Genomic DNA, 57,671 nt, shown 5'->3' on the forward strand with positions numbered 1-57,671 from the left:
AATTCTACTTTCACGGCTGATAATACAGCTGCAACATTAGCAGGTGCGACTGCATTAGAAAATGGAAAGCTAGTACTTGAATTCAATGAAGAAGTACAAGAGTCAACGATTGAAGAGTTAACGGTTAAAACGATCGATGGAATTTATCAAAGTGTGAATACTTTAGAGGTAACATCCGCTTTACACCCGGTTGTTAACGGTGAGAAGGTACTAAATAAATTAGAGCTTACGCTTGATGAAGAAACACAATTAGTAGTTGGTAAAAAGTATGTAATGGAAGTTGCTAAAGAGACAGTTTCAGATAAGTATGATAATACGAATGATGATGCTATTAGCTTTAACGTTGTACGTCCAGCTGCCGCTGGTGCTGAAGCTGGTGAAGTCATCACAACAACGATTACGGAAGATAAAAATGTCATTGACATTGTGTTTGCTAATACCGATAAAGATGGAATGAGTGATTCCGTTTTAGATGCGGCAAACTATACAATCGGTGGTAAAGTGTTACCAGCTAATACGGACATTAAATTTGTTGATAATAAAAACAAAGTTCGTATTACATTACCAGAAGCGTTTGTTACAGTTAATGGCGAGTTTACATTTGTAGCTTCCAACTTAACAGATGCATTTGGAAATACGCTTGCGAAAAATGCCAATAAAGCAGAGCTTTCATTAACCGAGAATGTGGCTCCTACAGCAACTGGATTAACTGTTAACGGAAGTAATGAGGTTGTGGTAAGCTTCTCAGAAGCCATCCTATCCAATGATTTAGATGCAGATGAAAAGGAATTTGAAGGAATCACAGTTAAAGTTAATGGTACAAGTGTTACGGCTGACATGAAAGCTGAGGCTGGAAATTTAGTCATCGGTTTAGATGATGCCATCACGTTAACGGATAAAGTAACAGTTGAATTTGACAATGCAGAGCTAACGGATGCAAATGACAACCAAGTGAAGAATGTCATTGTAAATAACTAATTTGATTCATACCGTTACAAAATAAGGGGACTGTCCTGCAGCGCTTTAAAGCACTGGGGGACAGTCCCCTATTCCTTTAAAGTAATAAAGCGAAGCTTCATGATCCAAATATTATTGATTGTTTCCATATAGCTCTTTGTAGGCGATGATTTTCAAGGCCATGAGCTCTTCTTCGCTGAATTCGCTTGAATACTGCTGGATGATTTCTTCCTGTGTTACCGTACCACTTTTTGCTTTTTGAACAATATCATTTAACTCTGTAATCCCGACTCGGTCAACGACGACTTTCGCTGCTTCTTCCTTTGTATCAAATGGAAGCTGCTCTGTAGTGGTTTGGTTTTGCAGGTATTGACGGGCTTCAGGGTTCGTTTCTACTTCTTTTATAAATGAAACAAGGTCTGGGTTACTTTTCACCATCTCTTTTACTTCATCCATTTTACCGGAGGATTCCATTTTCTCGGTAACCTTCTCAATAGCATAATCCTTCCCAAAATGGTAAACACCAAAACCGACAGCCAGCACAATAACAACCGGAATTAAAATCCACTTCACAAACTTCATTTTGATTCTCCTTGTAGCATAATAGTTAATAGCTGAATTTCCGTTGATGTAGAAATCTAGGTTTCATTCTAACAAATAATGAAGAAAAAAGCTTTTTATATGACGAATCATTTAACGCATTAAAGCGGCGGGGGACTGTCCCCCGCCGCTTTAAATTGGTAAAGGAATCTGGATGGGAAATAAATGAAAACCAAAAGGAAAATAATGTTAAAATATAAATAATGCCGTAGAAAGGTGATTTTGATATTGTTTTCTATTATATAATGGACTTGAAGGATATTTTTTCCTTTGATTAAGAAAGGGGGAAGGGTGGAAGTTGAAGAAAGCTAGTTTCCTAGTTTTATTGGCTGTTTTGGTATTCAGTGGTTTTGGAGGCAGTGCTTTCGGTGCTGGCGCTACATTCTCGGACCTCACGGAAGAGCATCGATTTTTTGATGAAATGGTGTATTTAGAAGAAGAGGGAATAATTACTGGTTTTCCTGATGGTACATTTCGACCGGAGGGAGTGGTGACAAGAGGTGCTGTTGCCATTATGATTGGGAGAGCACTGGATTTAAACGGCGAACAGCGTGCAACGAAGTTCACAGATGTTGGACCAGGACAGGCTGCCAGCGGCTATATTGCGTCAGCGGTTGAAAAGGGTATCATTCAAGGCTATCCAGATGGAACCTACAAACCAAATGAAACGGTTACGAGAGGACAAATGGCGATTTTCTTATCAAGGGCTTTTGAGCTTACTGTTGAAGTCGATGCTCCTTTTAAGGATATTTCACCTTCCATGATCAGCTACCCCTATATTAAAAGAATTATCGCCGAAAACCTGACACAGGGCTATCCAGACAATACGTTCCGTCCGAATGACAAAGTAACAAGAGCCCAATTTTCTGCATTCCTAGCGCGGGCACTAAACGATGATTTTAAGGTTGAGTTGCCTGTTTCATACGTCAAGGATATCGATAATATCTATTATTATCACTCCAGTGAAAATGGAGAATTCTCCTATGTTTATGCGGATGAAGAGTATCCAGACTGGAATCTTTGGAATGTGAATGATGAATTTGGCGGCTCCTATCAAATGGTTGAAAGACAGGATGAGGAGGGCTATAAAGTTGGTGCTCCTTACTCTGAATATCAGTTAGTGCTTGCGAAGCCTGTCGAGATTGGAACGGTATGGGATATTGAATATGGAGATGAAATCCTGGCAAGCTACGTTATTACATCTACAGGTCTGACCCTGACCACCCCGGCCGGAACCTTTACAGATGTAGTAGAAGTGAAGGACAAAACAGGCCTGGTGACCTATTTCGCGCCAAATCTCGGAATGATTAAGGCAGTAAACGGCGAAGAAACCTTACTTGAACTAACAAGAATTATTGTTCCATTTGTAGAGCAATAACATTGGCTTAACTAATAAAGTGAAAAAAAGGGACAGTCCCCTCAGCGCGTTAAAGCGCTGGGGGACTGTCCCCCACTGCTTTAAAGGGGTAAAATCCATTCTCATTCAAAGCAGTATCCTCTTTATTCTCTTTTTCACAGTACCCTATTTAAAGCTATCATTCAACGCGCGTGACAGCATAATTGAGAATTCGGCTCTTGTGATATAATCATTCGGCTTGAAGGAGCCGTCGTTGTAGCCGATGGTGATGCCATTTTCAGCAAGGGTGCTGATATAGGCGGCAGCCCAGTAGTCGCTGCTGACATCGTTAAAGCTCCTAGCTCCCGTACCCTTCAATTCGAAGGCTTGGACTAAAACCTTAGCCATTTCCGCACGTGTTAAAGGATTCCCCGGATTAAATAATTGATTGTTACCAGCAAAAACGCCTGCCTCTGTCATTTTGGCGATCACATCATAGCCAAAGGTGTGATCATTGACATCGGTGTAGTTTGGATTTGGAGCCGAATCATCGCTATAGACAATGGCTCGGTTCAGCATGATTGCACTTTGAACACGAGTAATCAAGTCATTCGGTCCAAAGTTGCCGTTCACATAGCCAGCAATAATTCCTTTTTCAACTAAATATTCAATCTCTTCCTTTGCCACCTCTGGAATGTCATCGTTAAAGCTGGCTTGCTTTTTCACATTGATGGCCTTCCAAAAGTCATTGGCAATCGCTAAATATCCAGCTTGGTTTGGATGAATATCCTGAATATTTGGCAGGTACCCAAGAGCATTTTTTGCAATAGAATCGGCGGTAGGCACAAAGGTTGCTCCAAACGGCTTACTCACATTGGCAATGACTTGATTTAATGCATCCAATAATGGTACAAACTGCTCCTTATAAGGACTAGGCAGAATCGGAAATGGATTATAATAGCCCATCACGTAAATTTCCGCAGTTGGGTTCAGTGCTTTTATTTTGGCAAAAATGGATGTAAGGTTTTGCCCGACTGTAGTGATACCAGCAGTAAGCTCCTCCTGATCATAGGTAACCTTGAGCTCCTCGCGGTCAATCTCGATTAGCTGCAAAAGATCATTGGCCCCGGCATCAATCGTAATGATTTCGGCATTTTTAATTTCGTCTTGAATGGAAACTCCGTTCTTGACGATGTTGCTCTCAATATCGTTCAAAATCTGAGTGGTTGTATAGCCGGAAACAGCAAACTGCTTAGTAAAGCTGGATAGCACCCCAATTTTACTCAGCTGGCTGCCAAGATAATCGGTGTAGCCTTTTCCGATTGTTTTATCATAAGACTGTCCGGCTGCAAGCGAATCCCCTAGTGCTAAATAATCGACTTTTGTGTCAGCACCCTCCGCTGAAGCAACAGGAGCGATGAGCAACGACAAGGCTATGGCAAGTGACAAGCTAAGGTTGGTACGTTTTCTCCGCAATTCAATTCCCCCATTTTTTCTATAAATAACGTTGTTATATTCGCTATGTAAAAAGCAAACTCCTTCTCAACCTAATAAAATTTAAATAGTATAGAAAATTCATCGGGGTTTGCTAGAATGACTGATAGGATAATTTGCCTAGTGTTAGCAAAAGACGAATAAGCAAATTTGAATATTGAATGGTAGCTGTTTTATTATGAGTAAGCATGATTTAGTGTCCTAAGTGATATAGATTTCGCTTTAGTGCATTAAACCACTGGGGGACAGACCCCCAGCGCTTTAAAGCGCTGATGGGTCTGTCCTCTTTTTTTATGTGTAGGTGTGTAGGCCGATACTAAAAAGTCCCACACTTTGTATGCGGGACTTTTCACATTATTTACTATAGTAGCTTTTGATTCCTCTGAAAATTGCTTCAGCGAATAGCTCTTGGTACTCTGGTGAGGTGAGCTTTGCTAGGTCACCACTGTTTGAGATAAAGGCAAGCTCGACGAGGACACTTGGGATATGTTGCTCGCGAATCACGAGGAAGCTGTTATCCTTTGCGCCGCGGTCCTTTGTCCCGATTAGGGCGATGAGCTGCTTTTGAATTTCAATGGCCAGCTCTCTGCTTTCTGCACCGTTTTCGTTTTTGGAGGTATCATAGTAAGTTTCGGTTCCTGAAGCACTTGGTGTTGCCGCATTGGTATGGATGCTGACAAACATCTCAGAATGGTTGTTGATGGATGTTTGGACGCGACCATCTAGTGTTGGATAGGTGTCAGACGATCTCGTCATCACCGTTTTTGCTCCGGCACTTTTCAGCTTTTGTTCCACAAGCTTTGCTACGGCCAGCGCAATATCCTTTTCATAGATATCACCATTCACAGCGCCAACATCCTTGCCGCCATGTCCGGCATCAATCGTAATAATCCTATTTTGCAGGACACTGCCTGATGTATTTTTCAACTTTAAGTACGTTTTATGGACATACCCCGTTTTATTATTGTAAGTAACTTTTGCCCAAAAGCCATCGATGCTGTGAACGGTTACGACCGCGTTTTGCGGGATAGCCGTCACGAGACCATAGCTGCTGCCTGGACCTGAACGCATATTTAAGACATCGGCTGTTACTTCACCGGTTAATCCTGTTGCTGGAGGAGGTGTAGGGGTAGGCTCTGGATCTGGTTCCGGCTTAGGTGCTGGAGTTGGATCCTGTGCCGTTACTTTAAACCTATCATCCAATGCACGGCTGATAAAAGCAGATAATTCGGCTCTTGTTACATTTTTCCCTGGTTCAAATACATTTCCATTTCCATTTGAAATCCGCTCGTTATAAAGGGTTTGAATATACGAAGCAAACTGATAGGTGGAAGGAACATCTGTGAAGACTGTTTTTGAACTTTGTGATTTTTCCAGGTCAAATGCATTTACAATGATTTTACTCATTTGACCGCGTGTCAAATTGACGTTCGGCCTGTATGTATTATCGTCATACCCGCTGATAATTTCAAGCTGGGCAGCTCGTTCAATATAGCCTGAGAATTGATTTCCTTTGATATCGGAAAAAGAAGGCTTTGAAGGGGTAGATTCCTTTTCCTTTATTGCATTAATAATCATTTTTGCGGCCTGGCCACGTGTGACAGGGTCCGTAGGTTTAAACTGATTCCCCTCATACCCGCTAATGATTTGATTTCCATACAAGTACTCGATTTCTTCCTTCGCCCAATAGTTATCGGCTACATCAACAAATATACTTTTGGCATGAACGTTTTGGCCCTGCTGAAAGCCATATAGACCAAGCATCGTTAAAAAAAACATACTGATGCTTACCATTATTTTGCCGTACTTCGACATTTTTCTGCTCCTCTCCTCAAATTTCTTCTATCAGTTTACCAAAAGTTAAGCACTGATACTAGTATCTTCGGTATCAATCTATGAGTCACCGTTTTATTACTATAGGATGTGTGGTTATGAGATTAGACGGGTGAGAATTTTGTAGAAAAGGATAGAATCGGTGGTGTTTTTTTGAAAAAAAAGCCTTGTAGTACCTTGTAAAGCATTTTTTATATGAAAAAATATTTGCTTGATATTTTAGTAGATGCTCAATAACTTACAGCAATAGTGTATAATTAGCTAAAGTTAGTATGTAAATTAAATGGAAGGGGGATCGGCGTGTTTAAAAAAAGATATGTTATTAGTTTCCTATTCTTGTTTCTAGTGCTCATTCCTTTTAATGTAAGTAGTGAGCAGCTAACTGAACGAGTCATTATCATATTTAATCATGAGATAGATTATAGCTTATTAGAAAATAAAGAGATAGAGGTACATCATCTTTTTGAGGAAATGGATGCAGCTTCGGTCACGATTCCGGCTGAATGGAAGGATAGTCTTCTTGAACGTGCCAATATTCAGTTAATTGAACCGGACCCCGAGGTGAAAACGACGGCCCAAATCATGAGCTGGGGCTATCATTCACTTGGTTTGGAGCAATTTAAGCAAACTGGTTTTACAGGAAAAGGGGTAAAAATCGGGATCTTAGATACCGGTGCTCGAATCGATCATCCAGATCTTCGAATTGCCGGTGGGGCTGTGTTTGTCCAAGGCGCCTCCTCCTATCAGGATGATAATGGTCATGGTTCCCATGTTGCCGGTATTATTGCCGCACAGGATAATGCGATTGGTGCGATTGGGGTTGCGCCGGATGCCGAAATTTATGCGGTGAAGGTTTTGGATAAAAAAGGAGAGGGCAATCAATCCGATGTCGTGAAAGGGATTGAATGGGCGATGGCTCAGGGGCTCGATATTATTAATCTGAGTATTACCTCGCAAAATGGCTCGTATCTGCTAGAAGAGGCATTGAAAAGGGCTGAAAGTCAAGGGATTATCGCAGTGGCCGCTTCAGGGAATTATCCTACAGCGCTCTATCGTAATTTAAATGTATTGTATCCTGCCCGTTATCCTACCGTGCTGGGAGTCGGGTCTGTAACATGGGAGCAAAACCATTTTGCTCGCTCATTATTTTCTTATTTTGGACAGGATTTGGATTTTGTTGCTCCTGGAGAAGAGATTTACAGTACCTATAATGGTACTGGACAAACTGAATACGGAGAGTTAACGGGTACTTCGATGGCGTCACCGTTTGTTGCCGGTATGGCCGCTTTGTATATGGAGGCCTATCCGAATTTAAATTCGAAGCAGATTAAGATTCATATGGAAAAATCAGCTGAAGATTTAGGTGCGCAGGGAAAGGATATGGAGTACGGCTATGGTTTGGTTCAGCCGCCCTTTAGCAAGGATGTCGTGAATGTATTCCCGGATGTGGCGGATGACAGTTGGTATACAAAAGAGGTAAGTGATTTGTTTATGAAGGGGATTATCAGCGGGAATAAGGATGGGAATTTCAATCCTTATAGTCCGATTACCCGCGCTGAAGCGGTGACGATGATTGGCAGAGCGTTGAACTACTCTGGTATTCAGGCGCCTACCAAGTTTTCGGATGTACCTTCCGGGCACTTTGCTTCAGGCTATATCAATAGCACGACGGAAGCGGGAGTGATTACTGGATTTTTAGATGGGTCATTTAGACCGAATCTTCACATTATTAGAGGAGATGTCGCCGTCATTCTCCAGCGGGCCTTCGGGCTACCGGATGCGACATCCAGTCACTTCTCAGATGTCGCCGATCAAAAGCATTATTTTAACGCAATCAACAGCCTAGCTGAACAACAAATTACACAAGGATACGAAGACGGCAGCTTCAAACCAGACCTCAACATCACCAGAGCCCAATTCAGCGTCTTCCTATCCAAAGCCATAACCAAAGGGACTGCCACCTCACCGCACTAACGCGATGGGGGACAGTCCCCCATTGCGTTAGTGCGGTAAAGGGTTGGGGGACTGTCCCCCAACCCTTTAAAGCGTCAAAGTGATAGTTGTTGTAGAATAATTTTTTGTGCTTTGTAAAGGAAAACCACTGTTCATGTCGAATTATGATTGATGGAATCATCTTTTTCACATAACGGAGGTGCATTTATAGTGTCAAGAAAACCGAGAATATACTATCCGAGTGCAATCTATCATATTACGGACCGTGGGAATCGTTGTGCCGCACTGTTTTATGATGACTGGGATAGGAGAAAGTATCTAAAAGTAGTTAAGGAAGCTCAAACCTTATATCCGTTTCATCTCCACTCTTATTGTCTAATGACAAACCACATTCATCTTCAATTGGAAACCATCAATCATCATCCGCAAAAAATCATGAGTATGATAAACACCCATTACGCTATTTATTTTAATAAACGCTATGAATTGATCGGGCATGTATTCCAAGGACGCTATAAAGCGAATCTAATTGATTCACTTCAATATTTCTTAGAAGCGAGTAAGTATATCCATCTGAACCCGCTCGAGGCGGAAATGGTTCTCTCTCCGGAAAGCTATCCCTGGAGCAGCTACAAAGCGTATCTCTCACCTCAACATCCTGACCCACTTGTTACAACTAATAAAATTCTATCTTATTTTCCAGAACCCCAAATTGAAAACTATCGGTCTTTTGTGGAGGAAAAAACGCTGATTAAAGGTGAGGGCTTAAGAGTTTAATGCATTAAAGCGCTGGGGGACTAAAGCGCTGGGGGACAGGCCCCCAGCGCATTACCGTATTAACGTGTTGGGGGACTGTCCCCCAGTGGTTTACTGTGTTAAAGTGACATGATTAATACGCCTATTTTCTGTCAGGGTTACCAGTTTTTCCACCAGGCTGTTCTGTCAAGGGATAGTTATTTTTATGTTAGAATAATAGTAGAACTTTGAGAGGTTCATAGGTTTATAGAGTAGGAGGTAGTTATGAGAAAGAAATTTATCGGTGGATTACTTGGTTTTCTGGTGGTAGCTGGTAGTTTGTTCAGTTTCCAACAACCGTCGACAGCATATGCCGCAGATGATATCACTGGCATTACATTGGAGAAGGAAATGCGCGCGATGGCGGAGCGGGGGGTAATGAAGGGCTACGATGATGGATCCTATCAGCCGTTCACCCATGTAAGCAGAGGGCAGTTTGCTACCCTCATATCTCGTGCGCTCGACTTACCGGAAGGTCCAGCAAAATTCCCGGATGTGCCGAACCATTCACAGCTGGCCTCTGGCATTAACAGGGCCAGTGCAGCTGGTATTGTCAATGGATATACGAACGGAAATTTCGGTATGAGTGATGAAATCACACGTGACCAAATGGCGAAAATGATTGATAATGCGCTGGTCTATTTAAAGGTGGAGAGAAAAGCTGCTCCATTAAGCTTTAAAGATGCATCATCCATCGGAGACACCTTCAAGGAGGCCGTGGCACACGCCGTATATGATGAGATTGTCAAAGGGAAGCCCGTTGGCACAGATGTTTATTTTGAGCCGAAAAAAACAGCAACCCGTGCCGAAGCGGCTGCCTTTATTTATCGGATGCTACGGACCGCATCCCCTGAATATAACATCGCAACCATCGACAGCAATCAAAATCTAATCCCAGGTCAGACTGTTTACTCAAGCCTTGCCGAGGCAAATAACGCAATATCAAGCCCAGAACAGGTGATTACAAGGAATGATAAGGTTGTAAAAATGACGGCTGGACTCGTCTATTCGAAGCCACCATTTGGAAGTCAGCTGACTAACATTTATAAGGACCAAAATTTTACCAGTAGCATGACCTACGTGAATGCCAACCAGGAAATGGAGTACCTGGAATCAACAGATGATTATGTCAAAATAAGCATCGCTGGAACTATTGCTTATGTGAAGCATCGCGAAGTGAGCTTAATCCCAACACAGCAGGTCAAAGGGAAAAGCTATTACGAGGTTGATCAAGCCGGGAATTTACTTCACCGGATTTATAATCCGGCAGACAATACGTATGAGTCAGCTTATATTAGTGGAAAAGCTCCAACCTTTTTAACAGCCGGAGCTCGTTATTATAGCCAGGATGGCGGTGTGTTTACCGATGCAAATGGGCAAGAGGTTGGGACAGCCTATCCTTATTTCAACTACCTGCCGGCCCGCACCGTAACAAACTACACTGGTGAAGAGTTCAATCAATATATCCAATCTCGATTGGCAGAGGTAGAGGCACTATATAATTCTGATCCCAAAACATATAAGGACTTTAAGGATGCGACTAAGATTAGTAAAATCATAGGCTTAGGTTCTTATATAAAAGAAGCGGAATCTAAATATAAAATTAATGGTTTAGTCATTCTATCCATGGCGATGCATGAAAGTAAGTATGGGATGAGTTTTTATGCGCAGGACCGGAACAATTTGTTTGGCTTAAATGCAGTAGACAATAATCCAGATGAAGCCGATGCGTTTGACTCAGTAGAGGCTTCTATTGATGCGTTAGCGACGGAATTTTTAAATAAAAACTATATTAATCCGTTGGGAAGATACGCAAATGGAGCAGTACTTGGCAATAAATCACGTGGATTTAATGTCATGTATGCATCAGACCCTTATTGGGGCCAAAAAATAGCCGGCCATATGTACCGCGTCGATCAATACCTTGGCGGAAAGGATTTCGCTCAATACCAAATTGGAGAAACAAAAAGCAACAACCTAAATGTCCGCAGTACGCCGGTTGTGGAGGAATCGAATCTGCAATTCAGCTATAAAGCCTATGGAATGCCAGTAGCCATCCTCGACACCATGACTCAACCAGACGGTTCTATCTGGCACAAGGTCCTATCCGACCACATGGATTACAATGAAGCCTTCATTTACTCCGTACATGTCCAAGACATGCCAATCGCTAAATAAAATAAAATAAACCTTGGGGACTGTTCTTCACCGCTGTAAAGCGCTGGGGGACAGTCCCCCACTTGTTTAAAGGGCTAAAGCATTGGGGCGGCTTTGATCTTTTGGATTCTATCCAAAATATATTAGTATTTTTAGACGAAAATCGACAAAATGGTGGGGTTTCTTATGGTAGAATAGTAGTGATATTTTGCTATTGTTTGTAAAAGTTGGGAGGACCATGATGAAAAGGAAGAGGGTTGGCGTGCTGGGAAGCATGTTAGCGGCATGCAGTTTATTATTTTTTACGGAAATGACAGCTTCGGCTAACGATGACATAACAGGGATTACCTTAGAATCGGAAATGCGTTCAGTGGTGGATCAGGGGATTATGCAAGGTTATGGTGACGGTATCTATAAGCCTTTTACAGAGGTGACTAGAGGTCAATTTGCTGCACTCTTAGCCCGGGCATTGGAGCTCCCTGAAGGTGAACCACAGTTTTCAGATGTACCGCAAACATCGAAGCTTGCTAATGAAATCTATAGCGCAAGTGCAGCAAGGATTGTTAAAGGCTATGAGAATGGTAACTTTGGGATCAATGATAACATTACCAGAGAACAAATGGCCCAAATGATAGACAATAGTTTAGATTTTTTGAATGTTAAAAGAACTGAAGCACCGCTAAATTTTACAGATGAATCTAGCATCAGTAAAACTTTTAAAAGAGCTGTTTCTCGTACGGTGTATGATGGAATTGTAAAAGGGAATCAGAAGGAAAATGGCACATACGACTTTTTACCAAAAAAGACGGCTACACGGGCTGAAGCAGCTGCTTTTATTTCGCGTATGCTTCATACATATAAAGAGTTCATTGCACAGGGGCAGGATGGTCAGCCAATACCCCCTGTCGAAGAGCCACCGGTGGAGCCAGAGCAGCCACCCGTTGATTCGGACAAAGGCTGGGTTCAAGAAGGTGGGAATTGGTACTTTATCCAGGAGGACGGAGCTATGCATGTTGGCTGGCTTGAGGATGAGGGGAAATGGTACTATTTTAACAATGATGGAAAAATGATGACAGGCAAACACACGATTAGCGGTGTTGTCTATGAGTTCAGCGCTAATGGAGTGCTAAACAAAGGTTCTGTTACGACAAGTACAAGATATAATATTTCTTTACAGGAAATGATTAACAAGCAACTGTCGGTGCTGCCGAAAACTGATAAATATCGCAATGACAAGACGTATGTTCATTCGGATTATATACAGCTAGAGCTTGATCCGATAAACTCTGCAGCTGGAACCGCATTGACAGGAACTGTCACTACAGCATCGTTAAATGTTCGGGAAGGAAACAGTGAGGAATATCGTGTTGTTGGAACACTGAAAACAGGAGATACCGTTAACATCTTAAGCGTTGCCGATGAGTGGTATGAAATTTCCTATGGTGCGTGGCGTTATGCAAAGCCTGAGGACGTTGCTTATTATGTGAACCCTGAGAATTTCCCAGCGGATTCTGCTGCTTATTATCAATTTCTATTACTCTCTAAAAATACTGGTGCTTCAGCGAATGAATTGAATAAAAAGATTCTCGCTGGTAAAGGAATACTGGACGGGAAGGGACAAGCTTTTGTTGACGCAAGCTTAAAAGAAAAGATTAATGAGCTTTACCTTATTTCACATGCATTGCTGGAAACGGGTAATGGTACCTCCCAGCTGTCCACTGGAGTACTGGTAGAGTCTGTAAACGGTAAGCCGGTTGAGCCAAAGGTTGTTTATAATATGTTTGGTATCCAGGCGAGAGATGTGGATCCAATTCGACTGGGCGCTGAGTATGCCTATCAAAACGGCTGGTTTACGCCGGAAGCGGCTATTATTGGCGGTGCCAAGTATATTGGTGAAAGTTATATTCACAATCCAACCTATCAGCAGGATACTCTTTATGAGATGAGATGGAATCCGCAGAAGCCTGGTACGCATCAATATGCAACAGATATTGGCTGGGCCTCCAAGCAAGTGAATAATTTGAAAAAGCTATATGATTCATTAAGCTGGTATACACTACATTTTGATGTTCCGGTTTATAAATAAACTTGGGAGAGGCTGACCGATAGCGGTCAGCCTCTTTTTATAAAGTCTATTTGCTGTAGTGCGTTAAAGGGGTGGGGGACTGTCCCCCACCCCTTTAACGCACTACAGCAACCTTTTATTTTCTCCTTCTTACGGTTTGAAGTAATTGTTGAAAGGCTTCGCGATAGAAGATATATAATCCCACTGCATATAGTCCTACTCCAAGTGGAATCAGAATGGCCAATTGTATCATGGCATGCCAATCAGCTATTGGAGTTAACGCATTGATTAACCATAATGGAATCGCCATAACGGCAGTTGGGATGATGACCTTCATGATGAGAGTCACCAGCTTTCTAGCTTCTCCTTTTTCAAAATCTTTATAAACGACAATGGTTGACACGGTTAGGAAATACACCGATACGACGGAGCTCGTTAAAGCCAGTCCTGCATATCCAAACGGCTCGACAAACATCCAATTCAATAGAACATTCAGCAGAATGGTGGTAACGCTGATGCGAAAGACGGTGGAGGTTTTGCCTTTAGCATACATGGATTTCGAAACGATGTATTGCAGCCCCTGCGTCACAATCATCGGTACATAATAGAGCATGGCTAAATAGGTATTATGAGTGTCTTTTTCTGTAAAAGCTCCGCGCTCATACACAAAGGAAATCGCAGGCTCACCGACTAGCGCCAATCCCACCGCTATGGGCATTAAGGTTACAAGCGAAACCTGCATCCCCATAAAGAAGGTGTTCTGAAACTTTTTTGGCTGCTCCACCTGTTCGGACAATAAGGTAAAAATAATGGCCGCAATTGTTGTCCCATAAATCGCATGCGGGACACTGACTAATAGGGAGGCGTTATTTAAATAAGTAACGGCCCCTTCGATTGTACCGGAGGCAAACATTTTATTGACGAACATATTGACCTGACCGACAACCGAGTTTAACAGGGAAGGGATCAATAACACGATAAATGCAGAGCCAAATTCCCGTTCCACCTTTAAAGTGGGGCTCCAGTGGAATTTACTTTTATGCAAATAGTAGAGCTGAAGAGCAGTTCCCATTAAAGTACCAGCAATAAATCCGTAGGCTAAACTATGAATTCCCCATTGGTCGGAAAAAAGCAGGGCAAACACAGCCCCCATCAAGGTCGCAAGTAGCTTTGAGATTTGCGAGGGGACAAACACTCTCCTTGCCTGTAAATAGGAGTCTAAAATTCCGTTCAAGGCAATCGCTGTTAAAAATAAAAAGAAAAACTGTGTGATTTCAACAGCGATTTTCTCTGTTTCCACCGTCATCGCTCCATAAATGAATGGAACAAACCTAGGAACGAAAAAATATCCCACAATCGTCAAGATAAAAAAGATCAAGACGGTTGTATTCATGATGCCATTTGCATTTCTTTCCGTTTCTGCTTGCCGTTCCTTCCGGTTTTTCACATACATTGGGAGGAAAACATTGTTAAAGCCGCCAGAAATCATGGCAATCACTAAAGTAATAAAAGAAAAGGCAAGCAAGTAACCGTCCGTATACTCATTTGCCCCAAACTGTCTGGCGATAATACTCTCACGCAAAAAGCCCGAAAGCTTCAATACCAAAGCCAGCAACGTAATCCAAATAGCCGTCTTCTTCAATCCTGACATAAAAATCCTTCACTTCCTGTATAATAACCGCAAAATACCCCATCACATTAAAGCAGTGGGGGACAGACCCCCAGTGCGGTACCACGTTAAAGCGTCGGGGGACTGTCCCCCAGCGCTGTGCTGTGCTAAAGCTTATTTTAGTGCTGCTAGATAGACTTCTTCGTATTTTTCTGCGGCGGTTAGGTGGGAGTATTGTTGTTCGATTTTTAATCTGGCTTTTTGCGCCATTTGGGCGCCCTCGTCCGGATGGTCGAGCAGTTCTATAATGGCATCCGACATCTGCTCCACGTTTTTCTCCTCGATTAGCAGTCCGTCGACACCCGGGTTGACAATTTCCTTCAGACCACCGACTGCGCAGGCTATAAGCGGAGTGCCTGAGCCCATCGCTTCGAGTGCCGAAATGGAGGTTGCTTCCTCAACACCGGCAGAATGTACACTTGGCACAATCACGACGTCAGCTAATGCGAAGTAATCCTTCACTTTTTCATGCGGCACGTCCCCAAGTAAGGTAACATTGGACTCAAGTCCATTTTCCTCGACAATTCGTTTGATTTCCGACATTTGATTGCCGTTGCCCGCATAGATTAAGCGGGTGTTCGGATGTGTTTTCAACACTGCCGGCAGCGCTAGAGCAGGATAGATAACCCCGTTTTTCTGCACCAATCTTCTCGGAACAAATAAAACCTGTTCATCAATGGAAACTCCATACGCCTTCCGTAGCTCATTTTTCCGGTCTTTATCTGGTTTGAAGCTATGAATGTCGATGAAATTTCGAATCGCAAGCCCCTCAACACCTGAAACATTCTTCACATAATCGCGAAGCCGTTGATCAACGGTGACAATTTTTCGCGTACTCTTGTAGGCTTTAATTTCGATTTCCTGGAATTTTCCAGCTTCAGGACTACCTTCAACCATCGAGCCTTTACTAATCGATTCAAATGTCGCATAGCCATGAACGGTCGAAACAACCGGAAGCCCGGCTTCAACAGCGGCCAGTGTGGAAAAAGGATCCTGAGCATGAACGATATCATAATTTTTATGTTTATTTTTTAACATTAACGACTTTAAGGCATTTTGCCGAACACGATGGGTCCATAAAATACCGCGACCCTTTTTCATTTTGTTCATCACAAAGCTTGGGCCCTGAGCGTAAAGCTTCCTGACAACCGGCTGAATATTGGAAAAAGAAAGCACATCGACTTCATGTCCTCTAGCTTCTAAACCAGCCTTCAATGTCGTCACATGGGTCGATAAACCGCCTATATGCGGATATTCATACGCCGTGGCCATCAAAATTTTCATGCTTCGTACCTCCAGTTAATGAATCAAACCGGCAACGCTTTTTTATGAACGGTGCTTCTTATTCTTTTAAAAAAGTGTAGCCTGTTATGTTCCATCATTTATTCCCCTGTAAACACTATAAAAATCTATCCTTTAAAAGCTCGACATTTCGAAGTGCCTCCTGCTTCAATTCAGAGGCATTTTTGCTGACGATTTCACTGTACCTTTGCCGTTCGTTCAGCAAATGCAAGGCATGCTCCGTAAGCTCTTCAACGTCTATTTCCTCAAGAACGGCTGAAAACTGCCACATTTCGTTCCGTTTTAACAGGCTTTCTACCTTTTTATCATAGCTGAGTCCAATATGGGGCACACCCATTATCGTTGAAAAAATTAATGCATGCAGACGCATACCAATTGTGAGCTGGCATTCCCCAATGAAATTCACATATTGGTTTGGTGTAAAATCAGTGCCAAGGATGTGGCAGTGTTTGCTATATTTCATATGCTTCAATACCTGTTTGCTCGCCTTCGCGTCATGGTGACCCTCCATAGGAACAAAAACGGGGGTGACCCCACGTTCCTCGATAAGTGAATCGAGAATCTTTGCGACCTGTTCGAATTGTTTTACCTGGTCAAACCAAGGACGAACGGACACAGCAACAAGAGAATCTCGGTTTTGCAGTTGGAGACTGTCCATGCAGGCGGTATCCTTTTTCGGCTGAAAAGCAAACACGATATCAGAGGTCACAATCACCTCAGGCCTGTGAACACCGAGCTGCTCTAGCAGGTCCTTCGAATATTGATCGCGGACCGTGACAAAATCGGCCATGTTGGCAAACACCTTCATAAGGACCTTCCCCCAAGTGGAAGTGACCGGACCGATTCCCTGCGAGAAAAACATCACCTTTGTCCCGCACACCTTTGCCAGGAAGACGATTAATAAATAATAAGGAAGGGGACCGAAGAGAAAACGAGTCGGATAGGTATCCTGCAGCAAGCCACCGCCGCCACTAATCAATAAATCCGCGCTTCGTAAGGCTTGTACCTTTTCCTTCAGCTGTTGTTTCCATCCTCTGTAGACACTCTTCACCTGGTGCTCTTTCGCGGTTTTTTCCGGAGATAAAGAAAAGACCGTAATATCTGGGTTCGGAAGCTGGTCGCGTAAATTGTAAATAATCGCTTCCAAAATCGCTTCGTCTCCCGTATTGCCAAGCCCATAAAAACCGGAGATAACAAATTTCAATTAACTTTCCCTCCCTTCCAATAACGAACCATGCTTCTATTTCAAATACATAAAATACATACGAAGCTATCAATAAGACCTGTCCTCCGCAGGCATGTATACCCCTAAAAGAAACATCTATTAAATAATAAGAAATAAAGGTATAATCCGCAACCTAAAAAAAGACCATCATCACCAAAGTACAGCGTTAAACCATTGGGGGACAGTCCCCCGCTTGGGTAAAGCGTTAAACCACCGGGGGACTGTCCCCCAGCGGTTTAATGTGCTAAAGCAAATAGCCACATTCAGTCAAATTTCGGATTTATTTCCAACTTATATTAATAAACTAACGATAATTGATTTTCTTCTTTCGTAAAAGTTGTTATAATGACTTTATGTGAAAAATTCGTGAATATATAGTACGAATTGACAGAAAACGACTTTTTCTACAAGACTAGAGAGGATAAGATGGTTACGCATGGTGAATAAGCAATGAAACAGAAGAAAATTCTCGTTATAACCAATATGTATCCTACTAGTAAATATAAAAGTTTTGGTATTTTTGTTAAGAATCAAGTCGATGCTTTAAAAAAGAGGGATTTGTCCATAGATGTAGTGGCTGTCACGAATCCAAGGAGTGGGAAGGCCAATGTCGCGAAGAAGTATTCCGCTTGGCTGCTTCACACGATATTCAGGCTTTTAACGAAGGGGAAAACCTATGATGTGGTTCATGCCCATTATGTCTTTCCAAGCGGATTTTTAGGACTGCTTTTTAAAAAGCTATGTGGAACCCGATTGATTGTCACGGCACACGGTGGGGACATCGATAAAATGGCGAAGAAAAGCAGGCGGCTTCATAACCTGACAAGAACGATTTTACAAAACGCCGACCATGTCATTGCCGTTGGGCAAGACCTATACCAGCAAATCACAACGGACTTTCAGGTCAAGCCGCATAAGCTGTCCATCATTAACATGGGGGTTAATCGGCAGATTTTTCGACCGCAGGAAAAGGCAGCAGCTAGAGAGTCATGTGGGCTGCCCCGTGATCAAAAGGTCGCCCTTTTTGTCGGCAATCTTCTCGAACAGAAGGGTCTCATGGAGCTGGTTGACAGCATGAATCAAATAAAAGCATCGCATGAATCGATACTTCTTTATATCATTGGTGCAGAAAAGGACCCGGGCTTCAAGCGAAGGCTTGATGAGAAAATAGCCGCAAACGACCTGCAATCCTACATTACCTTTCTAGGAACGAAGGAACAATCAGAAATCGCCACATGGATGAGCGCTGCGGATTGTCTTGTCTTACCTTCCCATATTGAAGGCTTTGGTCTTGTTGCATTGGAGGCGATGGCCTGCGGTACACCGGTTATCGGCACAAATGTCGGCGGCCTCAAAACCTTATTACAAGATGGGGCAGGGGTCATGATTCCGGTAAAAAATCCCGAGGAACTGGCGAAAGCGATGAGACATGTATTATCATCAGAAGAAATGCGTACAAACTTAATAAAAAATGGATTTAAAAAAGCAGAGGAAAACGACCAAGAACGGATGCTTAATCAGGTAATAGAAGTCTATTTTCCTACTGGAGGGTAGGATGTAATGAAAGACCAACAGAACAAACGAAAAAAAGTATTATTCATCTCATCTTTAGGTGGGCACTTAACGCAGCTGCTGCAGTTAAAGCCTCTTTTTGACGAGTATGATTATCATATTATTACGGAAAAATCGATCATCACAGAGGATTTGAGCAAGCAATACCGTATGTCCTTTTTAGTGTATGGGGCGAGGAATTACTTGTTTCGGTATGTTTTTAAAATCACCTATAACATCTTTAAATCACTATATTATTTCTTGCGGGAAAAGCCGGATGTGATTGTGACCACAGGTGCCCATACAGCTGTGCCAATGTGTTACATCGCGAAAATCTTTGGTAAAAAGGTTGTTTTTATCGAGAGCTTTGCCAAAACCTCGACCCCGACGATATCCGGGAAGCTTGTATATCCAATTGCTGATTTATTCATCGTCCAGTGGAAGGAAATGAAGAAGCACTATCCTAAGGCAGTATATGGAGGGTCAATCTATTGATATTCGTAGTATTAGGGACATTCGAGCTTCCTTTTGACCGGCTGCTGAAGGAAATGGACGAGCAAATTTCAGCAGGAAACATAAAGGAAGAGGTTTTAGTTCAGGCAGGCCATACGAAATACCGCTCAAATCAGATGGAATTTATAGAGTTCACGACATATGAACATATGGCGGAACTCTATCGAAAAGCAAGCTTTATCATTACACATGGTGGAACCGGCTCGATTACGATGGGGATGAAGATGGGGAAAAAAATGATTGCAGTCCCTCGTCTGGTGAAGTACGGTGAGCATAATGATAATCACCAGATTGAGATTGTCAGGCAGTTCCGCCAAACCGGCCATATTCTTTCCTGGGATGATGGGATGGAGATGAGTGAAGTCTTGAAGGAAATTGAAACCTTCCAGCCCGCACCATTTAAAAGCGGAAACAAAGATATTCTCAACATCCTCCGCGATTTCATTAACGGAGTTTAAACAACTAGGGGCCTGTCCCCCAGCGCTTTAATGCGATGGGGGACAGGCCCCTTTTTTTATTGATCACTCACCATGATTAGCTGTTTAGTTCTGCTCTTGCTTTGCTTGCGCTTAGCTTTTCTGTTCTAAGTCCTAGGTGTTCACGCAGCTCGTCTGATAGCAGCTGTCTTGTTTTATCCTCAACCATGTAGTAATAAATATCATCAATATATTGATCTGCGCCTTCAATATTCAGCTTCTCAATATTGTCTGCTGCAGCTCTGTAATCCTTTTGCATGCTAATGATTTCCTGCAGCGTTAGATTGGTTTCAATGTTATCAGATAAGGCCTCAAGCACTTCATCATAATTCGTTAAAGTGGAGAGAGAGGCTCCTTTTTTAATGACCTTCGAAATTACTTCACGCTGTCTTTCTTGACGTCCAACATCACCGGCCGGATCTTCTTTTCTCATTCTTGCGTATTGAAGGGCTTCCTCCCCATCTAAATGATGCTCACCCTTTGAAAGATACGTCCCATCTAATTCAAATGCATATTCATTGTAGACATCAATTCCACCAACGGCATCGACAATATCTTCAAATCCTTGCATGTTCACTTTTACGTAATAATCAAGCGGGATATTTAAAAAATGCTCGATTGAATCCATTGTCATTTCGATACCGCCGTATGCGTAGGCGTGGTTCATCTTGTCAATCCGGTCACGCTTCGAATTCTTTTTATCCGTCAATTCAGCCCGGGTATCACGCGGAATACTTAAAATTTTTGTGGAGTTTAATTCCGGATTAACGGTCAATACTAACATCGAGTCCGTTCTGCCGGCATCATCCTCTCTTTCGTCCACACCGACTAACAGAATCGATACCGGGTCCTTTTCATCAAATTCCACGATTTCTTCCCGCTTATCCGATTTCTCGCGGTCAAGTGATGTCGTCATTTTATCAACGGCACTGGCTACATCGCCGTAAATGTTATAGACGAATAATCCGCTGAGAATAAATAAAGCAAAAAAGGTAAGCAGGACTACGCGTTTCCATTTTTTCTTTTTCGACGTTTTCTTCTTTTTTCTATTAGTTCTTGTCTCCATTAAAGTTCTCCTCTATATAAATTTGTCTGGTCTTGTCATAGTCATAAAGAAATTATAAGCTTCATAAGTCAAAGCTTCAACTAGTAATTAAAACCGTTTGTATAATTTTTTCCATAGATATGCTATAATTCTGTGTTGAATGTTCAAGCATACTACTCGACGACACACCATTAGCTTCTTCTCTTTCATTTATATGCTATTTGAAGGATGGGATTGAAATGATACATATAGTTAGTGGGTTGGAGAGGCATCAGAATGAAATGAAAGAGATGTAGAGATTTTGTATGTGTAATTTTAACTCAATCCATTGTAGCATACTGTGGTCTGAGGGTATTTGGTTTTGAAAAAATTGTCATAATTCGTTCAGTATTACGCTAATATTTTCCATTATAAAACGTGTAGTTCTATGGATAAATCAATTACTTTCGACAAATCTTGGGAGTGGACTTTATTGCATGAATAAATTTGAAAAATTATTGCTGACTGTGTTTTTTGTTGAGCTCTTTGTTGGCGGAGGAGGGAGACTGATTGACTTTGGGATTCTCTCCCTTCGCCAAGTCTTATTTATAGGCTTAATGTTCACTTTTTTCTATCGGATTATAAGTCATAAGGCATTCCGAAATTTGGAAGTGAACACCTTTATTCGCTGGAATCCTGTCACCATCGGCATCTATCTATTGATTGGTTGGTTTGGGATTAGCGCCATCATTGGTTATTTGAACGGAAATGCTCTTTCCGATATCGTTACGGACTTTTTACGGGTCTCCTTTTTTGCTGCTTACTTTCCGCTTGCCTACTATCTTTCGGAAAAAAGGTTCACGAAGCAGAGGGTGATGACCTTGCTTAAATACAGTGCCTTTGCTGTTGCCTTATTTACCGTTCTCATTGCCCTGCTTGGAAAAACGGTGTTCAGCGGCAATTTTCAGCCCTATAAATTATTTCTGCTTTCCTTAATGGGTGATGACCTGCTCTTTAGACCGAGCTACAGCGTATTCTACAAAAGTCATTTTTACGTGTTCGTCGGTCTCGTGCTGTCCCTAAATGCTGTACGGGTAAAAAAATTCACTTGGGTCGATATTGCCAACCTGATTCTCTGTCCAGTTTCCATTTTTTGGTCGGAAACACGAGGCTTTTTATTTGCTTTAATGGTCAGCGTTCTGATGATTATGATCATTGATATAATCGTCATGGCCGCCCCGATTAAGACTTTTTCTGGAAAAATAAAGGCCATTTTTCAAAACACACAGCTAGTCAAAAAATCATTGATATTGCTAGTTATTACCGTGTCCGTTCCTTTTTTATATCAATACATGACCTTAGAGCGGTTTGAGAAAAGCAGTGCGGCGGCAGGCTCTGAGCAAATCAATGATACAAGTGCAAGTGTAAGGGTAGAGTATGTACTGTACTCAAAGGATTTACTGCTTGATAACCCGGAATACTTCGTTTGGGGGAAGGGCTATGGAACTGAAATTGCCGGTCGTGTCACCGGAATTGAAACAAGCTTCCTGGATATTTTAGTCGAGCAGGGGGGAATCGGCCTCGTGATTTGGCTGATTTTATGTCTCTTTGTGTACACGAATTACTATACTAGCTTTAGAAAAGGAATAGCATTGGAAACCGCGGACATTTCTTTATTAGGGATCTTCATGGGTGTCCTGCTGTTAACGAATATTAATCCATTTATTAATAATCCGATTGGCATTATCTTTTTCTTAGCTGTGCTCATTTTTTCGCTGCAGGCAAGGGAGAAGGTAGTACAATCATAATCGAGAGGGAGCCATGCTAGGCCCCCTTTTTCTTTCCTAATCAAGGTCACCACAAACGTCAGCTTTCTAAATTAGGCTTAAAGTCGAGAAATCTGCTGAACAGAGTCGAAATTGATTACGATTATGTTAAAAAACATAAAGACACTACGAATCTGTGCTCAAAAGGTTTATAATGGGGTTAAGTTTAATTGTAAGAATTTTCAAAAATTAATCAAGAAAGGTGGAGGCAGGTTGAAACCATTTAAAGCAGGGCATGGTAATGGTCATGATAAAATAGAATTTTTACTGTCGCTAATTAAGCAGGATATGGATCATTATGAGCAGCAACGGAATAAGATTTTGGACTGGATTGCCGCATCTAAGCCTTCACTCAATACTATTGAAGCCGAGCTGCTGGAGGAATTAAGGGAAGAATATCAAATGAAGTCGAGCTTGCAGGAAGAGGCTCTAATAGAGTTTCAGAAAACTCTATTGACGAATCATTATTAACTTCATTCAGCAAATGCCTTTTGTACCGAAAGCTTGCGACAGGTACGAAAATAAACAAGGACCCTTCAAGAGGGTCTATTTTTTTTTGCGAAAAAGTATCCGCTTGATAGATGTCTTCTTATTAATATAGTAAATAACTTTTCTACAAAACTAAAGTAACTTTGTCGCTTTTGTGACATGTAACGATTTGTCACTGAGCCGTAAAAGTTCTCGGAAATGTCGATATATCAACGGTTTGCGGCCTATTTAGAGTCGAAAAAAGTCGTTTTTGAAATATTTTTGTAACATAAGTTAAATTAAACTGTAACTTCACGTCGGCGTTTATTATGAGATACTAGTTTCCGTGATAGAAAATATTAGTAAAAATTCGGAGGCAAAACATGAAGAAGATATTAATAAGCGGTTTACTTTCATGTTCATTACTCTTCAGTGCAAACATCGGTGGAAATAATACAGCAGAAGCAGCTACAGGACAAGCAGTTACAGATATAGCAGATGATTACATAGGTGTACCATATCGCTGGGGCGGCACAACGCCAAGCGGATTTGATTGCTCAGGCTTTGTTGGATATACCTTTAAACAAGCTGGCTACACATTACCAAGAACCACTTCAGATATGTATAACGTCGGAGAATCCGTTTCTAAAAGTGAATTGAAGGATGGAGATTTAGTATTCTTCCAAACTTATAAATCAGGACCTTCTCACGCTGGAATTTATATAGGTGAAAATCAATTTGTACACGCTTCCACTTCAAAGGGCGTGAGAATTGATTCATTATCAAGCTCCTATTGGAGCAGTACCTATTATGGTGCAAAACGAGTACTTAGCTCAGAGCCGGGCTGGTCACAGGCAAATGGCAAATGGTACTTCTATGATCAAGACGGCAACAAACTAAAAGGCTGGGTAGAGGATCACAGTGCATGGTATTTCTTTGATCCAAATGGAGTGATGCAAACCGGCTGGCTTAATTGGAATAACGCCACATACTTCCTTACTTCAAGCGGTTCGATGTTAACAGGCTGGCAGCAGCTTGATGGCAACTGGTTCTATTTTAACCAGGATGGATCGATGGCAAAGGATACAGTGATTGAAGGCTACACTATCGCAAGCAATGGTGTCATGCAATAAAAATTTTTAGCAAAGAGCTGGTTAAGGCAGACCGGCTCTTTTTTGACTGTGTAGAAAGATAGAGAATGCACATGTATTCAAGCGATTCTATTACAAGGTTATCGTGTCTCGAACGAAAAACGAAAACCGGCGGTTCTACTAGTTATCTATAAAAGTAGCTTTTCTTTTTCCGATATTAATAGAAGCTAAAATGAAAGGGGAGAAAAGGGTGAAGCGAAATCTTATTTATGTGTTGGTGCTGTTGAGTATTCTATGTCTTTCTCAACCTGCCCTTGCGCAAGCAAAAACAGGCTGGAGCTATGAAAACAATCAATGGTATTATCTGAAGGATGATCATGCTGTTAAGAACAGCTGGGTTCAGGATGGACAAGCCTGGTATTACTTCGGCAGTGAGGGCGCGATGCAGACCGGCTGGCTGCTGGATAAGGGGGCATGGTATTACCTTGATTATTCCAGTGGTGCGATGCAAACGGGCTGGGTTTATGACGGCGGGAAATGGTACTTCTTGAAAAATAACGGTGCCATGCAGACCGGCTGGCTTTATCAAGGTGGCGCTTGGTACTATTTAAATCCCGATGGCAGCATGCTTACAGGCTGGCTGGAGCAAAATCAGCAAAAATATTATTTAACCGCGAGCGGTGCAATGGCGACTGGGCAGGTAACGATTGATGGAGCCAGCTATACCTTCTCAAGCTCCGGTGCCTTAGTGGATACTGCAGCTTCTGCAGGCTGGCGCGATGTCGGTGGAAAGCGTCAATATCTGAAAGCGGATGGAAGCTTTCCGGTTGGTTGGCTTTTAGATAATGGCCAATGGTATTACTTAGACCAGTCCGGAATCGCTCAAACGGGCTGGCTGTATGCGGGGGACGAATGGTATTATCTGCAGAAAGACGGTACCATGGCCAAGGGCTGGTTAGAGCTTGGGGGTAAATGGTATCTATTGAATGGCTCTGGCGTCATGCAAACTGGCTGGGTGAGTGAAGGCGGCCATTGGTTCTTTTTCCATGAGGACGGTGCGATGCAAAGCGGCTGGCTAGAGGATGAAGGCAAGTGGTTTTATTTTACCAAGGATGGTTATATGTTAACGGGTAAACACCATATTAACGGAGTGGTTTATGAATTCAGCGTAAACGGCGTGTTGAATAAAGGCTCTGTGACGACCAGTACTACATACAATCTGACGCTTCAGGAAATGCTTGGTAAACAAATGTCTGTCCTACCGAAGACAGATAAATATCGTAACGATAGGGCTTATGTGCATTCCTCCTTTATTCAGCTGGATCCATTGAATCCTTTAGCTGGGACAGGTGTGATAACGGGAACGGTGACGACTTCGCCGTTAAATGTCCTGGATGACTATAATCGTATTGTCGGGACGCTGAACGCAGGGGATCCCGTTGAAATCATCGCAACGACCGGTGATTGGTACGAAATTACCTTTACGGCGTGGCGCTATGCGAAGCCTGAGGATGTGGCCTATTATATCAATCCGGCCAATTTCTCGGTTGATTCAGCGGAATATTATCAATTTCTCTTACTCTCGAAAAATACCGGCGCTTCTGCAGCTGAGCTGAATCAGAAGATTCTAGCAGGCAAAGGAATTCTCGAGGGCATGGGGCAGGCCTTTGTCGAAGCCAGTGTGAAGGAAAAGATTAATGAGCTGTACTTGATTTCCCACGCCCTGCTGGAAACGGGTAATGGAACATCGCAGCTGGCCACAGGTGTGCTAGTGGAATCTGTCGATGGCGTACCGGTTGAGCCAAAGGTGGTATATAACATGTTTGGTATTCAGGCAAGAGATGTGGACCCGATTCGTCTTGGTGCAGAATATGCCTACCAAAACGGCTGGTTCACACCAGAAGCGGCAATCATCGGCGGTGCGAAGTTTATTGGGGAAAAATACATTCATAATCCAACCTATCAGCAGGATACGCTCTATGAAATGAGATGGAATCCGCACAAGCCTGGCACCCATCAGTATGCAACCGACATTGGCTGGGCAGCCAAGCAGGTCAAGAATTTGAAAAAGCTCTATGATTCATTAAGCTGGTATACGCTGCATTTTGATGTACCAGTGTTTAAATAAGAATAGGGAAGGCTGATTGCGTTGCTGCGGTCAGCCTTTTTATATGTGGGGTTTTGGAATTAAATGGTAAAGTGGTGATAAACAGGTGAAAAGCGCGGATAAAGGTTCGATTTTCGCGGATATCGGGTTGAAAATCGCGGATATCGAGTCAATAACCGCGGATATCCACATATAGGAACTTATTCATGTAAAAATTTTGCCTAATCTACCGCTAATCATCGGCGGATAATAGGGATAGATGCAAGATACGAATGGTATATCAATAAAATATAAGACTTTCCATGTGAATTCATCTTTTTTTATTAAAAAATGGCCTGGTTTGAACTCCGTGTGCTCGACAAAATCCCTGAAATAATGGCTTTCCACAACTATTCACAAAATATTCATGTATTCGTAGGAGATCAAATAGGGGCTAGGTTTTATAGAATCTCAGAAAATCACCTATTTTCATGTCGAAAAATAGATAATCCCTGAGAAACCTTATGAAAACAGGCTTCAACGGCTCCTTCTATACAGCTCTCAAGATACCCAAATCCTCTATTATGCTCCGACTTCGAAAAAAATCATCCTAAACTTTTGCTTTTGACATATATTAAGAAAGTAAATTTTTATTTACAGAAGGGTAAAAAGAATGTAAAATCATTATGCGTTCAAAAAATGAATATATTTGGAGGCTCTTATGGAACATTTGCTACGCATTATGGAAGTAATTAATAAAAATAACAATGTCAGCCAGAAAAAGATTGCTGACTTAACTGGACTTTCTATTGGTAAAGTAAACTATCTAATCAATGATTTAATTTTACAGGGCTTTGTTTTTAGTGAAAAAACAGGCCGAAATATAAGCTATTACATAACTGAGGACGGCATTGAATTTTTAAAGAGTGGGTATGAGTCTTTTAAAGAAAAAAAGATAAATATTCATCAGCAGTCCTATAAAGAAATCAATACCGTTGTGATTCTAGCGGCGGGAAAAAGGAAGGACTTTGATCATCCTGCCGGTCTCTTGCAGGTTGACGGTCAGCCGTTGTTAAGAAGGAACCTCGAGCTGCTAGAGAAAAATGGAATCTCAAAGTTTATTATTGTGACAGGCTTCGAAAAGGATGCGCTAGTCCAGGAGCTCGCGGATTTCCCGCATCTTGAGTTCGTCGAAAATCCAAAGTACAAATGGACGGGTTCGATGGCGTCGCTTGCGTGTGCCGAGGAACTGATTACCGATGACTTCCTGCTGTTTGAAGAGGATATTTTAATTGAAGAAAGTGCGGTTCAGCAGTTAATTACTCATCCGCAGCGTGACTGTATGCTGATTGCCAGTGAAACCGGCTCAGGCGATGAGGCCTTTGTGGAAATCAAGGATGGCTACCTGCACAAAATATCAAAGGACATTCACCAATTTAACCGGGTGGATGGAGAGATGTTAGGAATCAGCAAGATTTCCTTAGAGGTTTTTACTGAAATGGTCAAAGAGTTCAAGGAAAACAATCAGAATCCATATATGAACTATGAATATATGCTTTTAGATGTTGCGAGACATTATCATATTGGCTACTTGAAAATCCATAATCTCGTTTGGGCTGAAATGGACACGAAGCAGCAGTATGAACATGTGATGAAACAGGTTTATCCAATTTTAAAAAGAAAAGAAGCAGAATATCGCGAGCATCAGATTAAGCTTCAGCTGGTGGAAGCGATGCAGGTTAGCATAGAGGATATTCAAAAAATCGAGCCGTTTGGCGGAATGACAAACAAAAACTTCAAGGTCATGGTCAAGGACGAGGAATATGTGCTGCGTCTGCCGGGAAATGGTACGGAAAAGATGATCAACCGCATGGAGGAAAAGCGAAATTCATCGCTTGCGAGCAGCTTAGGGATTGATGCAGAGCTGATTTATTTTAATGAGGAAACAGGGGTAAAAGTGTCAAAGCTGATTGCAAATGCTGAAACATTGAACCCGACAACGGCGAAGCGTGAGGACAATATGCGTTTAACGACTTCGGTATTAAAGAAGCTTCATCACTCCGGAATTGAGATGAATAATCAATTTGATGTTTTTGCGAAGATGGCCGAATACGAGCAGCTTCTTGAAGAAGTGAACGGTCGTATGTATGAGCCGTATGAAGAAGTAAAAAGTCAGGTCATGGCTTTGAAGCATCAATATGAGCTGATGGATTTTCAGCTGATGCCATCTCATAACGACCTGGTGGCCGAGAACTTTGTCAAAAGCGGCGAAGATAAGATTTATTTAATTGATTGGGAGTATGGTGGCATGAACGATCCGGTCTTTGATTTAGCTGCCCACTCGCTTGAATGTGAGTTTTCCGAGGAGGACGAGGAATTATTCCTGCGCCTTTACCTAGATGAGGATGAAATTCCAGTAGACATTCAGAAAAGAATGCTGATGAATAAGATTTTCCAGGATTTCCTTTGGAGCATCTGGACTTGCATTAAAGAGGCAAAGGGCGATGATTTCGGAACCTATGGAATTGACCGCTTTAACCGGGCAAGAGCATTTTTAACGAATCCATTAATAAAGGAGCATGTACAGTATGTTAAAAAATAAAGGTGTCTATTTCGGACTTCTGTCCGGACTGACATGGGCTATCGATACGGTATTGATTGGGATTGTCCTGTCCTCTACGCTGTTTCTATCAAGTGAACAGGTGATCTTTTTAGCTCCTTTAGTTAGTACGTTTTTACACGACTTTTTATCGACAATCTGGATGATGATTTTCCTCGGAATCCGCGGCGAACTTAAGACGACTTTTTCAAGAGTACGAACAAGAAGCGGCCGCTGGGTTATACTGGGCTCCTTGCTTGGTGGACCGATCGGAATGACGTGCTATGTATTAGCGGTAAAATATATCGGGGCTGCTTATACCGCTTCCTTTTCCGCTATCTATCCGGCTGTGGGAGCGTTCATGGCCTTCCTTATCTTAAAGGATCGCTTAAGATTAAAGAACTGGATTGGATTGTTTATCAGTATTCTGTTTATTTTCCTATTAGGCTATTCAAGCGGCGAGTTTGCCTCTGACAACTATATTATCGGCTTCCTATTTGTTCTTGGTGCCATTTTCGGCTGGGGAATGGAATGTGTCATCCTTGCCTATGGAATGAAGGATGAGGAGATTACACCACAGCAGGCTCTACAGGTAAGACAATTGGTATCGGCTGTGACGTATGGTGTGCTGATCCTGCCGTTTATGAAGGCTTATCCATTAGTGGGAACAGCGTTAATGAGTAAGGAAATTCTATTTATTGCCGTGATTGCTCTATTTGGAACGACTTCTTACTTATTCTATTACAGCGCGATTCACAAAATTGGACCGACGCGTGCAATGGCCTTAAATATTTCCTATTCGGCATGGGCGATTATCATTAGTGCGATTTTCCTTGGCGCTCCGCTTACGTTGAAAATGTTCTTCTTTAGTATTATGATATTGGTGGGTTCTGTTCTGACAGTAGCGGGACCGGATGAATTTACCTTTAAAAAACTATTTTCAAGACGAAGTGTAGGAGAACCGATTAAATGAGAGCGATTCTATTAGCAGCAGGAATGGGCACAAGGCTGAGACCGTTAACGCTGACAACGCCTAAATCACTTGTTCCGGTTAACGGCAAGCCGATGCTCGAGATTCAAATTGAGTATTTGCAGGAAATTGGTGTTGAAGAGATTATCGTTGTGACAGGCTATTTACGGGAAAAATTTGCGTATTTGGTTGAGAAGTATGGTGTGACCCTTGTCCATAATGATAAATATGATGTTTATAACAATATTTATACGATGTATTTGGTGAAGGAATATCTGCCAGGGGCTTATGTGATTGATGCGGATAATTATTTGACGCGAAACTTCCTTTTAAAGAATCCCGAGCGTTCGATGTATTTTAGTGCGATTAAGAAGGATTTTAAGGACGAATGGGTCATTAAGTATGATGAGAACTTAAAAATCTATGAGCTGGAAGTCTGCAGCGATGTCGAGGATTATATCCTTTGTGGGATTTCCTATTGGTCTGTCGAGGACGGTGCGTACATTGTCGGGAAATTGGAAGATGCGATTGCCGGCGGAGATTTCACGAACCTGTATTGGGATAATATTGTGAAGGATAATATTAAAAACTTGAATGTCTATTTGCAAAAAATCAATTCAGACGACAGCTATGAGATTGATTCACTTGAGGATTATGAACGCGTGCAGAAATTAGTGAAGAATTCTTGAGTGGTTTGAGAAAATGAGAAAACGAAAACACCTAAGGCTTCGGCTTTAGGTGTTTTTTGTGCGCCTAGCTTGATGAAGGGAGACTAAAGGTGGAATAGAGGAGAATTTATCGTATGTGGTTTACCGTAAATTTCCAAGAAGGGAGGAGAATTTGCCGAAATTCGTATATTTTTGTAACAATTCCCATCAAATCCCTTCACAACCACAAACCAACCGTATATCATTGAATACGTACTAGGACAATGCTGGCACCAACAGGGACAGCGCCTTCACTACGGTGACGCATTACCTCGCCGGGGGACAGTCCCCCGGCGAGGTAACGCGTCACCGCAGTGGGGGACAGTCCCCCGGTGCTTTAGAGCACTAAACTAGATTATTATATCATAGAAGGGATCGGAATGTTGAAGAAGAGAATTGTTTTTTTGATGTTGTTGGCTTTTTTGTTCGTTGGTTTTGGGGTACCATCACATGAGGCAAAGGCGGCGAGTGATTCGGGCTGGCAGCTGGAGAATGGTAACTGGTATTACTTTGACCATAATCAAAAGGCAACCGGCTGGCTGTATGAAGGGGAAGATTGGTATTATTTAGACTCCGCTGGTAAAATGCTGACTGGCTGGTATCTGGTTGGCGGAAAATGGTACTATTCCGATTGGAGCGGTCGGATGTTAACTGGCTGGATTCTTGACAATGATACCTGGTATTATTTGAACCATAACGGTGCTATGCAGACAGGCTGGCTATTGTATGGAAATGATTGGTATTACTTAAATGCCTCCGGTAAAATGCAGACCGGTTGGTACCAGCTTGGCGGTCTATGGTACTTCTCAAATGAGAGCGGAGTCATGCAAACTCGCTGGATTAAGGATAATGGAAAGGAATATTATCTAGATAAAAATGGTGTCTGGAATCCCAACCCAGTCTATCTTGAGGGGAGAATCATCGTGATTGACCCTGGTCATGGGGGACATGATAGTGGTGCAACTGCGGGCGGAGTCTATGAAAAAACCATCAATCTTGATGTAGGCTTAAAATTAAGAGATTACTTGACTAAGCACAATGCAACGGTACATATGACGAGAAGCACCGATGAATTTATTTCTCTAACGGATAGGGTGGCTTTTTCGAACAATATTGAACCAGATGCCTACATAAGTATTCACGTGAACTCAGCTTCAGGAAGTGCGGCAATCGGAATCGAAACCTATCACAATTCTCAAAAGGGTATTTTACCAAAGGAGAGTAAGGAGCTAGCGTCTGCGATTCAAAGTGAGCTATTAAAATCAACTGGTGCAAACGACCGAAAAGTAAAGGATGCCAACTTTGCTGTCACAAGAGGTAATTATACACCGGCTATACTAGTCGAAATGGGCTTCATTACAAATGATAGCGAAAGAGCTAATCTGACGAATAGCAGCTATCAGGATAAAATTGCAAAAGGTATTTATAACGGCTTAAGTGTGTTTTTTGACAGATAATAGAATAGCAAGTGAAACAAGCAGGGGCCAGTCATTGACTGGTTCCCTTTTTTTGTAAAGTAAGCTTCGAAAGTTGAACCAGATTGCTGTTTCACATTAAAGCGCTGGGGGACAGTCCCCCAGCGCTTTAATGCGTTACTACATTGGCTAGCAAGTTATTTCTTAATCTATTAGATGATTCTATTAAGTGAGGATAATTGGAGGTTAAAATCGCATTATATAAGAATAATATCAAAAGGAAGAAAATGATTTAAATAGATGACTTTTTACTCATAATTCTCAAAAAATTCACACATCGAACCGATACTATTCTACTAAAATGGTAAAATATTCATAGGAAAGTAATATTATGTAAAAGGGGTGAGAAAAATGAAAAAAGCATCAGTTTCCTTATTGTTGATAGCCTTTCTATTGATTCCAAATCTTGCTTTTGCCCAGGAGAATGGCGAATCAGTGGAAAATCCAGACAATGGAGCAGCAGTAACGGATCAGACTGTACCTGAAGATGTGCCAGTTTTGGAGGAAAATGCTGTTACAGAAAATGGGGTACCAGAAGCAGTTACAGAAGAAGCCGTTATTCCTGAGGTGGAGACAGCACCGGAAGCAGGTGCTGTGGAGGAACCGGCTATTGAGAATGAGAATGATGTTTCTGTTGCAGCGGTGATACCTGGATGGTATCAAGACCATTATGGTTGGTATTATCTATTCGCAGACGGTTCTTATGCAGTCGGATGGTGGCCATCTGGAGTGAATTGGTATTACTTCGATGATTGGGGCTATATGATGACCGGTTGGGCAAACGATGGTGTGAATTGGTATTACTTTGATCCATACAGTGGAGCAATGGTAACCGGAGATGTATATATTGACGGTGCTTGGTATTATTTTGATGCCAACGGTGCATGGGTTCCATATACGGCTCCATCCTATACAGAGGGCTGGCTTCAGGATAGCTGGGGCTGGTACTATCAATTCTCCGATGGCACCTACGCAGTCGGCTGGTGGACAGATGGTTGGGATTGGTATTACTTTGATGATTGGGGCTATATGATGACTGGATGGGCAAACGACGGTGTGAATTGGTACTATTTTGACCCATACAGTGGTGCGATGCTAACTGGAGACGTATACATTGATGGATCCTGGTATTATTTTGACGCCAACGGGGCATGGGTTCCATATACAGCACCAACATATGTAGAAGGGTGGAACTATGATAGCTGGGGCTGGTACTATACTTTTAGTGACGGCTCGTATGCAGTCGGATGGTGGACGGATGGCTGGGATTGGTATTACTTTGATCAATGGGGCTATATGTCAACCGGGTGGATTTATGACGGAGGGTACTATTACTACCTTGATGCTAATGGAAGGTTAACAAGTACCTATTCTGCCTATGATTACTATTATATCTATGACTATGACTACTGGTACGATACTTACTACTACTACGTATGGTATCCTACTTTCTAATGGCAATGGTAAGTATAACTAGACCCCTTCATGAAAATGAAGGGGTCTTTAAGCGTGGATTAGAACGTGCTATCTTTCCAAAAAATGCGCAGAAAACTTTATCATATTAAAGCGCCGGGGGACAGTCCCCCGGCGCTTTAAAGCATTACCTCATTGGGGGACTGACCCCCAGTGCTTTAATGCGTTGGAGGATATCTATTTCCTGTGCTTTTTCTTGAATAAATAAACTATTTCTATGCTTGGAAGATTTGATTGTTTGTTTGGGTGTGGGAGAATATAATATGTTTGCCCTGTGTCATTTGGGTGGTGTCAAATGTTTCTATGAAACAGTGGATGGAAGGTAAACGTATGAATGATAGAGTTCAATGGATAGATGTTAGTAAAGGGATTGGTATTTTTCTTGTGATTATCGGACATACCATGATTCAGGGGGAACTGAGAGGGCAAATCTATGCTTTTCATATGCCGTTATTTTTCTTTATTTCGGGTTATTTATTTTCAAACCGTCGGTACCCACAGATCAAGCAGTTCGTCTTAGCGAAAGCAAGGACCATATTGATCCCGTATATTAGCTTTTCAATTATTTCTATAGTATTAATGAAGATCTTCCAAGGAGGGGTGATTGATTTTTCAAGCCTGATTAGGTCATTCCTATTATCAGAACGAAATGGAATCTACTTCAACCAGCCACTGTGGTTTTTAACGTCACTTTTTACAATTGAAGTTATTTTTTACCTGCTAATAAAATATATCAAGAAGCAGTTCTATATGATGCTGCTTGTCACAGCGATGTCGTGCTTTTCAGTATCTGTGCTGGATGCTGTAGCAGGCACAAAGATTCTGCCATGGAGCTTTGATCAATCCCTCTATTTTCTCTTTTATTTTGCGATGGGGTATAGGATGAAGCTTACTGCTTCCAGACGCGCAAACGGAACCATAAAAAAGTCTCCATTATTTATGGTTTCAGCAGTTTTGTACCTATTATTCCTAATGGATGGCAAAATCTACGCCAAAATCTTTCAAATCGCCATCGGTGAAACCTGGCACTTACACGATTATCTCTTTTTATATCTTAATAATATCGTCTGGGCAATGATAGCCATCCATTTTATTATTTATGTGTCGCAATTTTTGTCACTGAGTTTTTTACAATATCTTGGAAAAAACTCATTAATCCTACTAGCGCTGCACGTCAGCTTAGGGTTTAACATCATTAACCGTTTTGGTGCGAGCAGTCTTCAAGCGATTTTTCATCAGCCTAATCTGCTTGGACTTATCTATACCATTTTAACCATTATTCTGTTAATACCGGTGATTACGCTGATAAATAAATATTTCCCATGTATACTCGGCAGAAAAAAGGAAAGGAAAACTGACAAAACGTCCAATACCAAGAATAATGGATGAGCAATCCTAAAATAATATAAATTCTATTTTTCTATTAATTTTGACCCTTTTATTTGAAGTTTTATACTATACTGGTAAAATATTAATATAGTAAAAAATAAGGGGGTCAAAAGTATGAAAAAAGGCTCTTTTGCCTTACTGTTAACGACTCTTCTCATGATTCCTACTCTTTCTTTTGCTCAGGAGAACGGAAATGAATCTGAAGAACTAAACAGTACAAACGTAGTTGAGGAACAATTTTCACAAAATCTAGCGCTAAATGAGGCTGAATCAGCTACTGCTATTTTGCCAGAAGTAGCAGATCAAACAGAACAACAGGAAGCAACAGAACCACAGTCTACCCACTCTGAAGAGGCACCGGTAGACATAGCGGGTACAGACGTACAAGCAACGGATGAATCAGAAACGGTTCAATCTAATCAGGATGAAACCGTCCATGCCGCAGCGTTACATGATGACGTTTCCGCAGCAGGCTGGGTGGAAAGCTATGGAGAATGGTATTATTACGATGAATCTGGCTATCCATTATATGAGCAGTGGGTACAAAGTGGAAGCAATTGGTACTATGTCGATTATTCTGGAACGATGGTTGTCAACCAGGCCTATGAAATTGATGGGCAGGTTTATTTCTTTAATCATCTAGGGGTTATGCAGAAAAACGGCTGGGTATCTGATGGATATTACTGGTACTATGCGAATGCTGACGGAACGCTTGTTCAAGGCTGGCTTCCATATAACGGTCAGTGGTATTACTTTGGTACATATGACGAGTATTATGATGTATACACATATGCCATGGCAACAGGCTACCAGTATATTGATGGGTATGACTATTTCTTCGACCATAATGGTGTGATGGCTACAAACGGCTGGGTATCTGACGGGTATGATTGGTACTATGCGCAAGCTAACGGTACTCTTTACCTTGGCTGGCTATCAAGCGGTGGTCAGTGGTACTACTTTAATTATCATGACGGCTCAATGGCAACAGGCTATCAAAATATTGGCGGTTACGATTATTTCTTTTCCAATAGCGGTACAATGATTTCAAACGGCTGGTACTTTGACGGATATGATTGGTTTTTTATTAACAGTAACGGTACATTGCATACTGGCTGGCTCTCAAGCGGTAGTAAATGGTACCACTTCGATGAAGATTATGGCTACATGGAAACAGGCTGGACTAGAATTAAAGGAACAAACTTCTTCTTCGATAACAGCGGCGTTATGAAAACGAACGGCTGGAACACTGACGGATATGATTGGTATTATGCAACAGGAAACGGCGCACTGCATACCGGCTGGTTGCAAAATGGCGGCAAATGGTACTATTTTGACGAATACGGTTCCATGTTAACAGGTATTTACCGAATAGGCTTTGATTACCATTATTTTGACAGCAATGGTGTGCTACAGGATACGATCGAGAATTATTATTACTATTACTACTATTAATATGGAGTATGACCCCTTCAATGAAATGTGAAGGGGTTTTCTTATACGCAAAATCAAATATAGAAGTGAGTGGTAACACCCGTCGCATTAAAGCATTACCGCGCTGGGGGACTGTCCCCCAATGTGTTAAAGCATTACCGCATTGGGGGACAGACCCCCGCTGTGTTAAAGCATTACCGCACTGGGGGACTGTCCCCCAGTGCTTTAAAGCAGCAAACAATATTGTTCCGTTTTATCTATTTTTCTATTTATTTCGACTTGTGTTTAAACTTTTCTACTATATTGGTAAAATATTGTTATAGGATAAAACTAAGGGGGCAAAGGTATGAAAAAGGGCTTATTTGCTTTGTTGTTAACGTCTTTTCTCATGATTCCTACTATCGCTTTGGCTGGTGAGAATGGTCATGGTGCTGAAGAAGCAAACAGTACCAACACAGAAAATGATGTTTCTTCTGAAGGCTGGGTTGAAGTCGACGGAGGTTTCTATGTTTACTTATTAGAAAATGGTGAGACATTATTTGAGCAATGGCTGCAAATCGATGGGAATTGGTACTATATTGATTCTGATGGTTTTCGGGTGGACAACAAAGCCCTTGAAATTGAAGAGGGGAAAGCCTATTTCTTTAATCAAGAGGGCGTAATGCAGACCGATGGCTGGTTCACGGATGGGAAGTATTGGTACTACGCTAATGCTGACGGAACCCTTCACCAAGGCTGGCTTCTATATAATGGCCAATGGTATTACTTAGGAGGCTTTGACGAAAACGACTATCATAGTGGATATAGATTCGTCATGTCCATCGGTGCACATGCTGGTTACTTCTTTGACCACAACGGAGCAATGGTAACAACAAGTGGTTGGGCATATGATCATGGTAACTGGTATTATGTACAAGCTGACGGCAAACTATACCACGGCTGGCTTCTAAGCGGTGGGAAGTGGTATTACTTGGATGAGCAATTCAACATGGTAACAGGCAATCAATACATAGACGGCAATGATTACTTCTTTGACAATAGCGGTGCTATGATTTCAAACGGCTGGTACCATGATTTCGGTGGTTGGTATTATATGAACAGCAGCGGTGCGATCCATAAGGGCTGGCTCTTCAGCGATGGGATATGGTATCACGTAGATGAGTTTTCACGCTATATGGACACAGGCTGGAAGAAAATAAATGGTACGAATTACTTTTTTAACCTTAACGGTGTGATGAAGAATAATGGCTGGAATACTGACGGCACGCACTGGTATTATGCGACCGCGAGCGGTGCACTTCATACCGGCTGGCTGCAAATCGGCGGAAAATGGTATTATTTTGACGAAAACGGAATCATGGTCACAGGAAACTACCAGATTGGCCTTGATTACAATTCTTTCGATAGCAACGGGGTATGGCAGCAGACAATCAAGGACTATTATTACGAATACTTCTATTAATTTCTGGAATTAATGGAACGGTCTACAGGATGTCAGGCATCCACAATGTACTAGGATGATTTTTTTCGTAAAATCATCCTAGTACATTCATTGTGGCGCCTGACATCTTTGCTTTTAGAAAGCCCCAAGCACTATGCATAAATTCCCTCGAATTCGTTCATTGCTAAAGTGATGGAATCGGTTCATAATCCTACCAAAAACAACCATAATAAGAAGATACACCGTTAATAACAGCTATAAATGGAGGAATCTCAACCCTCTAAGCGCTTGCAGCAACGATTGACAAAAAGTGAACGGTAATATGTACAAAATGTATCTAAATGATGCTATAATTGAAAGCTGAAGTATCAAATAGAATATTTTGTCGATAAACATAGATTTGTTGTAGAAGGATATTCTTTCTAAAATAAAATAGATGGCGTAATCGGTAATGGGCATGAGCCGATAAGCAGGCGCCTCATTATTTTTCTTTGTCTAGCGCAAGCAAGCTGGCCGAAAATAGGTAGTACAGAATGGAAGGTGAGAATGCCTTCTCATTTAAGCGTGCCAGTCTTGAAAGATTTGAACATAGAGGGAACTTCCTCGAACGGGGAATCATCACGGTAGCAGGCTCTAGCTGTTCCGAGGATGCTTGTGCTTTTCTAACAATAGTTAATACGAAAGAGTGGGGAAATGTGGGCATTGCAAAGGTAGCGATAAGCATCGTAACATACAACAGTAAACATATCTTCAAAGTTCTTGATAATTTGAAAAGCGAGCTCGGCTACGATGATCGCTTTCGTATTATCATCTTTGATAATAACTCAAGCGAAGAATATAAACAGAAGCTGTCTGCATATCAGGATTTTGCGGAGATTAACTTTTATCATGAGAATAATGGTTTTGGATTCGGTCATAACTACAGTCTGCTTCAGGCACCTGAGAAATACCATCTTGTCTTTAACCCAGATATTTTGGTCACAAAGGAAAACCTTGAGGGCATGCTGGAGTACATGGAAAGTAACCCAGACATTTCACTCTTGGTGCCAAAGGTGTTAAATCCTGATGGAACAACACAATACTTAATCCGTGACCGCGTCTCGGTTTTTGACTATGCCCTTCGTTATATTCCTTTTCAATTCGTTAAAAAATTATTTGCAAAGCGTCTGGCATCCTATGAATGTCGAAACCTTTCTGATGAAGAGTATGCGAATATCCGCATTGGTTCAGGCTGCTTTATGTTTTTACGCGGGGATGATTTTAAAGAAGTAAACGGCTTTGATGACCGGTACTTTATGTATTTTGAGGACTATGATCTTTGTCTCGAATTTGGGAAACGTAATAAAAAAATAATCTATACTCCTTTCTCACATGTGATTCATTTCTATGAGAGAGGCGCCCATAAAAACTCCAAGCTGTTTAAAATTTTCCTCAAATCCATGTGGAAATATTTCAATAAATGGGGCTGGCGTCTTTTCTAGAATGCAATTGAATTATGATTGATGAGGAGTGAAATCGTCCGTGAAGCTTCAAGGGAGATACTTAGAGGAGTTCTTGTCAGGTCGAAAGAACAATTTAGACATCATTCGGTTTTTAGCAGCATCATTAGTTATTCTCTCACATGCTTATCCATTAACGATCGGGCATAACGCGACAGAGCCTTTTGGCTTGTTTACACATAGTCAGAGTACATTTGGCTCACTTGCTGTCGGCGTTTTTTTCATCATTAGTGGCTTTTTGATCACACAGAGCTTTGACCGCACAAAGGATTTGGTCCGTTTTAGTCAAGCACGTATTTTTCGGATTATCCCTGGGTTAATGGCAGTGGTCACCATAAGTGTTTTTATAGTCGGACCTATTTTCACAACGTTAAATCCCATTGAATATTTTACACATCCGCAAACCTATGATTATTTGCGGACCATCTTTATGTACCCAATTCAATATGATTTACCAGGAGTATTTGAAACCAATACGGCACCGATTTCCGTCAATGGTTCGTTATGGACCCTGTGGTATGAATTTCTCTTTTATGGAGTAGTCGGATTACTAGGTGCAGCCAAGCTGCTTAACAAGCGTATTGTCATCGTTAGCGTAGTGGCATCCACGATTCTTTTTCATTTTGGACAAGGTGGATATTATACCGATTTATTCCGCTACTTTGGAATGGGAATGCTTTTTTATTTATACAGAGCTCGAATAGTACAAAATGGCTGGGTGGCATTCTTCTCCTTTCTAGTGGTTGTCATGTCCGCCAAGCTAGGGCACTTTAATTACATCTTTCCAATTTTCGGAAGTTATTTTATTTTTTATATAGGATATGCATCAAGGATTACGCTGCAGCATTTCGGAAAATACGGAGATTTTTCTTATGGAATCTATATTTATGCATTCCCAATTCAACAAATGGTTGTGTATTTTTTCAATAATGAAATCACTCCGTTGCAAAATTTCATCATTTCCTATCCGATCACGATTCTCTTCGCAATAGCTTCATGGCATTTAGTGGAGAAAAAGGCAATGAAATTAAGAAATGTTGTGCTTGTAAAATCCAGCATGTCTGTTCAATAAGATTTCGGGGGACTACTTATGAATAAGTTTGAAAAAATATTGCTGACACTATTTTTTGTTGAGCTCTTTGTCGGCGGTGGGGGAAGGCTGATTGACTTTGGCTTTTTATCCATTCGCCAGGTGCTATTTATTTTGCTCATCATGACCTTTGTCGTCAGAATCATAAGGGAGAAGGCCATTCTCGATACGAGAGTGAATACATTTTTTCGCTTCAACCCACTTACCATTGTAATTTATCTCTTAATTGCCAGCTTCGCCTTTAGCGCGGCTATTGGATTTATTAACAATCATTCATTATCAGATATTGTGACAGACTTTTTGCGCGTGTCCTTCTTTGCTGCTTATTTTCCTTTGGCGTATTACATCACAGAGGAACGCTTTTCAAAGGACCGCGTCATTTCACTTTTAAAATACAGCGCAGTTGCTGTATCCATCTTTACCTTGGTGATTGCCATCTTAGGTAAAACCGTCTTTAGCGCAGATTTTGCTCCTTATTATTATTTCATTAACGGCTTTATGAATGATGACCTTTATTTCCGACCTAGTAACAGTGTCTTTTACAAGAGTCATATATTCGTTCTGATTGCCGTCATTATTTCGTTAAATGCGGTTCTTGATAAAAAGTTTACCAAGCTTGATGTCGTGACGCTTATTCTAGGCTCGATTTCGGTGCTTTGGTCTGAAACAAGAGGCTTCCTACTAGCCTTCATGATCAGTGTTATGACCATCGTTTTATTGGATGCGCGAATTATTACACAGCCGATTAAAGGCTTTGCGGAAAAAATCCGCACCATGTTTACCTCAAAGAAATTTTTACGAAAAATGATTATTTCTGCCTGTATCATGGTGGCTGTTCCATTCATGTTCCAATACATGACACTAGAGAGATTTGAAACCGAAACTCCACATAAAGAAGAAACGCAAAAGGAATCCGGGAAAAAGGGTACGAAATCAGAGAAGAAAAAACCTCAAACAGAAGTCAATGACATTAGTGTCAATACCCGTGTTGAGGATATTCTTGAAGGGAAGCGATTATTAAGCGACCCTGTTCATCTCATCATGGGCCTTGGCTATGGTACGGAAATCGGCGGCCGGGTAACCGGAATCGAAATGAGTATGCTAGACATTCTGATTGAGCAGGGCTTGATAGGGCTTGCTGTTTGGTTAGTGCTTTGTCTGCTTGTTTATTACAACTACCATGTCGTTCATAAACGAAAAAAGGAAATCTCCTCAATGGAGATATCACTGATGGCGGCATTTATGGGGATGCTCCTGTTAACCAATATCAACCCATTTATTAATAACCCGCTTGGGATTGGCTTCTTCCTCTTTATCCTGATTGTGTCACAGAATCGTAAGGAAAAAGAAGTAAACGGGGAATTAGCAGCATGAAGGTAACCGTTGTTGTCGTGTTTTATAAGCAGGCTGTTGAACAGTCGAAGACATTTTCTTCATTGAAAAAGGCTCTGCTGGACCGGAGGGATTCCTTAGAGGACCTTAACATCATTTTATATGATAACAGTCCAGAAAAGCAGGAATTTGCTGCGGAAAAGTATCCGGGTCAGATTGAATATGTGCATGATCACCGTAATCTGGGCATTGCGACAGCCTATAATTATGCCTGGCAAATGGCGCAGCAGAATGGCAGTGATTGGCTGCTGCTGTTCGATCATGATACAAAAGTAACAGAGGAATATATTGAGCAAATGCTGACAGACCATAGGGCTTCAGAAGAGGTTGTGGCAGTGGTTCCGAAAATCACGACAAATGGGATTATGGTCTCACCGGTCTACAGTCATTCACTGCGACCGTTACAGTCAGAAAGACCGCTTGAGGGTGACCAGGAAAAGCCGGTAATGGCGATTAACTCGGGTGCGATGCTGAAGGTGAGCTTCCTAAATGAAATCGGCGGCTTTAACAAGGAATTTCCGCTAGATTATTTAGATCACTGGCTCTTCCATGAGATTTATGCTCGTGGTAAAAAAATACGGCTCCTGCGGGTTACACTGGAGCATGAATTGTCTGTCATGGATTACAGCACGGTTTCGCTCAATCGCTATAAAAGCATCCTTGATTCGGAAATGAAGTTTTATCGTGAATATAAAACAGACTTACACAGCTCATACCGAAAGCAGCTGGTCAAGCGTTTGGCTAAGCAGCTCCTCGTGGTGAAAAATAAACGCATTGCTCTGTACACACTGAAGAGGCTCTTAGGGAAATAAACGAGCAGCAAAGCTCCTTTATCAAGGGGAGACCAATGGCTGCTCTGCATACATGTGGCAGGCATATGCAAAAATAAGGAATACAATCCGGGACACGTCATCCGGAAAATAGGAAAATCGAAGGTTATGGTCCATCAAGGCGCCATCGGCTCAAGGTACATGCCAATCGGCGGAGGCCTTGAGCCTTTTTCATTAAGTTTTGTCTGTTAAGAAGGCTCTGGAGAAAAGCGAACTTTTTTGTTAGCTGTATGACAGAATCAGGTTGATTTTCGTTCCAGGCACGAAGACTCCCGCGGGAGAAGCGAAACAGTCGAGACCCCGCAGACACGAAGTGGCGAGGAGGCTCGGCGGTCGCCCGCAGGAAAGCGAAGTGCCTGGAATGAAAATCATTCCGTTTACAGGATCAAATAGGTAAGAGGCTTCATTTTACAGCTAAACAACCCATAAGCCGGGCCTTCAATAAAAAGAGGGGAATCATTCATGAATATATCCGTTTGTCTGGCCACCTATAACGGGGCCGCATTTATTATTCGTCAACTCGATTCAGTCATCAAACAGCTGAAGGACACAGATGAAGTCATCGTTGTAGATGATTGCTCAACCGATGACACCGTTGATCTCATTAAGAATACATATGGTAATAGGGTGGAGGTCCATGTGAATCAGCACAACATGGGAGCCATTCGAAATTTTGAGAAGGCGATTCTGCTGTCACAGGGCGATGTCGTATTCCTTTGTGACCAGGATGATATTTGGGAGGACAACAAGGTGGAAAAGGTCATGAAGGCCTTTCAGGAACAGCAAGCTGACTTGGTTGTCCATGATGCAGTAGTGGTGGACGGGGACCTAGAGGTGTTATCTCCGTCGTGGAACGAGTATAACCACAACAATATCCATCAGGGGATGTTCGGTAATGTCCTCAAGAATGCCTACACAGGTGCGTTTATGGCCTTTAAAAAAGAACTCATTCCGAGGGTTACACCGTTTCCGCCGACCATCGAAATGCATGACCAATGGATTGCCCTTGTTTGCATGCTGAAAAAGAAAAACATCGTCTTTCTAGAAGACAAGCTGGTTAAATACGTCCGCCATGGCGGCAATGTCACAGGCATGAAGAAACGCAGCCTGTCACAGCAGTTGAAGGGAAGAATCGGAACACTTCGTTCGATTATTCGTTTGATGTTTTAACAAATCAACTACAAAATTAAGTTTGTACAATCCCAACTTCTTATCTATAATATGTTGGGGAAGATTTATGTATTGGCGTATCTATTAGAAAGAAATTACCAATAACCAGGAGTTGATTGAAATGAAAGGGATTATTTTAGCAGGTGGAAGCGGTACGCGGTTATATCCATTAACAAAGGTTGTATCAAAGCAGCTATTGCCTGTATATGATAAACCGATGATTTATTATCCATTATCCGTACTGATGCTTGCAGGCATTAAAGATATACTGATTATTTCCACACCGCAGGATATCGGCCGTTTTGAGCAAATATTAGGCGACGGCTCTGACTTAGGTGTGAGCTTTTCCTATAAAGTACAGCCTGAGCCAGGCGGCTTAGCACAGGCCTTCCTCATTGGCGAAGAGTTCATCGGCGACGATAACGTGGCTTTAGTGCTTGGCGATAATATTTTCTATGGTCATGGTCTGACAAACCTTCTTGAAAAAGCCGCCAGCCGTGATAAAGGGGCGACGGTATTCGGTTATTATGTTAACGATCCGGAGCGCTTCGGTGTGGTTGAATTTGATGATGAAGGCATGGCGGTTTCCATTGAAGAAAAGCCGGAACAGCCGAAATCAAACTATGCGGTGACAGGTCTTTACTTTTACGATAATCGTGTGATTGATATTGCGAAATCCATCGCGCCGTCTGCACGCGGAGAGCTTGAAATTACCGACGTTAATAAAAAATATCTGGAAATGGGCGAGCTCAATGTCGAGCTGTTAGGCCGCGGCTATGCTTGGCTTGATACAGGAACACATGAATCCTTGTTAGAGGCTTCACAGTTTATTGAGACGATTGAAAAAAGGCAGACATTAAAAATCGCCTGTCTAGAGGAAATTGCATATAAAATGGGCTATATAACAAAAGATAAACTAATTGAACTTGCCAAGCCGTTGGCGAAAAATCAATATGGACAATATTTGATGAAAATTGCGACGCAAGGCGTTAACCGATAAAGCGAGGTTTTTATAATGAACAAAATTGAAACGAAGCTGCCCGGTGTTTTTATTTTAGAACCAAAAGTATTTGGTGACCACCGTGGCTATTTTATGGAAAGCTATAATAAACAAATTTTCGAGGAATTAGGCTTACATTATGACTTTATTCAGGATAACCAGTCCCTTTCAGCACCGGTTGGTACTTTACGTGGCCTTCATTTTCAGCTGAACCCGAAGGCGCAGACGAAGGTAGTTCGCTGTATCACAGGAGCTATCTATGATGTAGCGGTTGACATCCGCAAGGGCTCCCCTACTTACGGACAATGGATTGGCGTGATTCTATCTGAGCATAACAAACGTCAGCTTGTCGTACCAAAGGGCTTTGCGCACGGCTTTTGTACGATTGTGCCGGATACAACGGTTGCTTACAAGGTGGACGAGTATTATTCTCCAGAGCATGACGGCGGCATTTTGTGGAATGACCCTGCACTTGGCATTGACTGGCCGACAGCCAACCCGATCCTATCGGATAAGGATACGAAGCATCCAACCTTAGCGGAAGCTACCCATTTAAATTTTGTTTACGAGAAATAGGAGGCTTAAATTTCTATGAAATTACTAGTAACAGGCGGCGCCGGCTTTATCGGCAGTAACTTTGTCCGCTATATGGTCAATAAATATCCGGAGTATACGATATATAACCTAGATCTTTTAACATACGCGGGAAACCTTGAGAATCTAAAGGATATCGAGAACGCTCCGAACTACAAGTTTGTCAAAGGCGATATCGCTGACCGCAGCTTTGTTCAGGACCTTTTTGAAAAAGAAAAATTTGATTACGTGTTGAATTTTGCCGCGGAATCTCACGTAGACCGCAGCATTACCAATCCGGAAATTTTCGTTCAGACGAATATTCAAGGAACGCTTGCCCTTTTAGATGCGGCAAAGGCGATTGGTGTGAAAAAATATCTTCAGGTTTCTACTGATGAGGTGTATGGCACATTAGGTGAAATAGGTTATTTTACAGAAGAAACACCATTAGCGCCTAACAGCCCGTACAGTGCAAGTAAAACAGGCGCAGACCTCTTAGTTCGTGCTTATAACGAAACATACGGTTTACCGGTGAATATTACACGCTGCTCAAATAACTATGGTCCGTACCATTTCCCTGAGAAGCTGATTCCATTAATGATTATCAATGCGCTTCATGACAAAGAGCTTCCTATCTATGGTGATGGCTTGAACGTTCGTGATTGGCTGCATGTGGAGGACCACTGCCAGGCGATTGATTTAGTGCTTCATAAGGGACGTGACGGCGAGGTATACAATGTCGGTGGTAACAACGAACGCACGAACATTGACATTGTGAAAACCATCTTAAAGCAGTTAGATAAGCCGGAATCCTTAATTAAATTTGTGAAAGACCGCCCAGGACATGACCGCCGCTATGCGATTGATGCGACAAAGCTTCGCACAGAGCTTGGCTGGGAGCCGAAATATACCTTTGAGACAGGCATTAAGCAAACGATTGAGTGGTACTTAAACAACCAAGATTGGTGGCAGAACATTATTTCCGGTGAATATCAGGAATATTTCAAGTCCCAATATGGTGACAGATTAGAGGTAGAATAATGATTGTTTTAGTAACAGGCGTGAATGGCCAGCTAGGTCATGATGTGGTGAAGGAGCTTGAGAAAAAAGGACACACGGCACATGGAGCAGACCGAAATGAGTTTGATCTGACAAGCGAGGCCGATGTCAAAGGCTATGTGCAGAAGCTGAAGCCTGATGCGATTATCCACTGTGCAGCCTATACAAACGTCGACCAGGCTGAGGCAGACCATGAGACAGCCTATAACGTCAATGCACTTGGCACGAAATATTTAGCACAGGCTGCCCAAGACGCAAAGGCGAAAATGGCGTATGTGAGTACCGATTACGTTTTTGACGGCAGCGGTACAGAGCCATACGAAGTCGATGAGCCAACGAAGCCGCTTGGCGTTTACGGTGAAACGAAGCTGGCCGGAGAGACCTTTTTAAAGGAAAGCCTTGAACAGTATTTCATTGTACGGACGGCGTGGGTATACGGCATTAATGGGAATAACTTTGTGAAAACGATGCTTCGCCTTGGCAAGGAGCGCGGTGAAGTCGGGGTTGTCGCAGACCAGGTCGGCTCGCCAACCTATACCGTCGATTTAGCGAAGCTGTTGGTGGAGATGGTGGAAACCGAAAAGTATGGTACCTACCATGCAACGAATAGCGGTATCTGCTCTTGGTATGAGTTTGCGGTCGAAATTTTCAAGCAGGCAGGCTTGGATGTCAAAACGAACCCACTGACAACGGAGGAGTTCCCACGTCCGGCAGCACGTCCGAAATATTCAGTCTTAAGTAAAAAGAGACTAGAGGAACAAGGATTCACGCCATTACGGGATTGGAAGGAAGCACTTTCAGCCTATATGGACGAATTGAATTAGAAGCTTAGCAATCATGAGGATGACTTATAAGAGTAGACAACGAGATACTGGTGACAGGCACCACCAAAAGACAAAACCCATCCAAGTGTCTTTTTACGGTGCCTGACACCAACACCCTCGTTGTCTGACACTTAGCTTGGTCAGCCTCTTTTTCATAAGTTGTTGTACAACATATAAGGAGGCATCTTTGCGTGACAGTCTATGAAAAAGTAAAATCGTATTTTCGAAGTAAAAAGGTATACCAGGCCTTACGGTCGAATCCCGTGTTATTGAAAATTAATCAGCATTACCGTGAATCGGCAGAGGCTGCCAAGCGTGATTCTGTGAAGAATTATGGCTATGAGGCACTGCTGCACGTAAAGGAGGTTTTTGCTGAGCTGAAGCTGGATTTTTGGCTTGATTATGGAACGCTGCTTGGCGCCGTCCGTGAAAAGGATTTTATCGGCCACGATGCAGACATTGATATCGGTACCTTTTTTACAAACGGAGAGGATGCGAAAGCAGTCGAAATGGCTTTTCTTGGCAAGGGCTTTACAAAGGCCAGAGAGTTTTGGTATGAGGGAAATATTGTTGAGGAAACCTATCTATATAAAGGCGTCAACCTTGATGTGTACTACTATGTCAAGGGAGAGGGCCGTATTTCCTGCTTTGCCTTAGAGGAAGGCGAGCAAACAATTTACAAAAAAGGTCCTGAAAAAACCTTGATTACCGGACTTGTCGTAAAAAAATTAACGTCTACGTTTAGCGGCATTACGATGATCGATTTTAAAGGAAATCCATTTCCGATACCGGAGAACTATGATCAATATTTACAAGAAAATTACGGTGAAACCTATATGATTCCGAATCCAAACTGGGATTGGACCAAAGTGGATAATGAAACACTTCCATTCGGGGATAACACGAGAGCATATTTGTTTCACGAATAGGGGATTAGAAGGAATTTTTTATGAAAAAATCATTGTTTAAAAATATGATTTACAAGGTTATACTGAATGCCTTTAACCTTATTCTACCCATTCTCGTCGGTCCGTATGTGAACCGCGTTCTGGGTGCCGAGTCAATCGGGAAGGTACAGTTTGTTGAGTCCATCTATGCTTACTTTTTAATTTTTGCAACCTTTGGCGTTTATCAATACGGCTTGCGTGAAATCAGCCGGATTAAGGATGATAAGCAGAAGGTTAGCCAGTTGTTTACGAGCTTGTTTACCATCAGCTTAGTGACGAGCCTTGGTGCGATGCTTTGCTATGCGGGCGTCAGTTATTTTGGCTATGGGGACGATAGTATTTTTCCCATCCTGATGATTTTCAGCTTTAATTTCATCGCGAACATTTTTATGGTCGAATGGGTTAATGAAGCGATGGAGAACTATGATTTCATTACGATTAAAACGGTAATTGTCCGGATTGTTTATGTGATTCTGATTTTCGCGATGGTCAATAACAGTGACAATTATTATGAATATGCGATGCTTTTGGTGCTCGCAACGGTGTTAAATAATCTGGTCAGCTTTATTTATATTAAGCGGAAAATAAAATTTGATTTCAGCAATATTACGATCGTCGAGCATTTAAAGCCATTGTTTGTCGTTGTCGTGTTTGCTAATGGGAATGTCCTGTTCACGCTTTTAGACCGCTTAATGCTTGGTCAATTTGCGACGAAAAGAGATGTATCCTATTACGTTATTCCCCAGCAAATCATGGGAATTATCAATACGTTAATGCTGAGCATTATCCAGGTAACCTTGCCGCGGCTTTCCTATATTTTGGGGTCCAATGATGAAAAAAGCTATCATATTCTCCTTAATAATATTTCAAAGGTCTATTTTGCCTTGTTATTTCCAGCCTCAGCAGGGATTTTTGTTCTCTCTGATGTGGCGGTTTTGATTTATGGTGGTCAGGACTTTATTGGGGCCTCCACCGCCTTAAGCTTGTTCGCTTTTTATATGATTGTCCTGGGCATCGATTTTATCCTTGCCAATCAGGTTATTTATGTGAAAAAGCGGGAAAATGTCTTGATCAAGCTTGTGTTCCTATCCGGCTTTATCAATGTGCTCTTTAAAGTTGGCTTGCTGTATACGGACAAGCTGACACCGGCGACGGCTGTTTTTACTACCGGACTGGCGACATTGATACTGATTCTGCTCGAATATTGGTATATCAAGCGCTATATTAAAATAGAGTACAAGCTGTTTGAATGGGCTAAAATGAAGTATCTAGTGTATTCGCTGCTGTTCATTCCAATCGCCTATTTGATTCGACAGTTTGTATCAGGCCCGATTCCGCTTTTCATTACAATCGGCATCACCTGCTCGGTCGTATACGGGTTGATTCTCCTTGTGACGAAGGATATCGTCGTGCAGATTGCCATGGAAAAAGTAAAGGGTCGATTTGGTAAGAAGTAAGAGGTATATGGCTGCCGGAAGACGATGGATTCTGACAGAGTGATACGGGGAAATGTCAAAGCTGTCAGAACGCGGAGTTGGTTCTGACAGCTTTGTTTGGTATTAGCGTTAGCTGTCAGAGTTAGGATCCCCCTTGATAAATTTTCCATTGTCTTTTAATGAAAAAATGGTACTATCGTGTAAGTTATTAGTGAAACTATTCTAGACAAACTTCGTCAATTATAGTGAAGACTCTAAAAAGTGACTTTATTGTATATAAGACTTAATATTCGGTCATATTGTAACGGAATTGTGACGAAATTAAGATTCTCAAGGTTATAGATTTATGATATAATCCATTTGGTATATTACTAGGATAGCTGATCTTACCAATAAAAATAAAAAAAGATACTTGGTTTGTGTTAACTGTATTTGCCTGTATTCTATTGTGATGGAGTGGGCAATATACAATTAAGGGAGGATACTCATGATTTACTTGACGATGTTGCTGTGTTTTATCATTTCGGTCCTAATCACTCCTGTCGTGATAAAGTTAGCGTTTAAAATTGGTGCAACGGATAAACCGAATCAACGTAAGGTTCACCAGAAAATTATGCCTCGCCTTGGAGGTTTAGCGATATACATCAGTTTTGTATTCGGGGTATGGTTCTATCAGCCGCAATCGCCATTTACGATGGCCATTATGGTTGGAGCAACAATTATTATTATCACTGGTATCCTTGATGATATGTATGAAATTTCAGCTAAACTGAAGTTAGTGGGTCAGCTTGCCGCAGCGGGCGTTGTCGTAGCATGGGGCGGAGTACAGGTTGAGTTCATTAATCTTCCTTTCAGTGATGGTACCTTGCATTTTGGTTTTCTAAGTGTTCCAATCACGATCCTATGGATTGTCGGCATTACCAATGCCATTAATTTAATAGACGGACTAGACGGACTTGCAGCAGGTGTTTCTTCGATTGCGTTAATTACGATTTCTGGAATGGCGATCCTGTTCGGTAACCCATTTGTTGTGGTTATTGCCTCAATTGTGCTAGCAAGTACACTAGGATTTCTTGTTTTCAATTTCCACCCGGCAAAAATTTTCATGGGTGATACCGGAGCCTTGTTCTTAGGCTTCATGATTTCGGTCTTATCATTACTAGGATTTAAAACATCAGCTTTTATTTCCTTCATTATACCGATTATTATTTTAGGGGTTCCGATTTCCGATACATTCTTTGCGATTCTTCGCCGGATTGTGAATAAAAAGCCAATCATGGCACCGGATAAATCGCATTTACACCATTGTTTATTGGGACTTGGCTTTACACATAGACAAACCGTCCTATTAATTTATGCAATGGCAGCCTTTTTCGGATTAGTTGCGGTAATCCTATCACAAGCAAAGCTACTAGGCTCATTTGCTTTAATCATTACGCTATTAATCATTATCGAAGTGATAGCTGAAAAAATAGGATTGCTTGGTAAAAACTATCGACCATTATTAAAATTCATTCGCGGGATTCGATACCCAACGGTAAAGAACCGGTAATAGAGCATATAAAAAGGTGAGAGACTTCAAAAAGTTTCTCACCTTTTTTTGATGGGGTGACAGGCACCTTCCAAAAAATTGGTTGGTGCCTGTCACCCCATCAAATTTATATATCCTTTTCCATGTAAAGCACTTCGCCGGAACTGATTTCTCCTTGTCCATTCGTTAGCTCGATCATCCAATCGGTGAAGTTCTGGACACCAGCTTCTTCGACATAGGCTTCGATTTCAACGGCATCTAGATAGTGAATCTCTTTAATCTCGTAAATAGAGGAGCGCAATTCATTTTCGATTTTGCCAAGCCAGGTATAGTCAATTTTTGTCGACACCACCCTCATCAGCTTGCGTTCCACCACACCGGCAGCGTCGATGCCCTCAGAGGTTGCCTTTCCATAGGCGCGAATCAATCCGCCTGCGCCGAGCTTAATGCCGCCGAAATAGCGGGTAATCACGACGCAGGTGTCCTTTAGATGCTTCTTTTTTAACACCTCTAAAATAGGAACACCTGCTGTTCCGCTTGGTTCACCGTCGTCGTTGGCCTTTTGAATTTGGTCGTGCTCGCCAATCAGATAGGCTGAGCAGTTATGAGTGGCATTCCAATGCTCCTTCTTGATTCTTTGAATAAACTCCTGGGCCGCCTCCTCTGATTCAGCTCTCGTCACATGTGCAATGAAACGGGATTTTTGGATGACGATTTCATGCTCGCCATGACCTTCTTTTACCGTATAATACTGAGGTAACATAGTACCGCACCTTTCCTCTCTAATATGTTTCTTCTATAGCTTTTTCTTAGACAATATGTTACAGAATGATTTCAACTCCTACCTGATGCTTTCCGTAGCTCTTTTAAAAAAATAGAATAAAAACAGGCTTTTTGTCTGATAAAGTAATACTTCTATTATAAATCGACAAGCTTCTTAACATCAATTTACAAAAGTATTGTAAACAAACTTTAACATCGGTGTCTTATTTGCATGGTATAATAGGTATAATCAAGGGGGACTACAATCATAGTACCTCCTGAGAAAAAAATTTTAAAATATTACTAGTATTTTATAACGAACGGCTGGGATTTAGTGTAAAATAAAGTTATATGCCATACATGTTAGGATAATCGTATATAACAATCTACAAAAATACTTTGTAGAGAACAAGCTAATCCCATCATATACCTTTAACGGATAATAAACACCGTGTGAAAGGTTCTAGTGTCCTCTGGGGGAATACGATGAACATAAAGAAATTTGATACAAAAGCACTTGATGAAATTCTGGAAAAAATGATGGATACTGTCGGAAACAGTAAAAATGAAATCTTTGAAATTGGACAATCATGTCAAAATGACTTCAAAACGCTTACAGAAGAACTAAAGGAAATAAAACTGGCCGTCCGCAGCATGATAGAAGAGGGCGACAAGCTGGAGGCGATGGCGAGGCTGTCGAGAAGGCGGCTTTCAGAAGTCAGCAAGCATTTTAACCTATATTCTGAGGAAGAAGTCCGGGAGGTGTACGAGAAAGCCCACCGGATCCAAACCGATCTCACGATGAACAGGCAGATGGAAAAACAGCTGCGTGCGCGCCGTGATGATCTAGAACGCAGACTGTCAGGGCTGGCGGAAACGATTCAGCGGGCCGATCATCTTGTTTCGCAAATTACTGTGGTGTTGAACTATTTATCAAGTGATTTAAAGCAAATTGGTGAAGTATTAGAGGATGCCAAGCAAAAGCAGGATTTTGGACTGCAAATTATTGAAGCACAAGAGGAAGAACGCAAACGATTATCCAGGGAAATTCATGATGGACCTGCCCAAATGATGGCAAATGTAATGATGCGTTCGGATCTGATTGAAAAAATATACCGTGAACGGGGAATGGAAGAAGCCATCCTAGAGATGAGAAATCTTAAAGGGATGGTTCGAGATGCTCTTTATGAGGTGCGTCATATTATTTATGACTTGCGCCCAATGGCACTTGATGACTTAGGATTAGTTCCAACCTTAAACAAATATTTAAAAACAATTGAAGAATATTTCAATAGTGCACACATTACTTTTCAATGTTTGGGAGAAGCAAGAAGACTGCCGGCCAATTACGAGGTCGCACTTTTCCGTTTGGTGCAGGAAGCTGTGCAAAACGCGATGAAGCATGCAGAGGCCAGTGAAGTCATGGTAAAGCTTGAATTCCAACGAGACTATCTGACTGTTATTGTTCGAGATAATGGAAAAGGCTTTGATATGGAGAAGAAAAAGCCAAATTCCTTTGGATTAATAGGTATGAAAGAAAGAGTTGAGCTCTTAGAAGGGGAGCTTTCATTTGATTCCAAAGTAGGCAAAGGAACCATGGTGATCATCCAAATCCCGATCACAGTGGAAACCGTCCTAAAGGAGTATACACTATAACAGGCTGAAAAAAGGGATGACTCGAAAGAGCTTTGCATATGAACAGGACAAGTGAAAGAATAGAGGGCTCAGCTGAATTTGATAGAGTTTGAGCTGGATGTTTTAGGGAGGCGGAGTAATTTGACAACCAAAATTGTGATTATTGACGATCATCAGTTATTTAGAGAAGGCGTAAAAAGGATTCTCGAGTTTGAAAAAACATTTCAAGTCGTAGCGGAAGGCAACGATGGCTGCGAGGCGCTTCAGCTTGTAGAGGAATACAATCCGGATGTTGTGCTGATGGATATTAATATGCCGGAAACGAACGGAATTGAAGCGACGCGTCAGCTAGTCGAGAAGTATCCAGATTCTAAGGTTATCATACTTTCCATTCATGATGATGAGAACTATGTCACACATGCGCTAAAAACAGGTGCATGCGGATATCTTTTAAAAGAAATGGATGCCGATGCTTTAATTGAAGCCGTCAAGGTAGTAGCGGCAGGCGGATCGTACTTACATCCTAAGGTTACCCATAATCTAGTGAATGAATTCAGACGTCTTGCTGCAGAGGAAGAAGGCGGGAATCATTATGTACTGCAAATGGAAGTACGCAGACCGCTTCATCTTCTCACACGCCGTGAATGTGAAGTCCTTCAGCTGTTAGCAGATGGAAAAAGTAACCGCGGTATCGGCGACGCCTTATATATCAGTGAAAAAACCGTGAAAAACCACGTAAGTAACATCCTGCAAAAAATGAACGTCAACGACCGTACACAAGCGGTAGTAGAAGCGATTAAAAAAGGCTGGGTGGAAGTCAGATAAGGTACTCTCTTTTGAGAGTACCTTTTTTTTGTGTGGCTCAGCTGATGGTAACAAGGGTTATGTCGGTGGGAAACCGTTCTCATGTTGTGACCTGTTACAACGCAAAGGGATTGCTGAATTAGTGTTATTGTTACAGATTGTAGCTAGTTCTATTTTTACCGTGTAATCTATTGAAAAACTATTGTTTTTTACAGAAAATGTAAAAGTGCGGATTTATATTAGAAAAGCGCGGATAAACAGCGAAAATCCGCGGATATGATGGCGGAAAGCGTGGATATCACCCCGGATACCGCGGATATGTTGACAGGAGTTAAATGGAACACTGCTTTTTTATCGAAAAATATCCGTTTATAAAGGAAATAAAGTAATAAATAAGTCCTTTGCACCTATTTTAAAAAAATAATTTCCTATTTCCGAAAAAAACGTGAATAATCTCAGGATTCCTTTACATAACCAGCTCAAATTGGTACATCTATAGTAAGAAACATCGTGAAGAGGTGATCAAAATGAATTCACTGGCCATTTTGACATATGAAGAGCTGTTAAAAACCTATTATTTGGCTGTCAATAAGGGGCTTGAGGAAGATTTTATTGAAATACTGCGCAATGAATTAGATAGACGTGCGGTTCGTTGCCAGGCGGACCAGAATACAAAGCATCCTCAATTGACTGGTGTTTAAGCACTTCCCATGACAGTCCCGTAACTTCTGGGGGTTTTTCTTTTTCAAGAGATCAAATTCGCCCGTCGAATTTGCGTCCGGATTACCTGAGCTCGCTAGGGTAAACTACCTTTAAAAAATCCGTGACATCCGCCGGAGGCTTAACTTCATTCAGCCGGGGTTTGAACCCCCACTGAATCGAAGTACCATTTGCATTCACCCCCCACTTGTAGAAGTGGAGGACTTCTGTACCTGTCGCAAGCTTTCGGTACAAAAAGCATTTGCTGAATGAAGTTAATAGTTGAATCCTCCTTTGCTTAAGGTAAAAATAACGCTGGCAAAACATGAATTCGAAGTCAACTTTAACTAATGCAATTTGAACTGTTTTCATATAAAATGGTATTTAGACAAATAGTAAAGGTTGAGAGGGTTTCCTGATCATTGGAGAATTCATACCGCTATAGGCTATGGAGCGTACCTGCCTGCAGTAAGCACCCAATGACCACGTAGTCAAACAGTCAGCCCTCTGAACAAACGACCTCTACATACCATAAAATCATCATTAAGGAAGGTATCCCTTTTATGAAAACAGCAGTTGTATGTGATAGTACGGCCTATCTTCCGAAAGAATTGGTCGAGGAATTAAATATACACATGATCCCCTTGAATATTATTTTTGGCGACGAATCCTACCTGGAGGAAATCGAGCTGTCTGCTGAGCAGTTCTACGAGGAGGTCAAGAATCGCGAGCTACCGAAGACCTCGATGCCGGCTATTGGCAGCTTTGTTGAGCTATTCGAAGCTTTAGCGAAGGACTATGATGCGGTCATCAGTGTCCATCTTTCAAGTGGAATTAGTGGGACGTTCCAGGGCTCGATTACGGCGGGGGAGATGGTGGAAGGGATTGACGTCTATTCCTTCGACTCAGAAATTGCCTGCCTGCCACAAGGCTTTTTTGCGATTGAAGCGGCAAAAATGGCTGCGGAAGGCGAATCACCACAAACGATTATGACTCGTTTGGAGGAAATGAAGAAAACATCGCGAGCTTATTTTATGGTTGATGACCTTTCCCACCTGCAGCGCGGCGGCCGTCTTTCAAGCGCCCAAGCCTTAATTGGCGGATTACTTCAGGTGAAACCGCTGCTTCATTTTGAAAACAAAGTCATTGTCCCCTTTGAAAAAATCCGTACCCGCAAAAAAGCCATCAAACGAATTGTGGAGCTGATGAAGGAAGATGTCAGCGACGGCGCTGCCTACCAAGCGGCTGTCATTCATGGAAACTGTAAAGAGGAAGCACTAGCCTGGAAGGCGGAGCTCGAGGAGATGTTTCCAAACGTCGACTTTATGTTCAGCTATTTCGGTGCCGTCATCGGAACACATCTCGGAGAAGGTGCACTAGGTCTTGGCTGGTACAAAAAATAAACATCAGCGCCATTCTAAATTAGAGTGGCGTTGAACTACAAACGCCTTGTCAAACAAGAGCATCGACTATTCAAAAGCTGGTTCCGAAAGCTTCGCATCCTCACAGCATTACGATTCAAAAGCACTTTCCGAAAGCTTCGCATCCCCACAGCATTACGATTCAGAAGCACCTTTCGAAAGCTTCGCATCCTCACAGCATTACGATTCAGAAGCACCTTTCGAAAGCTTCGCAGCCCTATGACCACTAGCATTCAGAGGCACCCTCTGAACGCTTCACAACCGCTAAAAGCAGCAAGCAAAATCCTTCTCGTTTCTCATCAATAAAGCTATATCCACCCAACGTTCAAAGTCATATCAATCATCCACTCCAATTCAATCCCTAATAAAAATGAGGTGTACTCATGAAATTCTCCTGTCAAAATGGAATGCTAATCCCTGAACAGCTACTAGCACCCGAGCAAGCACAGCTCCATAATCCCATCCCCATCTCGCAAATCGAAAGCCTACCGCCACCGCCGAAGCTCAACCCTCATTTTTCCTACAGCAATGATTTGCAAAAGCTGCTTTCCGGAAAACAGCTCCTTCTCGATGATATCCCCTTCCCCTTACAGGACATCCATCGTCATTATGAAAATGGCTATCTCACCTACCGAAAAAGCATTGAAATCGAAAAAAATAAACTGACCTGTGTTCGCTGTGGGAACCAGCAAAAACACCTCTTTGCGTCCTTTCCATGTGCGCGCTGCCGGGAAACCTGTACCTATTGCCGTAAATGTATCATGATGGGCAGAACGAGCACCTGCAGCCCACTTATCTCCTGGACAGGTCCTCCTATCCCGATTGACATAACCGCTCCACCGCTACAATGGGCAGGCAACCTGTCAGCCGGTCAAGGAGTAGCGTCTTCAGCCGTCGTTGCTGCAGTCCATAAAACCGACTCCCTCCTCGTTTGGGCTGTGTGTGGAGCAGGGAAAACAGAGGTGCTGTTCCAGGGAATCAATACCGCGCTAATGGAGGGGAAACGAGTTTGTCTAGCAACGCCGAGAACGGATGTCGTATTGGAGCTTTCGCCGCGCTTGAAAAAGGTGTTTCCTGATATTCCCGTTGC

General features: G+C 42.0%; 46 protein-coding genes (2 of these 46 cut by a window edge). 38 read left to right on the forward strand and 8 right to left on the reverse strand.

The window, feature by feature from the left end; translation table 11 throughout:
- On the forward strand, positions 1-978 hold the 3' end of the coding sequence (locus BQ5321_RS04885) for an S-layer homology domain-containing protein (RefSeq protein WP_071393455.1). 1,497 nt of this gene lie to the left of the window's left edge; the window shows 978 of its 2,475 coding nt (coding positions 1,498-2,475); its start codon lies off the left edge, out of view; it ends in the stop codon at positions 976-978.
- A gap of 111 nt (positions 979-1,089) precedes the next feature.
- Here BQ5321_RS04885 and BQ5321_RS04890 read toward each other — a convergent pair whose 3' ends face one another.
- Positions 1,090-1,539, reverse strand: coding sequence for a hypothetical protein (locus BQ5321_RS04890; RefSeq protein WP_071393456.1), 450 nt, complete (start codon positions 1,537-1,539; stop codon positions 1,090-1,092).
- Between the two features lie 316 nt (positions 1,540-1,855).
- Between BQ5321_RS04890 and BQ5321_RS04895 the strand changes: the two genes are divergently transcribed.
- On the forward strand, positions 1,856-2,935 hold the full coding sequence (locus BQ5321_RS04895) for an S-layer homology domain-containing protein (protein ID WP_071393457.1): 1,080 nt from the start codon (positions 1,856-1,858) through the stop codon (positions 2,933-2,935).
- Positions 2,936-3,079: 144 nt separating this feature from the next.
- On the opposite strand, the gene BQ5321_RS04900 is transcribed toward BQ5321_RS04895, so the two are convergent.
- Positions 3,080-4,369, reverse strand: a complete 1,290-nt coding sequence (locus BQ5321_RS04900) for an S-layer homology domain-containing protein (protein ID WP_071393458.1) — start codon at positions 4,367-4,369, stop codon at positions 3,080-3,082.
- A gap of 372 nt (positions 4,370-4,741) precedes the next feature.
- Entirely contained in the window at positions 4,742-6,202 is a 1,461-nt protein-coding gene (locus tag BQ5321_RS04905) for an N-acetylmuramoyl-L-alanine amidase (RefSeq protein ID WP_071393459.1), read from the reverse strand.
- A 318-nt stretch (positions 6,203-6,520) separates the two neighbouring features.
- Here BQ5321_RS04905 and BQ5321_RS04910 point away from each other — a divergent pair, with 318 nt between their 5' ends.
- From BQ5321_RS04910 to BQ5321_RS04925, 4 genes are all read left to right on the forward strand, one after another.
- Complete coding sequence (locus BQ5321_RS04910) at positions 6,521-8,194, forward strand: S8 family peptidase (protein WP_071393460.1); 1,674 nt, start codon at positions 6,521-6,523, stop codon at positions 8,192-8,194.
- Positions 8,195-8,383: 189 nt separating this feature from the next.
- Entirely contained in the window at positions 8,384-8,950 is a 567-nt protein-coding gene (locus BQ5321_RS04915; RefSeq protein ID WP_071393461.1) for a transposase, read from the forward strand.
- Between the two features lie 243 nt (positions 8,951-9,193).
- Positions 9,194-11,146: an S-layer homology domain-containing protein gene (locus BQ5321_RS04920; protein ID WP_071393462.1), complete on the forward strand. Its 1,953-nt coding sequence runs from the start codon at positions 9,194-9,196 to the stop codon at positions 11,144-11,146.
- A gap of 217 nt (positions 11,147-11,363) precedes the next feature.
- Positions 11,364-13,211 (forward strand): S-layer homology domain-containing protein, encoded by a 1,848-nt coding sequence (locus tag BQ5321_RS04925; RefSeq protein ID WP_084786645.1) that lies wholly within the window; start codon positions 11,364-11,366, stop codon positions 13,209-13,211.
- Positions 13,212-13,326: 115 nt separating this feature from the next.
- Here the strand turns inward: BQ5321_RS04925 and murJ are convergent, their stop codons facing one another.
- From murJ to csaB, 3 genes are all read right to left on the reverse strand, one after another.
- Positions 13,327-14,841 carry a murein biosynthesis integral membrane protein MurJ gene (gene murJ / locus BQ5321_RS04930; protein ID WP_071393464.1) on the reverse strand — a complete coding sequence of 505 codons (1,515 nt, stop codon included), beginning with the start codon at positions 14,839-14,841 and terminating at the stop codon, positions 13,327-13,329.
- A 132-nt stretch (positions 14,842-14,973) separates the two neighbouring features.
- The gene (locus tag BQ5321_RS04935; RefSeq protein WP_071393465.1) at positions 14,974-16,143 is read right to left on the reverse strand and encodes a glycosyltransferase family 4 protein; all 1,170 of its coding nucleotides are present in this window, start codon (positions 16,141-16,143) and stop codon (positions 14,974-14,976) included.
- 115 nt (positions 16,144-16,258) lie between these two features.
- Positions 16,259-17,365: a polysaccharide pyruvyl transferase CsaB gene (gene csaB, locus BQ5321_RS04940; RefSeq protein ID WP_071393466.1), complete on the reverse strand. Its 1,107-nt coding sequence runs from the start codon at positions 17,363-17,365 to the stop codon at positions 16,259-16,261.
- A 471-nt stretch (positions 17,366-17,836) separates the two neighbouring features.
- Here csaB and BQ5321_RS04945 point away from each other — a divergent pair, with 471 nt between their 5' ends.
- Genes BQ5321_RS04945 through pssE form a run of 3 tightly spaced genes read left to right on the forward strand, consistent with a single transcriptional unit; the run spans position 17,837 to position 19,908 of the window.
- Positions 17,837-18,940 carry a glycosyltransferase family 4 protein gene (locus tag BQ5321_RS04945; RefSeq protein ID WP_234978355.1) on the forward strand — a complete coding sequence of 368 codons (1,104 nt, stop codon included), beginning with the start codon at positions 17,837-17,839 and terminating at the stop codon, positions 18,938-18,940.
- Positions 18,941-18,946: 6 nt separating this feature from the next.
- Positions 18,947-19,432, forward strand: a complete 486-nt coding sequence (gene pssD / locus BQ5321_RS04950) for a PssD/Cps14F family polysaccharide biosynthesis glycosyltransferase (protein WP_071393467.1) — start codon at positions 18,947-18,949, stop codon at positions 19,430-19,432.
- Complete coding sequence (pssE, locus tag BQ5321_RS04955; RefSeq protein ID WP_071393468.1) at positions 19,429-19,908, forward strand: PssE/Cps14G family polysaccharide biosynthesis glycosyltransferase; 480 nt, start codon at positions 19,429-19,431, stop codon at positions 19,906-19,908. The genes pssD and pssE overlap by 4 nt, the downstream gene beginning before the upstream one ends.
- Positions 19,909-19,984: 76 nt before the next feature.
- On the opposite strand, the gene BQ5321_RS04960 is transcribed toward pssE, so the two are convergent.
- On the reverse strand, positions 19,985-20,992 hold the full coding sequence (locus BQ5321_RS04960; RefSeq protein WP_071393469.1) for an LCP family glycopolymer transferase: 1,008 nt from the start codon (positions 20,990-20,992) through the stop codon (positions 19,985-19,987).
- A gap of 455 nt (positions 20,993-21,447) precedes the next feature.
- On the opposite strand from BQ5321_RS04960, the gene BQ5321_RS04965 reads away from it, so the two are divergent.
- The 24 genes from BQ5321_RS04965 to BQ5321_RS05085 all read left to right on the forward strand — a co-directional run bounded on the left by BQ5321_RS04965 (position 21,448) and on the right by BQ5321_RS05085 (position 51,281).
- The gene (locus tag BQ5321_RS04965; protein ID WP_071393470.1) at positions 21,448-22,758 is read left to right on the forward strand and encodes a hypothetical protein; all 1,311 of its coding nucleotides are present in this window, start codon (positions 21,448-21,450) and stop codon (positions 22,756-22,758) included.
- Positions 22,759-22,989: 231 nt separating this feature from the next.
- The gene (locus BQ5321_RS04970; protein ID WP_071393471.1) at positions 22,990-23,247 is read left to right on the forward strand and encodes a hypothetical protein; all 258 of its coding nucleotides are present in this window, start codon (positions 22,990-22,992) and stop codon (positions 23,245-23,247) included.
- Between the two features lie 380 nt (positions 23,248-23,627).
- The gene (locus BQ5321_RS04975) at positions 23,628-24,377 is read left to right on the forward strand and encodes a C40 family peptidase (protein WP_071393472.1); all 750 of its coding nucleotides are present in this window, start codon (positions 23,628-23,630) and stop codon (positions 24,375-24,377) included.
- 208 nt (positions 24,378-24,585) lie between these two features.
- Positions 24,586-26,463, forward strand: a complete 1,878-nt coding sequence (locus BQ5321_RS04980; protein WP_071393473.1) for a glucosaminidase domain-containing protein — start codon at positions 24,586-24,588, stop codon at positions 26,461-26,463.
- Positions 26,464-27,142: 679 nt separating this feature from the next.
- Entirely contained in the window at positions 27,143-29,023 is a 1,881-nt protein-coding gene (locus tag BQ5321_RS04985; RefSeq protein WP_071393474.1) for a phosphocholine cytidylyltransferase/choline kinase family protein, read from the forward strand.
- Entirely contained in the window at positions 29,010-29,993 is a 984-nt protein-coding gene (locus tag BQ5321_RS04990; RefSeq protein WP_084786647.1) for a DMT family transporter, read from the forward strand. Before BQ5321_RS04985 ends, BQ5321_RS04990 begins: the two co-directional genes overlap by 14 nt.
- Complete coding sequence (locus BQ5321_RS04995) at positions 29,990-30,679, forward strand: NTP transferase domain-containing protein (protein WP_071393476.1); 690 nt, start codon at positions 29,990-29,992, stop codon at positions 30,677-30,679. The genes BQ5321_RS04990 and BQ5321_RS04995 overlap by 4 nt, the downstream gene beginning before the upstream one ends.
- Positions 30,680-31,077: 398 nt before the next feature.
- The gene (locus BQ5321_RS05000) at positions 31,078-32,154 is read left to right on the forward strand and encodes an N-acetylmuramoyl-L-alanine amidase (protein WP_084786648.1); all 1,077 of its coding nucleotides are present in this window, start codon (positions 31,078-31,080) and stop codon (positions 32,152-32,154) included.
- Between the two features lie 369 nt (positions 32,155-32,523).
- Positions 32,524-33,627, forward strand: a complete 1,104-nt coding sequence (locus BQ5321_RS05005) for a hypothetical protein (RefSeq protein WP_071393477.1) — start codon at positions 32,524-32,526, stop codon at positions 33,625-33,627.
- A 348-nt stretch (positions 33,628-33,975) separates the two neighbouring features.
- The gene (locus tag BQ5321_RS05010; RefSeq protein ID WP_159433402.1) at positions 33,976-35,034 is read left to right on the forward strand and encodes an acyltransferase family protein; all 1,059 of its coding nucleotides are present in this window, start codon (positions 33,976-33,978) and stop codon (positions 35,032-35,034) included.
- A 114-nt stretch (positions 35,035-35,148) separates the two neighbouring features.
- The gene (locus BQ5321_RS05015; protein ID WP_071393479.1) at positions 35,149-36,489 is read left to right on the forward strand and encodes a PspC-like choline-binding domain-containing protein; all 1,341 of its coding nucleotides are present in this window, start codon (positions 35,149-35,151) and stop codon (positions 36,487-36,489) included.
- 325 nt (positions 36,490-36,814) lie between these two features.
- Entirely contained in the window at positions 36,815-37,930 is a 1,116-nt protein-coding gene (locus BQ5321_RS05025) for a PspC-like choline-binding domain-containing protein (RefSeq protein ID WP_071393481.1), read from the forward strand.
- A gap of 512 nt (positions 37,931-38,442) precedes the next feature.
- A complete protein-coding gene (locus tag BQ5321_RS05030; RefSeq protein ID WP_084786649.1) occupies positions 38,443-39,390 on the forward strand; it encodes a glycosyltransferase family 2 protein in 948 nt (315 codons plus the stop codon).
- 40 nt (positions 39,391-39,430) lie between these two features.
- Entirely contained in the window at positions 39,431-40,480 is a 1,050-nt protein-coding gene (locus BQ5321_RS05035) for an acyltransferase family protein (protein ID WP_071393482.1), read from the forward strand.
- A gap of 18 nt (positions 40,481-40,498) precedes the next feature.
- A complete protein-coding gene (locus BQ5321_RS05040; RefSeq protein ID WP_071393483.1) occupies positions 40,499-41,872 on the forward strand; it encodes a hypothetical protein in 1,374 nt (457 codons plus the stop codon).
- Entirely contained in the window at positions 41,869-42,702 is an 834-nt protein-coding gene (locus BQ5321_RS05045) for a glycosyltransferase (RefSeq protein WP_071393484.1), read from the forward strand. The genes BQ5321_RS05040 and BQ5321_RS05045 overlap by 4 nt, the downstream gene beginning before the upstream one ends.
- Positions 42,703-43,182: 480 nt before the next feature.
- A complete protein-coding gene (locus BQ5321_RS05050) occupies positions 43,183-43,890 on the forward strand; it encodes a glycosyltransferase family 2 protein (protein ID WP_071393485.1) in 708 nt (235 codons plus the stop codon).
- A gap of 121 nt (positions 43,891-44,011) precedes the next feature.
- Positions 44,012-44,890 carry a glucose-1-phosphate thymidylyltransferase RfbA gene (rfbA, locus tag BQ5321_RS05055; protein WP_071393486.1) on the forward strand — a complete coding sequence of 293 codons (879 nt, stop codon included), beginning with the start codon at positions 44,012-44,014 and terminating at the stop codon, positions 44,888-44,890.
- Positions 44,891-44,905: 15 nt separating this feature from the next.
- Positions 44,906-45,466 (forward strand): dTDP-4-dehydrorhamnose 3,5-epimerase, encoded by a 561-nt coding sequence (rfbC, locus tag BQ5321_RS05060; protein ID WP_071393487.1) that lies wholly within the window; start codon positions 44,906-44,908, stop codon positions 45,464-45,466.
- A gap of 15 nt (positions 45,467-45,481) precedes the next feature.
- Positions 45,482-46,504 carry a dTDP-glucose 4,6-dehydratase gene (gene rfbB, locus BQ5321_RS05065; protein ID WP_071393488.1) on the forward strand — a complete coding sequence of 341 codons (1,023 nt, stop codon included), beginning with the start codon at positions 45,482-45,484 and terminating at the stop codon, positions 46,502-46,504.
- Entirely contained in the window at positions 46,504-47,346 is an 843-nt protein-coding gene (gene rfbD / locus BQ5321_RS05070; RefSeq protein ID WP_071393489.1) for a dTDP-4-dehydrorhamnose reductase, read from the forward strand. The genes rfbB and rfbD overlap by 1 nt, the downstream gene beginning before the upstream one ends.
- Positions 47,347-47,537: 191 nt before the next feature.
- Entirely contained in the window at positions 47,538-48,275 is a 738-nt protein-coding gene (locus BQ5321_RS05075; RefSeq protein ID WP_071393490.1) for a LicD family protein, read from the forward strand.
- Between the two features lie 20 nt (positions 48,276-48,295).
- On the forward strand, positions 48,296-49,750 hold the full coding sequence (locus tag BQ5321_RS05080; protein ID WP_071393491.1) for an oligosaccharide flippase family protein: 1,455 nt from the start codon (positions 48,296-48,298) through the stop codon (positions 49,748-49,750).
- A gap of 466 nt (positions 49,751-50,216) precedes the next feature.
- Positions 50,217-51,281: a glycosyltransferase family 4 protein gene (locus BQ5321_RS05085; RefSeq protein ID WP_071393492.1), complete on the forward strand. Its 1,065-nt coding sequence runs from the start codon at positions 50,217-50,219 to the stop codon at positions 51,279-51,281.
- Between the two features lie 106 nt (positions 51,282-51,387).
- On the opposite strand, the gene BQ5321_RS05090 is transcribed toward BQ5321_RS05085, so the two are convergent.
- Positions 51,388-52,023 (reverse strand): YigZ family protein, encoded by a 636-nt coding sequence (locus tag BQ5321_RS05090; RefSeq protein ID WP_071393493.1) that lies wholly within the window; start codon positions 52,021-52,023, stop codon positions 51,388-51,390.
- A gap of 485 nt (positions 52,024-52,508) precedes the next feature.
- On the opposite strand from BQ5321_RS05090, the gene BQ5321_RS05095 reads away from it, so the two are divergent.
- The 5 genes from BQ5321_RS05095 to BQ5321_RS05110 form a co-directional block, all read left to right on the forward strand.
- Positions 52,509-53,678: a sensor histidine kinase gene (locus tag BQ5321_RS05095; protein WP_071393494.1), complete on the forward strand. Its 1,170-nt coding sequence runs from the start codon at positions 52,509-52,511 to the stop codon at positions 53,676-53,678.
- 120 nt (positions 53,679-53,798) lie between these two features.
- Positions 53,799-54,482, forward strand: coding sequence for a response regulator (locus tag BQ5321_RS05100; RefSeq protein ID WP_071393495.1), 684 nt, complete (start codon positions 53,799-53,801; stop codon positions 54,480-54,482).
- Positions 54,483-54,988: 506 nt separating this feature from the next.
- Positions 54,989-55,162 (forward strand): sporulation histidine kinase inhibitor Sda, encoded by a 174-nt coding sequence (gene sda / locus BQ5321_RS23625; protein ID WP_084786652.1) that lies wholly within the window; start codon positions 54,989-54,991, stop codon positions 55,160-55,162.
- A gap of 561 nt (positions 55,163-55,723) precedes the next feature.
- Positions 55,724-56,563: a DegV family protein gene (locus BQ5321_RS05105; RefSeq protein ID WP_071393496.1), complete on the forward strand. Its 840-nt coding sequence runs from the start codon at positions 55,724-55,726 to the stop codon at positions 56,561-56,563.
- Between the two features lie 401 nt (positions 56,564-56,964).
- A protein-coding gene (locus BQ5321_RS05110) for an ATP-dependent helicase ComFA (RefSeq protein WP_071393497.1) crosses the window boundary here: on the forward strand, positions 56,965-57,671 show its 5' end (the start). Its footprint extends 805 nt past the window's final position; the window shows 707 of its 1,512 coding nt (coding positions 1-707); the start codon lies at positions 56,965-56,967; its stop codon lies beyond the right edge, outside the window.

The sequence above is a fragment of the Bacillus tuaregi genome, from assembly GCF_900104575.1.
Lineage (GTDB): Bacteria > Bacillota > Bacilli > Bacillales > Cytobacillaceae > Bacillus_BD > Bacillus_BD tuaregi.

Bases quoted from the DNA above. Each gene is read 5' to 3' on its own strand.
- pssD (WP_071393467.1), top strand. From the start codon at position 18,947: ATGAAAGACCAACAGAACAAACGAAAAAAAGTATTATTCATCTCATCT.
- BQ5321_RS04920 (WP_071393462.1), top strand. From the start codon at position 9,194: ATGAGAAAGAAATTTATCGGTGGATTACTTGGTTTTCTGGTGGTAGCT.
- BQ5321_RS05010 (WP_159433402.1), top strand. From the start codon at position 33,976: ATGAATGATAGAGTTCAATGGATAGATGTTAGTAAAGGGATTGGTATT.
- BQ5321_RS04995 (WP_071393476.1), top strand. From the start codon at position 29,990: ATGAGAGCGATTCTATTAGCAGCAGGAATGGGCACAAGGCTGAGACCG.
- BQ5321_RS05095 (WP_071393494.1), top strand. From the start codon at position 52,509: ATGAACATAAAGAAATTTGATACAAAAGCACTTGATGAAATTCTGGAA.
- BQ5321_RS05005 (WP_071393477.1), top strand. From the start codon at position 32,524: ATGAAAAAAGCATCAGTTTCCTTATTGTTGATAGCCTTTCTATTGATT.
- BQ5321_RS04990 (WP_084786647.1), top strand. From the start codon at position 29,010: ATGTTAAAAAATAAAGGTGTCTATTTCGGACTTCTGTCCGGACTGACA.
- rfbC (WP_071393487.1), top strand. From the start codon at position 44,906: ATGAACAAAATTGAAACGAAGCTGCCCGGTGTTTTTATTTTAGAACCA.
- BQ5321_RS05015 (WP_071393479.1), top strand. From the start codon at position 35,149: ATGAAAAAAGGCTCTTTTGCCTTACTGTTAACGACTCTTCTCATGATT.
- BQ5321_RS04935 (WP_071393465.1), bottom strand. From the start codon at position 16,143: ATGAAAATTTTGATGGCCACGGCGTATGAATATCCGCATATAGGCGGT.
- BQ5321_RS04925 (WP_084786645.1), top strand. From the start codon at position 11,364: ATGATGAAAAGGAAGAGGGTTGGCGTGCTGGGAAGCATGTTAGCGGCA.
- BQ5321_RS05080 (WP_071393491.1), top strand. From the start codon at position 48,296: ATGAAAAAATCATTGTTTAAAAATATGATTTACAAGGTTATACTGAAT.
- rfbD (WP_071393489.1), top strand. From the start codon at position 46,504: ATGATTGTTTTAGTAACAGGCGTGAATGGCCAGCTAGGTCATGATGTG.
- BQ5321_RS05090 (WP_071393493.1), bottom strand. From the start codon at position 52,023: ATGTTACCTCAGTATTATACGGTAAAAGAAGGTCATGGCGAGCATGAA.
- BQ5321_RS05040 (WP_071393483.1), top strand. From the start codon at position 40,499: ATGAATAAGTTTGAAAAAATATTGCTGACACTATTTTTTGTTGAGCTC.
- sda (WP_084786652.1), top strand. From the start codon at position 54,989: ATGAATTCACTGGCCATTTTGACATATGAAGAGCTGTTAAAAACCTAT.
- BQ5321_RS05105 (WP_071393496.1), top strand. From the start codon at position 55,724: ATGAAAACAGCAGTTGTATGTGATAGTACGGCCTATCTTCCGAAAGAA.
- rfbA (WP_071393486.1), top strand. From the start codon at position 44,012: ATGAAAGGGATTATTTTAGCAGGTGGAAGCGGTACGCGGTTATATCCA.
- BQ5321_RS04965 (WP_071393470.1), top strand. From the start codon at position 21,448: ATGAATAAATTTGAAAAATTATTGCTGACTGTGTTTTTTGTTGAGCTC.
- BQ5321_RS05045 (WP_071393484.1), top strand. From the start codon at position 41,869: ATGAAGGTAACCGTTGTTGTCGTGTTTTATAAGCAGGCTGTTGAACAG.
- BQ5321_RS05000 (WP_084786648.1), top strand. From the start codon at position 31,078: ATGTTGAAGAAGAGAATTGTTTTTTTGATGTTGTTGGCTTTTTTGTTC.
- rfbB (WP_071393488.1), top strand. From the start codon at position 45,482: ATGAAATTACTAGTAACAGGCGGCGCCGGCTTTATCGGCAGTAACTTT.
- murJ (WP_071393464.1), bottom strand. From the start codon at position 14,841: ATGTCAGGATTGAAGAAGACGGCTATTTGGATTACGTTGCTGGCTTTG.
- BQ5321_RS04960 (WP_071393469.1), bottom strand. From the start codon at position 20,992: ATGGAGACAAGAACTAATAGAAAAAAGAAGAAAACGTCGAAAAAGAAA.
- BQ5321_RS04945 (WP_234978355.1), top strand. From the start codon at position 17,837: ATGAAACAGAAGAAAATTCTCGTTATAACCAATATGTATCCTACTAGT.
- BQ5321_RS05085 (WP_071393492.1), top strand. From the start codon at position 50,217: ATGATTTACTTGACGATGTTGCTGTGTTTTATCATTTCGGTCCTAATC.
- BQ5321_RS05030 (WP_084786649.1), top strand. From the start codon at position 38,443: ATGGAAGGTGAGAATGCCTTCTCATTTAAGCGTGCCAGTCTTGAAAGA.
- BQ5321_RS04985 (WP_071393474.1), top strand. From the start codon at position 27,143: ATGGAACATTTGCTACGCATTATGGAAGTAATTAATAAAAATAACAAT.
- BQ5321_RS04905 (WP_071393459.1), bottom strand. From the start codon at position 6,202: ATGTCGAAGTACGGCAAAATAATGGTAAGCATCAGTATGTTTTTTTTA.
- BQ5321_RS04890 (WP_071393456.1), bottom strand. From the start codon at position 1,539: ATGAAGTTTGTGAAGTGGATTTTAATTCCGGTTGTTATTGTGCTGGCT.
- BQ5321_RS05050 (WP_071393485.1), top strand. From the start codon at position 43,183: ATGAATATATCCGTTTGTCTGGCCACCTATAACGGGGCCGCATTTATT.
- BQ5321_RS04975 (WP_071393472.1), top strand. From the start codon at position 23,628: ATGAAGAAGATATTAATAAGCGGTTTACTTTCATGTTCATTACTCTTC.
- BQ5321_RS05025 (WP_071393481.1), top strand. From the start codon at position 36,815: ATGAAAAAGGGCTTATTTGCTTTGTTGTTAACGTCTTTTCTCATGATT.